At 67.3% G+C, this 57671-nt stretch carries 48 protein-coding genes (2 of these 48 cut by a window edge); 15 read left to right on the forward strand and 33 right to left on the reverse strand.

Annotated elements, in window-relative coordinates; all coding sequences use genetic code 11:
- A protein-coding gene (glmS, locus tag STARVERO_RS06975) for a glutamine--fructose-6-phosphate transaminase (isomerizing) (protein WP_159598342.1) crosses the window boundary here: on the reverse strand, positions 1-1353 show its 5' portion. It extends 471 nt beyond the left edge of the window; 1353 of the gene's 1824 nt are visible here — the first part of the coding sequence; its start codon is at positions 1351-1353; its stop codon lies beyond the left edge, outside the window.
- A gap of 115 nt (positions 1354-1468) precedes the next feature.
- A complete protein-coding gene (gene glmU, locus STARVERO_RS06980; protein ID WP_159598343.1) occupies positions 1469-2818 on the reverse strand; it encodes a bifunctional UDP-N-acetylglucosamine diphosphorylase/glucosamine-1-phosphate N-acetyltransferase GlmU in 1350 nt (449 codons plus the stop codon).
- A 167-nt stretch (positions 2819-2985) separates the two neighbouring features.
- On the opposite strand from glmU, the gene STARVERO_RS06985 reads away from it, so the two are divergent.
- Together STARVERO_RS06985 and STARVERO_RS06990 are read left to right on the forward strand one after the other, a co-directional pair.
- Positions 2986-3924 (forward strand): DMT family transporter, encoded by a 939-nt coding sequence (locus STARVERO_RS06985; RefSeq protein ID WP_159598344.1) that lies wholly within the window; start codon positions 2986-2988, stop codon positions 3922-3924.
- Positions 3925-3983: 59 nt separating this feature from the next.
- On the forward strand, positions 3984-4364 hold the full coding sequence (locus STARVERO_RS06990; protein ID WP_159598345.1) for a hypothetical protein: 381 nt from the start codon (positions 3984-3986) through the stop codon (positions 4362-4364).
- On the opposite strand, the gene STARVERO_RS06995 is transcribed toward STARVERO_RS06990, so the two are convergent.
- Positions 4324-5946 carry a glycoside hydrolase family 17 protein gene (locus STARVERO_RS06995; RefSeq protein ID WP_159598346.1) on the reverse strand — a complete coding sequence of 541 codons (1623 nt, stop codon included), beginning with the start codon at positions 5944-5946 and terminating at the stop codon, positions 4324-4326. The two genes, STARVERO_RS06990 and STARVERO_RS06995, sit on opposite strands and share 41 nt — an antisense overlap.
- 218 nt (positions 5947-6164) lie before the next feature.
- Here STARVERO_RS06995 and STARVERO_RS07000 point away from each other — a divergent pair, with 218 nt between their 5' ends.
- Positions 6165-6650: a hypothetical protein gene (locus STARVERO_RS07000; protein WP_144343471.1), complete on the forward strand. Its 486-nt coding sequence runs from the start codon at positions 6165-6167 to the stop codon at positions 6648-6650.
- 213 nt (positions 6651-6863) lie between these two features.
- Positions 6864-9509, forward strand: coding sequence for a glycosyltransferase (locus STARVERO_RS07005; RefSeq protein ID WP_244616636.1), 2646 nt, complete (start codon positions 6864-6866; stop codon positions 9507-9509).
- Positions 9510-9591: 82 nt separating this feature from the next.
- On the opposite strand, the gene STARVERO_RS07010 is transcribed toward STARVERO_RS07005, so the two are convergent.
- The 4 genes from STARVERO_RS07010 to tpiA form a co-directional block, all read right to left on the reverse strand.
- A complete protein-coding gene (locus STARVERO_RS07010) occupies positions 9592-10461 on the reverse strand; it encodes a VOC family protein (RefSeq protein WP_200837721.1) in 870 nt (289 codons plus the stop codon).
- Between the two features lie 234 nt (positions 10462-10695).
- Entirely contained in the window at positions 10696-12324 is a 1629-nt protein-coding gene (locus STARVERO_RS07015) for a CTP synthase (RefSeq protein WP_159598347.1), read from the reverse strand.
- Positions 12325-12446: 122 nt separating this feature from the next.
- On the reverse strand, positions 12447-12830 hold the full coding sequence (gene secG, locus STARVERO_RS07020; protein WP_159598348.1) for a preprotein translocase subunit SecG: 384 nt from the start codon (positions 12828-12830) through the stop codon (positions 12447-12449).
- Between the two features lie 129 nt (positions 12831-12959).
- A complete protein-coding gene (gene tpiA / locus STARVERO_RS07025) occupies positions 12960-13715 on the reverse strand; it encodes a triose-phosphate isomerase (protein WP_144343468.1) in 756 nt (251 codons plus the stop codon).
- A gap of 189 nt (positions 13716-13904) precedes the next feature.
- Between tpiA and STARVERO_RS07030 the strand changes: the two genes are divergently transcribed.
- The 9 genes from STARVERO_RS07030 to lexA all read left to right on the forward strand — a co-directional run bounded on the left by STARVERO_RS07030 (position 13905) and on the right by lexA (position 23425).
- Positions 13905-15794, forward strand: a complete 1890-nt coding sequence (locus STARVERO_RS07030) for a peptidylprolyl isomerase (protein WP_159598349.1) — start codon at positions 13905-13907, stop codon at positions 15792-15794.
- Between the two features lie 15 nt (positions 15795-15809).
- Positions 15810-17324 (forward strand): anthranilate synthase component I, encoded by a 1515-nt coding sequence (trpE, locus tag STARVERO_RS07035; RefSeq protein ID WP_159598350.1) that lies wholly within the window; start codon positions 15810-15812, stop codon positions 17322-17324.
- A gap of 138 nt (positions 17325-17462) precedes the next feature.
- Positions 17463-18071 carry an anthranilate synthase component II gene (locus STARVERO_RS07040; RefSeq protein WP_159598351.1) on the forward strand — a complete coding sequence of 203 codons (609 nt, stop codon included), beginning with the start codon at positions 17463-17465 and terminating at the stop codon, positions 18069-18071.
- A gap of 35 nt (positions 18072-18106) precedes the next feature.
- Complete coding sequence (gene trpD, locus STARVERO_RS07045; RefSeq protein WP_144343709.1) at positions 18107-19132, forward strand: anthranilate phosphoribosyltransferase; 1026 nt, start codon at positions 18107-18109, stop codon at positions 19130-19132.
- Positions 19133-19146: 14 nt separating this feature from the next.
- Entirely contained in the window at positions 19147-19956 is an 810-nt protein-coding gene (gene trpC, locus STARVERO_RS07050; RefSeq protein ID WP_159598352.1) for an indole-3-glycerol phosphate synthase TrpC, read from the forward strand.
- A gap of 12 nt (positions 19957-19968) precedes the next feature.
- Positions 19969-20454, forward strand: a complete 486-nt coding sequence (moaC, locus tag STARVERO_RS07055) for a cyclic pyranopterin monophosphate synthase MoaC (RefSeq protein ID WP_159598353.1) — start codon at positions 19969-19971, stop codon at positions 20452-20454.
- A gap of 12 nt (positions 20455-20466) precedes the next feature.
- Positions 20467-21690 (forward strand): molybdopterin molybdotransferase MoeA, encoded by a 1224-nt coding sequence (locus tag STARVERO_RS07060; RefSeq protein ID WP_159598354.1) that lies wholly within the window; start codon positions 20467-20469, stop codon positions 21688-21690.
- Positions 21691-21814: 124 nt separating this feature from the next.
- Positions 21815-22513: a GntR family transcriptional regulator gene (locus tag STARVERO_RS07065; RefSeq protein ID WP_159598355.1), complete on the forward strand. Its 699-nt coding sequence runs from the start codon at positions 21815-21817 to the stop codon at positions 22511-22513.
- 216 nt (positions 22514-22729) lie between these two features.
- Positions 22730-23425, forward strand: coding sequence for a transcriptional repressor LexA (gene lexA / locus STARVERO_RS07070; RefSeq protein ID WP_144343460.1), 696 nt, complete (start codon positions 22730-22732; stop codon positions 23423-23425).
- Here lexA and STARVERO_RS07075 read toward each other — a convergent pair.
- Positions 23419-25953: a ComEC/Rec2 family competence protein gene (locus STARVERO_RS07075; protein ID WP_159598356.1), complete on the reverse strand. Its 2535-nt coding sequence runs from the start codon at positions 25951-25953 to the stop codon at positions 23419-23421. The two genes, lexA and STARVERO_RS07075, sit on opposite strands and share 7 nt — an antisense overlap.
- 43 nt (positions 25954-25996) lie before the next feature.
- Here STARVERO_RS07075 and gltX point away from each other — a divergent pair, with 43 nt between their 5' ends.
- Positions 25997-27433 (forward strand): glutamate--tRNA ligase, encoded by a 1437-nt coding sequence (gene gltX / locus STARVERO_RS07080; RefSeq protein ID WP_159598357.1) that lies wholly within the window; start codon positions 25997-25999, stop codon positions 27431-27433.
- 239 nt (positions 27434-27672) lie between these two features.
- Positions 27673-28983 carry a citrate synthase gene (gltA, locus tag STARVERO_RS07085; RefSeq protein WP_144343457.1) on the forward strand — a complete coding sequence of 437 codons (1311 nt, stop codon included), beginning with the start codon at positions 27673-27675 and terminating at the stop codon, positions 28981-28983.
- Between the two features lie 126 nt (positions 28984-29109).
- Here the strand turns inward: gltA and lpxB are convergent, their stop codons facing one another.
- The 25 genes from lpxB to nuoL all read right to left on the reverse strand — a co-directional run.
- Entirely contained in the window at positions 29110-30291 is a 1182-nt protein-coding gene (gene lpxB / locus STARVERO_RS07090; protein ID WP_159598358.1) for a lipid-A-disaccharide synthase, read from the reverse strand.
- The gene (locus STARVERO_RS07095) at positions 30288-31208 is read right to left on the reverse strand and encodes an LpxI family protein (RefSeq protein ID WP_159598359.1); all 921 of its coding nucleotides are present in this window, start codon (positions 31206-31208) and stop codon (positions 30288-30290) included. The genes lpxB and STARVERO_RS07095 overlap by 4 nt, the downstream gene beginning before the upstream one ends.
- Complete coding sequence (gene lpxA, locus STARVERO_RS07100) at positions 31183-32016, reverse strand: acyl-ACP--UDP-N-acetylglucosamine O-acyltransferase (RefSeq protein WP_159598360.1); 834 nt, start codon at positions 32014-32016, stop codon at positions 31183-31185. Before lpxA ends, STARVERO_RS07095 begins: the two co-directional genes overlap by 26 nt.
- A complete protein-coding gene (gene fabZ, locus STARVERO_RS07105; RefSeq protein WP_159601656.1) occupies positions 32013-32501 on the reverse strand; it encodes a 3-hydroxyacyl-ACP dehydratase FabZ in 489 nt (162 codons plus the stop codon). Before fabZ ends, lpxA begins: the two co-directional genes overlap by 4 nt.
- Positions 32502-32506: 5 nt before the next feature.
- Positions 32507-33574 (reverse strand): UDP-3-O-(3-hydroxymyristoyl)glucosamine N-acyltransferase, encoded by a 1068-nt coding sequence (lpxD, locus tag STARVERO_RS07110; RefSeq protein ID WP_159598361.1) that lies wholly within the window; start codon positions 33572-33574, stop codon positions 32507-32509.
- 90 nt (positions 33575-33664) lie between these two features.
- Entirely contained in the window at positions 33665-36070 is a 2406-nt protein-coding gene (gene bamA / locus STARVERO_RS07115) for an outer membrane protein assembly factor BamA (RefSeq protein WP_200837723.1), read from the reverse strand.
- A 212-nt stretch (positions 36071-36282) separates the two neighbouring features.
- Positions 36283-37428 (reverse strand): RIP metalloprotease RseP, encoded by a 1146-nt coding sequence (gene rseP, locus STARVERO_RS07120; RefSeq protein ID WP_144343451.1) that lies wholly within the window; start codon positions 37426-37428, stop codon positions 36283-36285.
- Positions 37429-37574: 146 nt separating this feature from the next.
- Positions 37575-38396 (reverse strand): phosphatidate cytidylyltransferase, encoded by an 822-nt coding sequence (locus tag STARVERO_RS07125; RefSeq protein WP_159598363.1) that lies wholly within the window; start codon positions 38394-38396, stop codon positions 37575-37577.
- 4 nt (positions 38397-38400) lie between these two features.
- Positions 38401-39162, reverse strand: coding sequence for an isoprenyl transferase (locus STARVERO_RS07130; protein WP_280178151.1), 762 nt, complete (start codon positions 39160-39162; stop codon positions 38401-38403).
- A gap of 65 nt (positions 39163-39227) precedes the next feature.
- Positions 39228-39791: a ribosome recycling factor gene (frr, locus tag STARVERO_RS07135; RefSeq protein WP_144343449.1), complete on the reverse strand. Its 564-nt coding sequence runs from the start codon at positions 39789-39791 to the stop codon at positions 39228-39230.
- Positions 39792-39908: 117 nt separating this feature from the next.
- A complete protein-coding gene (gene pyrH, locus STARVERO_RS07140; protein WP_144343448.1) occupies positions 39909-40643 on the reverse strand; it encodes a UMP kinase in 735 nt (244 codons plus the stop codon).
- A gap of 103 nt (positions 40644-40746) precedes the next feature.
- Positions 40747-41670 carry a translation elongation factor Ts gene (tsf, locus tag STARVERO_RS07145; protein WP_159598364.1) on the reverse strand — a complete coding sequence of 308 codons (924 nt, stop codon included), beginning with the start codon at positions 41668-41670 and terminating at the stop codon, positions 40747-40749.
- A 138-nt stretch (positions 41671-41808) separates the two neighbouring features.
- The gene (locus tag STARVERO_RS07150; protein ID WP_144343446.1) at positions 41809-42807 is read right to left on the reverse strand and encodes a 30S ribosomal protein S2; all 999 of its coding nucleotides are present in this window, start codon (positions 42805-42807) and stop codon (positions 41809-41811) included.
- Between the two features lie 226 nt (positions 42808-43033).
- A complete protein-coding gene (dnaE, locus tag STARVERO_RS07155) occupies positions 43034-46468 on the reverse strand; it encodes a DNA polymerase III subunit alpha (RefSeq protein WP_159598365.1) in 3435 nt (1144 codons plus the stop codon).
- A 342-nt stretch (positions 46469-46810) separates the two neighbouring features.
- Positions 46811-47269, reverse strand: coding sequence for a hypothetical protein (locus tag STARVERO_RS07160; protein WP_144343444.1), 459 nt, complete (start codon positions 47267-47269; stop codon positions 46811-46813).
- A gap of 79 nt (positions 47270-47348) precedes the next feature.
- Complete coding sequence (locus tag STARVERO_RS07165) at positions 47349-47987, reverse strand: ABC transporter ATP-binding protein (RefSeq protein WP_244616883.1); 639 nt, start codon at positions 47985-47987, stop codon at positions 47349-47351.
- 64 nt (positions 47988-48051) lie between these two features.
- Positions 48052-49275 (reverse strand): lipoprotein-releasing ABC transporter permease subunit, encoded by a 1224-nt coding sequence (locus STARVERO_RS07170; protein ID WP_144343706.1) that lies wholly within the window; start codon positions 49273-49275, stop codon positions 48052-48054.
- Positions 49276-49416: 141 nt separating this feature from the next.
- A complete protein-coding gene (proS, locus tag STARVERO_RS07175) occupies positions 49417-50739 on the reverse strand; it encodes a proline--tRNA ligase (protein ID WP_144343442.1) in 1323 nt (440 codons plus the stop codon).
- 434 nt (positions 50740-51173) lie between these two features.
- On the reverse strand, positions 51174-51440 hold the full coding sequence (locus tag STARVERO_RS07180) for a DUF1467 family protein (RefSeq protein ID WP_159598366.1): 267 nt from the start codon (positions 51438-51440) through the stop codon (positions 51174-51176).
- A 9-nt stretch (positions 51441-51449) separates the two neighbouring features.
- The gene (mce, locus tag STARVERO_RS07185; RefSeq protein ID WP_159598367.1) at positions 51450-51854 is read right to left on the reverse strand and encodes a methylmalonyl-CoA epimerase; all 405 of its coding nucleotides are present in this window, start codon (positions 51852-51854) and stop codon (positions 51450-51452) included.
- 157 nt (positions 51855-52011) lie between these two features.
- The gene (locus STARVERO_RS07190) at positions 52012-53700 is read right to left on the reverse strand and encodes a ribonuclease J (RefSeq protein ID WP_159598368.1); all 1689 of its coding nucleotides are present in this window, start codon (positions 53698-53700) and stop codon (positions 52012-52014) included.
- Between the two features lie 11 nt (positions 53701-53711).
- A complete protein-coding gene (locus STARVERO_RS07195; RefSeq protein ID WP_159598369.1) occupies positions 53712-54467 on the reverse strand; it encodes a biotin--[acetyl-CoA-carboxylase] ligase in 756 nt (251 codons plus the stop codon).
- Positions 54468-54469: 2 nt separating this feature from the next.
- Complete coding sequence (gene nuoN / locus STARVERO_RS07200) at positions 54470-55897, reverse strand: NADH-quinone oxidoreductase subunit NuoN (RefSeq protein WP_144343437.1); 1428 nt, start codon at positions 55895-55897, stop codon at positions 54470-54472.
- Between the two features lie 34 nt (positions 55898-55931).
- A complete protein-coding gene (locus tag STARVERO_RS07205) occupies positions 55932-57446 on the reverse strand; it encodes an NADH-quinone oxidoreductase subunit M (RefSeq protein ID WP_144343436.1) in 1515 nt (504 codons plus the stop codon).
- Positions 57446-57671, reverse strand: the final stretch of a protein-coding gene (gene nuoL / locus STARVERO_RS07210; protein WP_144343435.1) for an NADH-quinone oxidoreductase subunit L. It continues 1706 nt past the right edge of the window; the window shows 226 of its 1932 coding nt (coding positions 1707-1932); its start codon lies beyond the right edge, outside the window — the gene reads right to left on this strand; its stop codon occupies positions 57446-57448. The genes STARVERO_RS07205 and nuoL overlap by 1 nt, the downstream gene beginning before the upstream one ends.

The following is a 57671-nucleotide window of genomic DNA, read 5'->3' on the forward strand; positions in this document are numbered from 1 at the left end:
GTCGCCGCCGAGACTGAGCGCTTCGTTCATCAGGCGTGGCACTTCGACCAGCGCATGGACGAGACTGCGCTCCTCTTCCGTCGAGAGAGCGCCGCGCGCCCGCCCGGCCGCCACCGCGAGCGCGGCGAGCGTCGCCAGCTGGCAGGTAAACGCCTTGGTCGAGGCCACGCCGATCTCCGGCCCCGCCAGCGTCGGCAGCACGACATCCGCCTCGCGGGCGATGGTCGAGGTCGGCACGTTCACCACCGCGAGCAGATGCTGCCCCTCCTGCCGCGCATAGCGCAGCGAGGCGAGCGTGTCGGCGGTCTCGCCGGACTGCGAGATGACGATGGAGAGCCCGTTGGCCGGCAGCGGCGCCTCGCGGTAGCGGAACTCGGAAGCGACATCGATCTCCACCGGCAGGCGGGCGAAACGCTCGAACCAGTATTTGGCGACGAGGCCGGCATAGTAGGCGGTGCCGCAGGCGGCGATCGAAACCCGCTCCAGGCGGGCGAAGTCGAAGGGCAGTTCGGGCAGCTGCACCGTCTCGTTGGCCATGTCGAGATAATGCGCCAGCGTATGCGCGACGACCTCGGGCTGCTCATGCATTTCCTTCGCCATGAAGTGGCGGAAGTTGCCCTTCTCCACGAGGAAGGAACCCGTCGTGGTCTTCTGCACCGCGCGTGTGACGCGGGCATTGGCGGAATTGCGGATTTCCGCGCTGGCGGTGCTCAGCACCGCCCAGTCGCCGTCGTCGAGATAGGAGATGGTGTCGGTGAACGGGGCGAGCGCGATGGCATCGGAACCGAGATACATCTCGCCATTTCCATAGCCGATGGCGAGCGGGCTGCCCTTGCGGGCGCCGATCAGCAGGTTCTCTTCGCCGTCGAACAGGAAGGCGAGCGCGAAGGCGCCCTGAAGGCGCGGCAGCGCCGCCGCCACCGCGTCGACCGGGCCCCGCCCACCACGCAGCTCGCGCGTGACAAGGTGAGCCACTACCTCGGTGTCGGTCTCGCTCTCGAAATTGGCACCGGATTCCAGCAGTTCGTCGCGCAGCTCGCGGAAATTCTCGATGATGCCGTTATGGACCACCGCCACCTCGGTGGTGGCATGGGGATGGGCGTTGGCGACGCTGGGGCGGCCGTGGGTCGCCCAGCGCGTATGGCCGATGCCGATATGCCCTTCCAGCGGCGCCTCGCGAAGGACGGCATCCAGATTGCGCAGCTTGCCTTCGGCACGGCGGCGGGAGAGGTGCCCCTTCTCGAGCGTGGCGATGCCGGCCGAGTCGTAGCCGCGATATTCCAGCCGCTTCAGCGACTCCACGAGCCGGTCGGCGACAGGAGCGGTGCCGACGATGCCGATGATTCCACACATGAGACGGGTGCCCTTCGGAAAGCGACGATCTGCGAGGCTACGATTCAGGGTTTAACCGCCCGTCACCGCAGCGCCGAAATCAATTCGAATGTCGTTTCGTATCGCCCGCTTCGTGTCATTTCTTCGGCGCGAGGCCGACCGAGAGCTTGGCCCGCAGCCGCGCCGCCAGGCCGGGCTTGTTGACCTGCCGGGCCCGGCCGATGGCCAGCGCATCCGCCGGAACGTCCTCGGTGATGACGGAGCCCGTGCCGAGATAGGCGCCGTCCCCGACCGTCACCGGAGCGACAAGCAGGCTGTTCGTGCCCACGAAAGCGTTGGCGCCGATGGTCGTGCGGTGCTTGCGGAAGCCATCGTAGTTGCAGGTGATGGTACCCGCGCCGATGTTGGTGTTCGCGCCCACGCTGGTGTCGCCGACATAAGAGAGGTGGTTGACCTTCACACCTGGCGCGAGATCCGAAGCCTTGATCTCCACGAAGTTGCCGACATGCACCCCCTGCCCCAGCTCCGCTCCGGGGCGCAGCCGGGCGAAGGGCCCGACGATGGCGCCGGCGCCGACATGCGCGCCCTCGATATGGCTGAAGGCGCGGATGGTGGCGCCGTCCTCGACCCGCACGCCGGCCCCGAAGACGACGTTCGGCTCGACGATGACGTCGCGGCCGAAGCTGGTATCGGCGGAGAGGAACACCGTCTCGGGCGCCACCAGCGTCACGCCGCCGTCCAGCGCGCGCCGGCGCAACCGTCCCTGCAGGATCGCCTCGGCCTCCGCCAGCTGCGCACGGCTGTTGACGCCGACGACCTCTTCCGCGGCGGCTTCATGCACCATTGACGCCCGGCCAAGACCGCGGGCGACCTCCACCGCATCGGTGAGGTAGAATTCCTTCTTGGCGTTCGCGTCGCCGATGCGGTCGAGAATGTCGAGCGCGGCGCGGCCGTCGAGGGCCATCAGGCCGGCATTGCACAGGCCGATGGCACGCTCGGCCTCACTCGCGTCCTTCTCCTCGCGGATGGCGACGAGGGCGCCGCCCTGCGTCACCAGCCGGCCATAGCCGAACGGGTCGTCCGGCCGGAAACCCAGAACGGTGACGGCAGCTCCGCCGGCCAGCGGCCCGCGCAGGGCGCCGATGGTTTCCGGCCGCACCAGCGGCGTATCGCCATACATCACCACGACATCGTCATAGCCGCGCTCCAGCGCGCTCCGTGCCGCCAGCACGGCATGAGCGGTGCCGCGCCGCTCGGACTGGACGAAGACCTCCGCGTCCGGGGCCACGCGGCGCACCTCGGCGGCGACCTTGTCGTGATCGGGCCCGACCACGACGGCAATCTTCGCCGCGCCGGCGGCCAGCGCCGCGTCGAGCACGTGGGAAACCATCGGCCGACCGGCGACGGCGTGCAGCACCTTCGGCAGGGAGGAGAGCATGCGGGTGCCCTCCCCGGCCGCGAGAACGATGACGAGAAGCTGGCGCATCGGCGAACTCCGAAGGATGGCGTGACGGCTGGGATCGGGCATCTGCCCGGACGGTGGGCGGTATCTAGCCTGCCTCGCGCATCGGCGGAAGACGGGCGGCGCGCCTTCGCCGTTCCCCACGAAAGCCCCGGCGACGGCGCGCGGCGAAGTGTGTATCAGGATGGGGCATGACCGATCCCGCGCCGGCTTCCCCCGAAACACCCGCCGCCTCCCGCTCCATCGAGCCGCGGGCGCTGGTGGCGCTCATGGCGATGCCGCTGTTCTTCGCGACGAATCTCGTCATCGGCCGGGCGGTGGCCGGGGTCGTGCCGCCCTGGTCCCTCGCCTTCTGGCGGTGGGCGGTCGCGGTGGCGATCCTGCTGCCGCTCGCCGCCCCCGCCCTGCTCCGTCACCGGGACCTGCTGCTCGGGCAATGGCGGCGCCTGTCGATCCTGGGCCTGCTCGGCATGGTGATCTGCGGCGGCAATGTCTATGTCGCGCTGGGGAACACCACCGCGACCAACGCGACGCTGATCTACACCACCTCCACCATCATGATCGTGGTCATGGACGCCGTGCTGGCCCGCCGGAAGCTGCCCGCCATACAGCTGCTCGGCACGCTGGCGGGCTTCGCCGGCATCGCGCTCATCGCCGTGCACGGTGAGCCCGGCCGGCTGCTCGGCCTCGAGTTCAACACCGGCGACCTCGGCATCCTCGTCGCGGCCGTGTCCTGGGCCGCCTATTCGCTGATGCTGCGCTCCGGCCCGCTGACCCAGCTCGACGCATTGCCCGGCTTCACCGCAAACGCTATCGCCGGAACGCTGCTGCTGGCTCCCTTCGCGCTGTGGGAGATGGCGGGCGGGGCGCCCTTGCCGCGGACGGGCGAGGCGTGGGGCGCCATCGTCTTCCTCGCGATCTTCCCCTCGGTGCTCGCCTTCGGCCTGTTCCAGTACTGCGTCCGCGTGGCGGGCGCCTCGGTAACGGCGAATTTCCTCTATCTCATGCCGGTCTACGGCGTGGTCCTCGCCGTGCTGTTGCTCGGAGAGGAACTGCACCTCTATCACGCCGTCGGCTTCGTGCTGATCCTCGGCGGCGTGATCCTCGCCACCCGCCGCCCGGCACGTTGATCCACCGCCTGCGCCATGCGATGCAGGCGGCATCCGGAAGAGCTCAGGAGACTTTCGCCTTGGCCGATCGCAGCTTCCTGCCCGGCGCACGCGCCGCCAACGTCATCATCGCCCTCGGCGGCCTCGCGCTCGGCTGGGCGATCTACATGCGCTACGCCCTGGTCGAACAGTCGGCGGTCGGCCTCGCCTGCCGCGGCGTCGAGACCGCGACCTGCGAGACCCGCGCGCTGGTCATCACGCTGTTCGGCTATTCCGTGTTCGGCATCGCCGCGCTAATCGCCTCGTTCATCCAGCTCGTCCGCCCCTCGCTGGTGATGTTCACCATCGCGTTGATGGCGACGTCGATCGGCGTGGTCATGTACAACAACAACCTCGCCGCACTGGCGGGAGGGCTGCTGCTCATATCCTTCGCCCGACCGTGGCGAGGCGCCAGAGGGTGAAGGCCAGCACGACCAGCAGGCCGCCCGTCCACAGCGCCTGCCAGTTCGCCAGCGTTTCGTTGATCGCCACGTAGAGCCCGCTGCCGAGGAAAATGCCGGCGGCGATCAGTTCCGCGTGGCGCCCCTCGTCCTCCCGCCGGCTGCCGGCCACCAGCGCATAAAAGGCGAAGGCCGCGATGATCGGGGTCAGGCCGGCGAACTGGAAGTCCTTGTAGCGCGGGTCGAACACCAGCCCGAGAGCGATCTGCGCCGTCAGCACCACCGACGCCGCCAGCAGCAAGGCGAGCACACGCTCGAACACCGTCGCACCCGGCGTCGCACCGGGGTTGAGCGCAACGGCGAGCGCAATGCGGCGCGTGCGCAGGCCGATGGCCATGGCGCAGCCGAGCGGCACCAGCACCGCCAGCACCAGCAGCGCGACGCCGCGGATCCAGCCGCCGACGCCAAGGCTCTCCACCGGCACCGTCGCCAGCAGGCGGCCGTAGAGCAGACCGGCGAAGAAGGCGATGCCGGCGACGCCGAGCCATTCGCGCGCCCCCAGCGGTCGCGCGTCGGCGCGGCGGTTCGCCGCACCGGCCGCAAAGAACACCGCCGCGGCGAACAACACGCCGACGAACGCCTGCAGCTTCCACTCCGGGTGGTCGGAGACGGCCTCGCCCCAGGCGAACTTAAAGTCGCGCGTATAGGCATCGAGGAAGCCCCAATGTCCGCCCACCGTGCCTTCGGAGGCGCGCTTCCACGGCTGGTCGAACGCCTCGATGACGTTGAGCCGGTAGTTCTTGGCCTTGGCCAGCGCCAGCAGTTCCTGGATCACATAGGCCTGGTTCGAGGGCGACGGCAGAGCGCCTTCGCGCATGCGCCCCTGGCTGGGCCAGCCGGTCTCGCCGATCAGGATCTCCTTGCCGGCGAAAATCTGCCCGACATGCTCGCGGATCGCGCCGAGATGGGCGACGGAATCCTCGGCGGCGACCGGCAGGTCCTCCCAGAACGGAAGGATGTGGACGGTGACGAAGTCGACCGAGTTGGCGAGGTCGCGGTTCCGCTCCCAGAACTCCCACACATCGGCATAGGTGACCTCGACGCCGGCGGGAACCTTCTCCCGCACCTCCTTGATGAGGGCGGCGAGATCGATGGCGGAAAGCTCCCCGCGCAGCAGCACCTCGTTGCCGACGATCACGGCCTTGATGACGTCCGGATTGTTCTGCGCGGCCTTCACCGCCGCGTCGATCTCCACCCGGTTCTTGGCCGCCTCGCGGCCGATCCAGATACCCTGGAGCACGGTGAGACCGTGCTTGCGGGCGAGTTCCGGCACCACGTCGAGGCCCATTTCCGTGGAATAGGTGCGCACGCAATGGGTGATCTTCGACAGGCGGGCGAAGTCGTCGTCGATCTGTTCCGGCGGGATGACCAGCCCTTCTATGAAGGGCGACTGGCCAGGACGAAACGGCGCGTAGGAGACGCAGGGCAGCTTCTCGCCAACGGTCAGGGGCGAAGACGGCGCCGGAACCGGCTGACCGAGCCACGCCCAGACGGCAACGATCGCCGCGCAGACCGCGGCGGCAAGCGCGAAGGGCAGTCGCATGCGAGACATCTCCGGAAGATCGACCTGATACGTTTACCCTGCCGGGTAGCGGCGCTTTGGTGCGGGAGCAAGAGGGGGGCGGGCAGGAGGCGGTCGGAAAGCGGCAGAATTTTGCACCGATGAGTTTCCGGCAACGCCGTCATGCTGACAAATTCCACCGCTTCTCCTACTGTCTGAACCCGTCCGGTGTTTCCTCTTTCGCGTGTGACGTTTCCCTCATGTTGTGCTCCGTTCGTACCCTCGCCGCCGCCCTGCTCGGCGGCTTCATCCTGACGGCTGCCGCTTCCGGCGGCGCCCTCGCCCAGAGTGCCGCGCCGGAGCAAAAGCCGGCCGAGCAGAAGTCGCCGGAGGAACAGGCGAAGGAGGAGGCGCTGCGCCGCTCCGTCGAGGAATATGCCGAGGCGGCCAAGCTGCCGGGCAATGCCGGCCTGCCGGAATGCGTGTGGAGCGGGCGGCGTATCGCCATGTTGCTGTGGCGCGACGATATCGACACCGCGCGCCGCCACATGGAACTCTACGAGCGCTTCGGTTGCCCGACCGAGCACCTGAAGATCGCGTTCCGCTGCCTCGTGCGGCAGGGCAACATCGACAGCAAGGCACAGGAGCGCCTGTCCGAGCGTGCGCATGCGTGCTGGGTCAACCCCGACGCGCCGCCGCCGGCCCCTGCGGCAACCGCTCCCGCGGCTCCTCCCGCGCAACAATAATTTCGCGTGGCGGCCCATCGCCCGACACCGGTGCGACATGGGCTTGCCACAGTGCGGAACAAATATCCGTGCTAACGTGTTTGCAGTTGCGAACCGGCGCTTTTGGAAGACGCCCAGCGTTTTGCCGCAATGCGGCGCCAATCGTGCTGCAACCGCGTTGAAACTGTACTATATTCCGCCCTGTATCCTCACTCCCTTTCGTGGGTAGGTCTCATGCGTCCCGCTGTTCGTGTCGCTGCCGCCGCTGTTGCGGTCGTCACGTGCGTACACGCCTTTGTCTGGTTCGCCCTGCGCGACGAGGTAACGGCGCCCGCCGTGCCCGACCGCTTCCAGAGCATGTCCTTTGCGCCTTACGGGCGTGACGCGAACCCCGATAAGGGGCAGGCGACGACCGAGGCCCAGATCCGCTCCGACATCGACGCGGTGGCGCCCTACACCCGCGCGGTGCGTACCTATGCCTCGACCGGCAATCTGGAACTCGTCGCCAAGCTGGCCGGCGAGAAGGGCCTGAAGACCACGGTCGGCGCGTGGATCGACACCGACGAGAAGCGCAACGAGCGCGAGATCGCCAACGCGCTCGACGCGGCGCGCAAGAACCCCAACGTGGTCGGCATCGTGGTCGGCAACGAGTCCATCCTGCGCGCCGAGAAGACGCCGGAAGAGCTCGTCGAAATCATCCGCAAGGTGAAGAGCCAGACCAACGTCCCGGTGACCACCGGCGAGACGTGGGACGTCTGGCTCGACCACCCCGAGCTCGTCTCGGCGGTCGACTACATCGCCGCTCACATCCTGCCCTATTGGGAAGGCGTTCCGGCCGATCAGGTCGTCGAGCGCTCCATCGGCATCTATGAGCGCCTGCGCGCCGCCTATCCGGGCAAGCGCATCGTCATCGCCGAATTCGGCTGGCCGAGCGCGGGCTACAACCGCGACGCCGCCGTTCCCGGCGAGATGGAACAGGCCCAGGTCATCCGTTCCTTCGCTTCCCGCGCCGACGCGCTTGGCATCGAATACAACCTGATCGAGGCGTTCGACGCTCCGTGGAAGAGCTTCGAGGGCAGCGTCGGCCAGTATTGGGGCGTTCTCGACGCCGACCGCGCGGTCAAGTTCCCGCTCACCGGCCCGATCACCCCGTCGACCTATACCGCGACGGCCGCCATCGCCCTCCTGCTGGGCATCGCCTTCTCGCTGCCGGTCTTCCGCTTCGCGCGGCTGACCATGACGCAGGCCGTCGTGATGGCCGGCGCCGCCAGCCTCGTCGGCGCGTGGATCGCCACCGTGACGGACTACTGGCTGACCCACTACGTCGTGGGCGGCAACAAGGTGACGTTCATCATCAGCCTCGTGCTGCTGGTGCCGCTGGTCATCGTCATGCTGTACCGCGTGGAAGAGCTGGCCACCATCGCCTTCGGTCGCACGCCGCGCCGCCTGCTGCGCAACCATGCGGCGGCGACGCCGGCCCGCATGCCGAAGGTCTCGATCCACATCCCGGCCTACAAGGAGCCGCCGGAGATGCTGAAGCAGACGCTCGACGGCGTCGCCCGGCTCAACTGGCCGAACTTCGAGTGCCTGGTCATCATCAACAACACCCCGGATCCCGCCTTCTGGGAGCCGATCGAGGCCTATTGCCGCGAGCTGGGTGACCGCTTCAAGTTCATCAACCTGCCCAAGGTCGCGGGCTTCAAGGCCGGCGCGCTGCGCGCCGCCATGCTCCAGACCGCGCCGGACGCCGAGATCATCGGCATCATCGATGCCGACTATGTCGTCGATCCCAACTGGCTGAGCGACCTCGTCCCGACCTTCGAGGACCCGACGGTAGGCATCGTTCAGGCGCCGCAGGATCACCGCGACGCCAACCGCAGCCTGCTGCACGAGGCGATGAACACCGAATATGCCGGCTTCTTCGACATCGGCATGGTCCAGCGCAACGAGCATGACGCCATCGTCGTGCACGGCACCATGTGCCTGATGCGCCGTGCCGCCATGGTGGAAGCGGGGGACTGGTCGAGCGACACGATCTGCGAGGACACCGATCTCGGCCTGGCGATCGTCGAGCGCGGCTGGAAGAGCCACTACACCAACACCCGCTACGGCTGGGGCCTGCTGCCGGACGACTTCGCCTCGTTCAAGAAGCAGCGCCACCGCTGGGCCTATGGCGGCATGCAGATCATCAAGAAGCACTGGCGCCGCATGCTGCCGAATGGTGGCACGCGCCTCACCTCGGCCCAGCGTCGCGAGTTCGCCATCGGCTGGGTGAGCTGGCTCGGCTCGGAGAGCGTGGGCGCGCTGATGGCGATCCTGTCGCTGCTCTGGGTGCCGTTCGTGCTCGGCCTCGGCATCGCGGTGCCGCAGCGCATCCTCACCGTGCCGATCGTGTTCTGCTTCGGCATCTACATCCTGCACTTCTGCGCCCTCTACCGGCTGCGCGTGGCGACCACGCCGGTCCGCATGATCGGTGCGGCCTTCGCGGCGATGGCGGTGCAGTTCACCGTGGCCAAGGCGGTCTATGACAGCTTCCGCTACAAGGACCTCGCCTTCGCCCGCACGGCCAAGGGCAGCTGGCTGGCAGACGCCGCCCGCGCCTTCCCGGCCCTGCCGGAGGCGGTGATCGGCGCCGGTCTCATGCTCTCGGCCATCGGCCTGCGCCTTACCAACTGGCACGCGGTGGTGGAGATCGACCTGTTCGCCTTCGCCCTCGCCATCCAGAGCCTGCCCTTCCTGGCGGCGGCTGGCATCGGTTGGCTGGAGGGTTCGAACCTGAACTCCTTCGCCACCTGGACCGCGCTGCGCGCCCGTGCCCTGGCCCTGCTGCCTGGCCGTTCCGCGCAGCCGGAAGCGATCCCGGAGAAGGTGCGCAGCTGAGGCGCCTCTCCCACCGACCGAAATGATAAAAGGCCCGGATGCTCTCCGGGCCTTTTGCTTTTTCAGGGTCTCGTCTTGAGGATCAGGCGGCGGGCTCGAAGGCCAGCGTCGCGCCGAGGGCCGATTTCGGTCCGACGACCACCAGTCCTTCGATCTCCTCTGCCGCCATGCGCGAGGCGGAAACACGCCGGCGCAGGCGCTCGATATCGGCCACCGCGAAGCGGATCGCCGCCAGCCGAAGGCCTGGCCCGGCCGGCGCGGCAATGCCGAAACGCTCGGTGAACAGAGCCTGGCTCATCAGGTCGATATCGCCGCGCGGGGTCTTCGCGATGTACCAGCCCTCCACAGCCCGGCGCGGCGTGGTGCCGGCGAAAACCGAGAGGAAGTCGACATGCGCGGCGGGATCCTCCGCCGTCAGTACCACACCGGCGACGCCGGTCGTGCCGTTCATGTGGCGCTGCAGGTCGGGCGCCCAGAAATTCTCGGGCCGACGCTGCAGGCAGGTGAAGAAGCCGGCATGCGGCGAGGCCGCGTCGCGCGCGAAGGCCAGCGAAAAGGCGACCTCGACGTCGGAGCCATCCGGCCGCTTGCCCTGCCGCGAGAAGTCGAACACGTCGAAACCGCCGATACCGGCCGTATCGAATTCGAGCTTGTCCGCCGCCGGATCGCTGCCTTCCAGAACCAGCATGGAAAGGCCCGGCCCTACATCGGCGAGGAAATCGCGATTGAAGGCGCCGAAGGAAAAGGCCGTCTCGCCATGCGGAGGAATCGCGTCCGGCTCGGAAATCTCGAGCAGCTCGACGAAGAAGCCGGGCGTCTGTACCAGCCGGTTGTCCGTGCCCCAGGGGTGGCGGTTACGCGTGCCGACGGTGAAGCCAAGCATATCGTACAACTCGCCCGCCGCATCGAGATCGCGAACGACATGGACGACATGATCAAGACCCCGGGCCACCAGCTCACTCCTCTTCCCGTTACCGCTGCCCCATCGGCGCAGCCGGCTCACATTGACCTGGATGTGAAGAGAGCACGGGCCGGACGCGCGAATCCAGCCTCGATTGCCCGTATGGGGCGATTCACCGGCAGAAGGAAGATTTTACCGGAAGGTGTGGCGCAGCGTCAGATGCGCCCGAAGCGGGCGACCGGAAAGCCTAGCGCGATCGGGCTTTCCGCCCGATCGCCATGTTTCTCAGAACAGCCGGCTCTGCACCGCCGCCGCGCCGATGAAGGAGGCGAACAGCGGGTGGGGCTCGAACGGGCGCGACTTCAGCTCCGGATGAAACTGCACGCCCACGAACCAGGGGTGGTCGGGATACTCGATGATCTCCGGCAGCAGCCCGTCCGGTGACAGGCCGGAGAACTTCATGCCGCATGCCTCCAGCCGGTCGCGATAGGCCATGTTGACCTCGTAGCGGTGGCGATGGCGTTCGGAAATGATCGTGCCGTCGTAAATCTCCGCCACGCGGCTGCCTTCCGCCAGCGCCGCCGGATAGGCGCCGAGGCGCATGGTGCCGCCGAGATCGCCGCCGAGGCCACGCTTCTCGAGGTCGTTGCCGCGCAGCCATTCGGTCAGCAGACCGACCACCGGCTCGCTCGTGGGACCGAACTCCGTCGAGTTGGCGCCGGCGACGCCGGCAAGGTTCCGCGTCGCCTCGATCACCGCCATCTGCATGCCGAAGCAGATGCCGAGATAGGGCACGCGCCGCTCGCGGGCGAACTGCGCCGCCCGGATCTTACCCTCGGCACCGCGCTGGCCGAAGCCGCCCGGCACGAGAATGCCGTGCACATGTTCGAGGAACGGCGCGGGATCCTCACGCTCGAAGATCTCGCTCTCGATCCAGTCGAGCGTGACCCGCACATTGTTGGCGAGGCCACCATGGGTCAGCGCCTCGATGAGGGACTTATAGGCGTCCTTCATGCCGGTGTACTTGCCGACGATGGCGATCGTGACCGCCCCTTCCGGGTTGCGGATACCCGCCTCGACCTTCTTCCAGCGCGTGAGATCCGGCTCCGGCACCGGCTCGATGCCGAAGGCGGCCAGCACTTCCGTGTCGAGGCCCGCCTCGTGATAGGCCGACGGCACGGCATAGATGTTGTCGGCGTCACGCGCCTCGATCACCGCGCTTTCGCGGACATTGCAGAACAGGCCGAGCTTGCGGCGCTCCTCGCGCGGAATCTCGCGATCGGTGCGGCAGAGCAGGATGTCGGGCGCGATGCCGATGGAGCGCAGCTCCTTCACCGAGTGCTGGGTCGGCTTGGTCTTCAGCTCGCCGGCCGAGGGAATGAAGGGCAGCAGCGTCAGGTGGATATAGATGCAGTGCTTGCGGGGCAGCTCGTTGCCGATCTGCCGGATCGCCTCGAGGAACGGCATCGCCTCGATGTCGCCGACCGTGCCGCCGATCTCCACCAGCACGAAGTCGTACCCCTCGTTGCCGGTGAGGACGAAGTCCTTGATGGCGTTGGTGACGTGCGGAATCACCTGAATGGTGGCACCGAGATAGTCACCGCGCCGCTCCTTGGCGAGGATGTCCTGATAGATGCGGCCGGTGGTGATGTTGTCCTGCTTGGTCGCGGGACGCCCGGTGAACCGTTCGTAGTGGCCGAGGTCGAGGTCGGTTTCGGCACCGTCGTCGGTGACGAAGACTTCGCCGTGCTGATACGGGCTCATAGTGCCCGGATCGACGTTCAGGTAGGGGTCCAGTTTGCGCAGCCGGGTCTTGTAACCACGGGCCTGCAGCAAAGCACCGAGAGCGGCGGAGGCGAGGCCCTTGCCAAGCGAGGACACGACGCCGCCGGTGATGAAAATATAGCGCGCCATGGAATCCGGTTCTTATCGGCAAAAACGCGATTCGACGAGAGCCCGTCTTGCCGTACGCGCGCTCGCCTGTGGGTAAATGAAACGCGGCCCGAATTCTCCAGTGGAATCGGGTCGCGCCAGGATCACTGCGACTGCGGAACCTGCGGTGCCGCCGGGGCGGCGGGCGGCGCAGGCTGGGCGCCCTTGAGCTGATCGAGCACCGTGCCGCCGGGGGCGGGAGCGCCTGGAGCGCCCGGAACGGTGGTCGCGGGCGCGTTGAAGATCGTCGTCGGCCCACGGCCCCAGCCGGCGAGAATGGTCAGCGACAGGCTGGTGACGAAGAACAGCGCCGCCAGAATGGCCGTGGCGCGGGTCAGCACGTTGGCCGTGCCGCGCGCGCTGAAGAAACCACCGCCACCGCCGCCGCCACCAATGCCGAGGCCGCCCCCTTCCGAACGCTGGATCAGCACGACGCCGATCAGGGCCAGCACGACCATGAGATGGATGACGATGAGTACGGTTTGCATCTGACGCCTTCAAAATGCTCGTGCGACGGCGGGCGAGCCATGCCCACCGCAATCTTTGGGCGCGTTCCTACACGATTGCGCCCGCCGTTTCCAGCCGGCGCCGTACCCGATAGCGGGAGAGCTGCCCGCCTATAGATAGGCGCGCGCGATGGCGATGAAAGACTCCGCCTTCAGGCTCGCGCCCCCGACCAGCGCGCCATCCACATTGGGCACATGCAGAATCTCGCCCGCGTTCTCCGGCTTGACCGAGCCGCCATAGAGCAGCCGCATGCCCGCTCCCTCGTCGCCGAACCGGGCAATGAGTTCCTCGCGCAGCACGCCGTGCATCTCAGCGATATCGTCAATGGTCGGCGTCCGGCCGGTCCCGATGGCCCAGACGGGTTCATAGGCGATGACGACATTGGCGGCGGTCGCGCCATCCGGCAACGAGCCGGCGAGCTGCGTGCGCACTACATCGAGCGCCCGGAATTCATCGCGCTCGGCATGGGTTTCGCCGACGCACAAGATCGCGACCAGCCCGGCGCGCCAGGCGGCCAGTACCTTGGCGCGCGCCATGGCGTCGGTCTCGCCGTGGTCGGCGCGGCGCTCGGAATGGCCGAGGATGACGGCAGTGGCGCCGGTGTCGGCGATCATCTCGGCGGCGATGTCGCCGGTGTAGGCGCCGCTCGGCTTGGCATGGCAATCCTGGCCGCCGATGCCGATGCGGGTGCCCAGCGCGACGACGGCAAGCGTCGACATCAGCGTCGCCGGCGGACAGATCAGCAGATCCACCTTCGCCTTCAGCCCGGCGTCATATCCCTCGGCGATGCGGCCGAACTCGGCGACCGACGCCTTGACGCCGTGCATCTTCCAGTTCCCAGCAACCAGCGGACGACGCTTCGACATACGCCCTCACCCCTTCCGTCTCAAACTCTTCACAAAGGCCTCATAGCAGACTGCCACGGCCTTAACAGCGTCGCGTACGGGGGGCAAAAGGGCGCATGAGTGCCGTTGCGGCGGACCGGGCGCCTCCTTATGATGCGCGCCTTTCGCGCGCCGGGCCTTCTGCCCGCATGACGCCAGACGAGAAACTAGATGCTTGAGACGCTGCGCAAGAGCGCTTCCGGAATTGTCGCCAAGATCCTGATGAGCCTCCTTATCCTCAGCTTCGCGGTGTGGGGAATCGCCGACGTGTTCCGCGGCTTCGGCAGCCAGACGCTGGCGACCATCGGCGACAGCGAGATCACCGTCCCGGAATTCCGTCAGCTCTATCAAGAGCGGCTGCAGCAGATCAGCCAGCAGATCAAGCGCGGCATCACGCCGGACCAGGCCCGCGCGCTCGGCATTCCTGACCAGCTTCTCAACGAGCAGCTTGCCGAAGCCGCCCTCAATGACCAGGCGAACGCGCTCGGGCTCGCGCTGTCCGATGCCGAGATCGCCCGGCGGGTGCAGAGCAACCCGGCCTTCTTCGGCCCGGGCGGCAGCTTCGATCCGAATTACTTCGCGCAGCTGCTGCGCTCGAACGGCTTCACCGAGGCGCGCTTCGTCGACGCCGAACGCCGGCTCGCGCTGCGCCAGCAGCTCATTCAGTCGCTCGGCGGCGGCATCGAAGTGCCGAAGGTCCTCAAGGACGCCATAGCCCGCTATGAGAGCGAAGAGCGCTCGGTCAATTACGCGCTCCTGTCGCCCACCGCCCTTCCCGCCCCGGCGGATCCGTCGGAGGAGGAGCTGCGCAAGTTCTTCGATGAACGCCAGGTGGCTTTCCGCGCGCCGGAATACCGCAAGCTCGGCGTGCTGGTGCTCACCCCCGAGGTGCTCGCCACGGCTGAAAGCGTGACCGACGCCGAGGTCGAGGCCGCGTACAAGGCGAACCTGTCTTCCTACGGCACCCCCGAGAAGCGGGTCGTCCAGCAGATCGTCTTCCCCAATGAGGAAGAAGCGAAAGCGGCCGCCGACCGTATCACGGCGGGCACGCCCTTCGCCGACATCGTGGCCGAACGCAAGCTGGCCCCGAAGGACGTCGATCTCGGCGACGTGACGCGCGGCGATATCTTCGACAAGGCAGTCGCGGACGCGGCATTCTCCCTCGCGCCGAACGGCACCAGCGGCGTGATCGCCGGCCGATTCGGCCCGGTGATCGTCCATGTCGGCGCCGTCACCCCCGGCACGACCAAGCGGCTTGCCGAGGTGGCCAACGACATCCGCTCGCAGCTCCAGCTCGATGCGGGGCGCCGGTTGATGCTCACCAAGTACGACCAGATCGAGGACGAGCGCGCCGGGGGCGCCCAGCTCGGCGAGATCGCCGGCAAGGTCAGCCTCCCGCTCCAGAACTTCGATACCAATATCCAGGGACAGACACCGGACGGCGCCTCTATCCCGGCCATTCCCGCTCGCTCGGACGTGCTGCGCGGCGCCTTCGCCGCCGATGTCGGAACGGAGAACGACCCGATCCAGCTGCCGCAGAACGGCGGCTATGTCTGGTATGAGGTCGAGGACGTCACTGCCCCGCGCGATCGCACCTTCGAGGAGGCGCGCGCCCAGGTGCTGGACCGCTGGAAGCAGGACAAGGCCGCCGAGGCGCTCGACAAGAAGGTCGAGGAGATCAAGGCCCGGATCGCCGCCGGCGAAGCCTTCGACAAGGTGGTGACGGAATCCGGCCTCGAGCTGCGCGCCGCCAACGGCCTGCGCCGCGGCCGCACCGCCGACGGCGTGCCGCAGGACATCCTCAACGCCGTGTTCGAAACGCCGGAAGGCAGCGTCGGCAGCACCCTGGCGGAAGGGGGCGACAGCCGCCTGCTGTTCCAGGTGCTGCGCGTGGCCGTGCCCGACGCCGGCACGCAGAACGACAAGCTCGTCGCCGATGTGCGCCAGAGCTTCGAAAACGATCTGATGACGGAATATCTGGTCGATCTGCAGGGCCAGCTCGGCGCCCGCATCAACCGCGCGGCACTCGACCAGATCGTCGGCACCGACGCGGTCAACTGATCCGGGAACCGCGTCATGAGCCTCACACCCGACACCGCCGCCTTCGCGGCGGTCTATGAGCGCGGCGAAGCGCAGGTGGTTTCGACCACGCTGATCGCCGACCTCGAAACCCCGGTCTCGGCCTTCCTCAAGATCGCCGGCGAGCGGCCGAACAGCTTCCTGCTGGAATCCGTCGAGGGCGGCGCCACGCGTGGGCGCTACTCGATGATCGGCATCGAGCCGGACGTGATCTGGCGCTGCCGGGGCGAGCGGGCGGAGATCAACCGCTATGCCGCAACCGACCCGGAGGCTTTCGAGCCCTGCACGGACAAGCCGCTGGTCTCGCTGCGCAAGCTGGTGGCGGAATCGCGCATCCAGCTGCCGGCGGGCGCCCCGCCGATGGCGGCCGGCGTGTTCGGCTATCTCGGCTACGACATGGTGCGCCAGATGGAGCGCCTCCCGGAAGCCAAGCCCGACATCCTCGGCGTGCCGGATTCGCTGTTCATCCGCCCCACCGTGATGGTGATCTTCGACGCGGTGCGCGACGAGATCACCGTCGTCACGCCGGTGCGCCCCGAAGCGGGCATTTCGGCCGGCGCAGCCTATGAAAAGGCACGCGAGCGGCTGGAGCGCGTCATCGCCGCTCTCGACAGCGCGCTGCCGAATCTGCCGTCGGAGGACGCCTTCCATCAGGCGGTCGAGCCGCAGTCCAACACGGAGCCGGCGGTCTATCGCGACATGGTGGAGCGGGCGAAGGAGTACATCCGCGCCGGCGATATCTTCCAGGTGGTGCTCTCCCAGCGCTTCGAGGCGCCTTTCACCCTGCCCTCCTTTTCGCTCTACCGGGCTCTGCGGCGGATCAACCCGGCGCCGTTCCTCGTCTATTTCAACTTCGGGGGGTTCGCACTGGTGTGCTCCAGCCCGGAAATCCTGGTCCGGCTGCGCGACGACACCGTCACCATCCGCCCGATCGCCGGCACCCGCCGGCGCGGTGCCACTCCACACGAGGACAAGGCGCTGGAAGACGAGCTGATGGCCGATCCGAAAGAGCGCGCCGAGCACCTGATGCTGCTCGATCTGGGCCGCAACGATGTCGGCCGCGTCTCCAAGATCGGCTCGGTGCACGTCACCGACAGCTTCTTCGTCGAGCGCTACAGCCAGGTGATGCACATCGTCTCCAACGTCGAAGGCGAGCTCGACCCGCGCCATGACGCGCTCGACGCGCTGGCCGCTGGCTTTCCGGCCGGCACCGTCTCCGGTGCGCCGAAGGTGCGGGCGATGGAGATCATCGACGAGTTGGAGGCCGACAAGCGCGGCATCTATGCCGGCGCCATCGGTTATTTCAGCGCCGATGGCGAGATGGACACCTGCATCGTCCTGCGCACCGCCGTGGTGAAGGATGGGCGCATGTATGTCCAGGCCGGCGCCGGCATCGTCTACGACTCCGTGCCGGAGAGCGAACAGCAGGAATGCGTCAACAAGGCCAAGGCACTGTTCCGCGCCGGCGAGGAAGCCGTGCGCTTCGCCGCCCGGGCTGGTCGGGGACAGTGACGGCGATGGGCGGGCGGGCGCGACACGAGCGATGGCGGGGCTGGCGATAACCTCATCGCCGACTGGCGCGGCTTGACCCCGCGCGGGTTGAACCCCTAGAGCTTTTGAGCCGGTATGAGACCGGCGAATGGACGCACGATGATCCTGCTCATCGACAATTACGACAGCTTCACCTGGAACCTCGTCCACTATATCGGCGGACTGGGCGCCGAGGTCGAGGTGCGCCGCAACGATACCCTCACCGTCGACGAGGCGATGGCGCTCAAGCCGGAGGCCATCGTCATCTCCCCCGGCCCGGCGACCCCGAACGAGGCCGGCATCAGCTGCGACCTCATCGCCCGCGCCGCGAAGGATGGCGTGCCGGTGTTCGGCGTCTGCCTCGGCCATCAGGCGATCGGCCAGGTGTTCGGCGGCGACGTCATCCGCGCGCCGATGCCGATCCACGGCAAGCTGTCGGACGTGAAGCACAAGGGCGAAGGCGTGTTCCGCGGCATCAACGCCCCGTTCAGGGCGACGCGCTACCACTCGCTGGTGGTGAAGCGCGAAACGCTGCCGACGGACCTGGCCATCACCGCAGAGACCGATGACGGGCTGATCATGGGCCTGTCGCACAAGGCGCTGCCGGTGCACGGGGTGCAGTTTCACCCCGAGAGCATCGCCTCCGAGCACGGCAAGACGATCCTCAAGAACTTCCTCGATCTGGCGCGGGCCTGGAATGCCGGTCCCGGCCGGAAGCGGGCGGCGTGACAGCGACGGAACAACAGGCGGGAACGCGCGGCGACATGGACAACCTCAAGCCCATCATCGGCAAGCTGGCCACCGGCACCACGCTGACGCGCGCCGAGGCGGCGGCGGCCTTCGACGTGATGATGTCCGGCGAGGCCACGCCCTCGCAGATCGGCGCCATCCTGATGGGACTGCGCGTGCGCGGCGAGGATGTCGAGGAGATCGCCGGCGCCGTGACCACGATGCGCGCCAAGATGCTGCGTGTCGAGGCGCCGACGGGAGCGGTCGACGTGGTGGGCACGGGTGGCGACGCCTCGGGCTCCTACAACATCTCGACCTGCGCCTCGTTCATCGTCGCCGGTGCCGGCGTACCGGTCGCCAAGCACGGCAACCGGGCGCTATCCTCCAAGTCCGGCGCCGCCGACGTACTGATGGCGCTCGGCGTGAAGATCGACCTCTCACCCGAGCAGATCGCCCGCTGCATCCGCGACGCCGGCATCGGCTTCATGTTCGCCCCGGCACATCATCCGGCGATGAAGCATGTCGGGCCGACGCGGGTGGAGATGGGGACGCGCACCATCTTCAACCTGATCGGGCCGCTGTCGAACCCGGCGGGTGTGACGCGGCAGATGGTCGGCGTCTTCGCCCGCGCCTGGGTCGAGCCCATTGCGGAGGTGCTGCGCACACTCGGCTCGACCCAGAGCTGGGTCGTGCACGGCTCGGATGGGCTGGACGAAATCACCACGACCGGGCCGACCTATGTCGCCGAGCTGAAGGACGGCGCAATCCGCACCTTCGAGATCACGCCGGAGGATTACGGCATCGCCCGCGCTGCGCCCGAGGCGCTGAAGGGCGGTGACGGCGCCGCCAACGCCCTCGCTTTGCGGGCCGTGCTCGCCGGCGAACCGAGCGCCTATGCCGATGTCGCTCTGTTGAACGCTGCGGCGGCGCTGGTCGTCGCCGGCAAGGTGGACGACCTCGCCGCCGGTCTCGATATTGCCCGCGACAGCCTGCGCGGCGGGCATGCCGAAGCGGCGCTGGACCGGCTGATCGCCGTCTCGGCGCTGGCGGCGGCGGAATAGCGGGGAGCCGAGGGATGGCCGACATTCTCGAACGCATCGGCGCCTACAAGCGCGAGGAGATCGCGAGCGCCAAGCGCGAACGTCCCCTTCCCGAGGTGCGCGCGGCCGCCGAGGCCGCCGCACCGGCGCGCGGCTTTGCAAAAGCCATCGAGGCGAAGATCGCGCGCGGCCAGACCGCGCTGATTGCCGAGATCAAGAAGGCGAGCCCATCCAAGGGGCTCATCCGCGCCGATTTCGACCCGCCCGCCCTGGCCGCCGCCTATGAAGCCGGCGGCGCCGCCTGCCTCTCGGTGCTGACCGACAAGCCCTCCTTCCAGGGGGCGCCGGAGTTCCTCGTCGCCGCCCGCGCCGCCTGCTCGCTGCCGGCGTTGCGAAAGGACTTCATGCACGACACCTATCAGGTGTTCGAGGCACGGAGCTGGGGTGCGGACTGCATTCTCGTCATCATGGCCTCGGTCGACGACGCGCTCGCCCGCGACCTCATCGACACCGCCCACGGCCTCGGCATGGATGCGCTGGTCGAGGTGCATTCCGACGAAGAACTCGACCGCGCACTGACGCTGCCGGCCAAACTCGTCGGCATCAACAACCGCAATCTGCGCACCTTCGAAGTGACGCTCGAAACCTCCGAGCGGCTGGCACCGCGCATTCCGGCGGATCGCGTCATCGTCGGCGAGAGCGGCATCTTCACGCCGGACGACATCGCCCGGCTCGCCAAGGTGGATATCGACACCATCCTCGTCGGCGAAAGCCTGATGCGGCAGGCTGATGTCGCGGCGGCGACGCGCGCGCTGCTGGCGCGCCCCGTCCGCGCGGCCGGCTGAGGATACGCGGCGATGGCCGACGAGCCCCGCCTCACCCATCTCGACGCCACCGGCGCGGCGAACATGGTCGATGTCGCCGACAAGGCCGTCACTGACCGCGTGGCGGTCGCCGAGGGCGCCGTGCGTATGCAGGGCGAGACGCTCGACCTCATTCTCTCCGGCAACGCGAAGAAGGGCGACGTGATCGGCACGGCGCGCCTCGCCGGCATCATGGCCGCCAAGCGCACGCATGAGTTGATCCCGCTCTGCCATGCGCTGCTGCTTTCCAAGGTCGCGGTGGAGATCGAGCCCGCCCCGTCCCTGCCCGGCCTGATCGTGCGCGCCATGGTCCGCACCACCGGCCAGACCGGAGTGGAGATGGAGGCACTGACCGCCGTCTCCGTCGCCTGCCTCACCGTCTACGACATGGCGAAGGCGGTCGATCGCGGCATGCGGATCGAGAGTGTGCGCCTGCTGGAGAAGTCCGGCGGCCGCTCCGGCCACTGGCAGGGTGAATAGCGGAGGCGCGTCATGGCCCTGATGCCGGTCGAGGAAGCGCTGGCGCGGCTGCTGGGCGCTGCGGAGCCGCTCGCCGCCGAGACGGTTCCGCTGGCCGAAGCGGCGGGGCGCGTGCTCGCCGCCCCCGTCGTTGCCCGCCGCACCACGCCCGGCGCGGACGTCTCTGCCATGGACGGCTATGCGGTGCGGGCGCAGGACACCGCGACCATCCCCGCCACGCTGCGGCTGATCGGCGAATCCGCCGCCGGCCGGCCCTTCCCCGGACCGGTCGAGCCCGGCACGGCGGTGCGCATCTTCACCGGCGCCGTGCTTCCCACGGGCGCCGATGCCATCGTCATCCAGGAAGATACCACGCGGGCCGGCGAGAACGTTACCGTGAACGAGGCCGCCACCATAGGACGGCACATCCGCAAGGCAGGCGGCGATTTTGCGACTGGCGAGACGCTGCTAGCCCCCGGCCACAAGCTGCGCGCGCGCGATCTCGCGCTGGTCGCCGCCGCCGATGTCGCCGAGGTGAGGGTGGCCCGCCGCCCCCGCGTCGCGCTCCTCTCCACCGGCGACGAACTGGTGCGCCCCGGCGCGGGAGCGCAGGCTCATCAGGTGATCGTCTCCAACATCTATTCGGTCTCCGCCCTCGCCCGAGGCGCAGGCGCCGAGGTAATCGACCTCGGCATCCTGCCCGACAACATGGAAGCAACGCAGCGGGGCGTGCGCGCGGCGCTGGACGGAGGCTTCGACGTGCTGGTGACGACCGGCGGCGCCTCGGTCGGCGACCACGATCTCATCGCACCCGCGCTGACCGCGCAGGGCATCGAGCTGGCGGTTCACAAGATCGCCCTGCGCCCCGGCAAGCCGCTGATGTTCGGCCGCAGTTCCGGCGGCGCCGGCACCCAGGTGCTCGGACTGCCGGGCAACCCGGTCTCCGCCCATGTCTGCGCCCTGCTGTTCCTCGTGCCCCTGCTGAAGGCCATGCAGGGGCTGGCGGTGCCGGCCCAGCCGGACCTTCGCCCCGCCCGGCTCGGCGCCGACGTGAAGGCCAACGAGCAGCGCATGGACTTCCAGCGCGCCGAGATCATCGGCCGCGAAGGCGACCTGCCGGTGGTGCGCCCGCTCCCCGTGCAGGACAGTTCTATGCTGCGCAACCTCGCCCGCGCCGATGTGCTGCTCGTACGCCCGCCGCACGCACCTGCCGCCAGCGCGGGCGATCCCTGCGAGATCCTGCCGCTCGAGGATTGACCGCTGCGTCCGCGGCCCTCCCCCGGGCACGCATGTCGCACACGAAGCGCTTGGTAACCGGCGGCCTGCCCTTTATGGATGCCGGAGACGGTGTCCCGCCGCCTCACCTGATTGTCTGTCGCGCATGTCGGCCTCTCGTTCTCGCCCGCCGCTCGACCCGTCTGCCGGCAATGTCCGGCGCGGGCGGCCCACGCGCGCCGAAGAACTGCGCACCCAGCTTGCCGACGAGATCACCCGCGGCCTGCTGCTTCCCGGCACCGCTCTCGACGAATCCGCGCTGGCCGCCCGCTTCGGCGTCTCGCGCACTCCAGTGCGTGAAGCCCTCCGCGAACTGACCGCTTCCGGTCTGGTCGAGACCCGTCCCCATCGTGGAGCCGTCGTCGCCCGGCCCGGCGCCGAGCGATTGCAGAACATGTTCCAGGTGATGGCGGAGCTGGAAGCACTCAGCGCGAGCCTCTGCGCGCTCCACATGACACCGCAGGAGAGGCGCGAACTCGAGGACCTGCACGCCCGGATGGGCGAGTTGATGCGCCAGGGCGACTTCGCCGCCTATCGGGAGGCGAATGAGCGCTTCCACGCCGCGATCTATGCCGGCAGCCACAATGGCTACCTCATCGAGCTCGCCATCGGCACGCGACAGCGGCTTTCGCCCTTCCGCCGTGCTCAATTCCGCGCGCTCGGCCGCCTCGCACTCTCGCACACGGAGCACGAACGGGTGACGATCGCCATCCTTCGCGGAGAACGCGAGGCCGCAGCAAACGCCATGCGCAGCCACATCGCCATCATCCAGGACGCCTACGAGCAATACGCCCAGTCTCTCTGAGTCGAGCGATTCGCGATGGCCGCGCCGGTCCGGGAGCGGCCCGCACGCGCTGCCCGCTGCACGGCATTTCCGCTCAGAACCCTTGCAAACTCTGGCCTCGGCACCACGCATCAGCCTTAGCGAACCCTTTACCCATTGTGGAACACAATAGGAACGGATAGTATTTGTTCGTGATTTGTTTCATCTCGGCGCCGGCCGATAGACGGGATCCGTTGGATGCTCACCCGCAAACAGCATGAGTTGCTCCTGTTCATCAATGAACGCCTGCAGCAGGACGGCGTGCCGCCGTCCTTCGAGGAGATGAAGGACGCGCTCGATCTGAGGTCGAAGTCGGGGATTCACCGGCTCATCACGGCGCTGGAAGAACGCGGTTTCATCCGGCGCCTGCCCAATCGGGCGCGGGCCTTGGAAGTCGTGCGCCTGCCGGAGGACGCGCAGCCGCCCAAGCCGGCCCGCCCCTTCGCGCCCAGCGTCATCGAGGGGAGCCTCGGGCGTACGCAGGCAGCGAACGAGGATGAAGATCCCCGGCATGTGGTGCCGATTCCGGTAATGGGCCGGATCGCCGCCGGCACACCGATCTCGGCCATTCAATCGCGCGACCACACGATCAGCATGCCCCCGGAAATGCTGGCGGGCGGCGAGCATTTTGCGCTGGAAGTGCGCGGCGACTCGATGGTCGAGGCCGGCATTCTCGACGGCGATCTGGCGTTGATCCGCAAATGCGACACCGCCAACACCGGCGAAATCGTGGTGGCGCTGATCGACGATGAGGAAGCAACGCTGAAGCGCCTGCGCCGCAAGGGCGCCTCTGTGGCGCTGGAAGCTGCCAATCCAGCCTATGAAACGCGGATCTTCGGCCCCGACCGGGTACGCATCCAGGGCAAGCTGGTTGGCTTGTTCCGCCGCTACTGAGCAGCCGCGGGGTTTTCCGGCGGCACATCACTATCGACGTCGTCCGGTACCAGTACTGCATCGAGGTTGTCGAAGGCATCGGGCCGCACTGGTGGCGGATTCCGGGTTCCCGTTGAGCGGGAAGCAGACTTGATGATCATGACGCCAGGATGCTCGGAAACAGTGCCGCGGACGTCCGGCTCCCATGGTCGCGTTCCTTTGGCGGGGCGCCCCGGAATGAAGCGCTCGCCGTCATCTCCAAATAAATAGCCGGCTACGCTTGAGGTCGGATTGCGTGTATCGACCCGGATCACCGTCGCAGCACAATCCCGCGGCGGCGCGAAGGGCGTCACCAGAATGGCGGCGAGGCGGCAATCGTCCTCCAACGAGTCGCGATGGCGGGAGAGCGCAACGAGGTGCCCATCCGCCAGCGGCAGGGTGCAACCGACGGCGTCGCAGGCGGCTCTCGCGACAAGCTCCTTTTTTCCGACACGGGCGCGGTCTCCGTCCGCGTTCAGCCACTGCTCCACGGCAAAGCGATCGGAGAGCCCAGGCAGGCGATCGCCCATGACATCGAGCATGCCGTCTGGGCCCCGCACCGCGACGGTACGCGCCTGCGCGTCGACGAGAAGATCGGGCCTCGGCGCCATCGCCGCCAGCCCGACTGCGACGGCAACGCAGGCCGGCGCCAGGAGGATCAGGCGCGTGCGCGACAGGCACAGAACGACGAGTGCCAGGCTGAACAGCGCGATGCTTGCCGCGGGCATCGCCCGCACGCCCCGGTCAGCACCGGGCAGCGCCGCAACGGCATCGGATATGGCCTGCATGACGCCGAGCCCCCACCCCATCACGTGCCACGCCGGCGCATCCCAGCCGAACGGCATGAGCACCGAGCCGATCAGGCCCGCCGGCATGACGGCGAAGGAAACCACCGGCATGGCGGCGAGATTGGCCAGCAGGCTCAGCGGCGCCAGGCGCTGGAAGTGGAAGGCGGCATAGGGTGCCGTGGCGAGCCCGGCCGCCAGCGAGGCCAGCACCAGCGCCGCCACATAGCGGACCGGCATGCCAAGGCGCGGCATGCCGAGCCAGGAGCCATCCTGCGCTACGCCGGGCGGCCGAGTGACGTAGGAACCGAAGCGCTCATACGCCGCGACCAGCGCCAGCGTGGCGGCGAAGGACATCTGCGCGCCGGGATCGAGCACGGCCCAGGGCGTCAGGGCCATGACCACCAGCGCCGCCACCGCCAGCGTCCGCAATGTGAGAGCCGGGCGTCCCAGCATCACGCCCGCCAGCACCAGCAGCGTCATCACATAGGCTCTCTGGGTCGGCACTTCGACGCCCGACAGCAGCAGGTAGAAGCTCGCCGACAAGGCCGCCGGCACCGCCGCCCAGGACTTGATCGGCCACGAAAGGGCGAGCCCCGGCACAAGGGCGAGCAGCGCCCGCACGAGGAAGAACACCGTGCTGGCCACCAGCGCCATGTGCAGGCCGGAAATCGAGAGCACATGCGAGAGGCCGGAGATACGCATGCTCTCCTCGATCGGCTCGCCTACCGCGTCGCGCAGGCCGGTGACCAGCGCCACTGCTACCCCACCCTCCGGGCCGGGCAGCGCGTGGCGGATGCGCTCGGCTATGGAGTGTCTGACCTCGTCGAGCCATGTCGCAGCCCGCAGCCGCCATGGCAGGGGCCTCGGCGCCGGGCTCGCCTGCGGCCGTCCGAGCGCGAAGCCGGTGGCCCCGATCCCGTCGAACCAGATCGACCGACCAAAATCGAATCCGCCGGGATAGGCCGGCCCCGGAAGGGGGCCGAGCGAGGCGCGCAGCTTCACGTGGCTGCCGACCGACGGCGGATCACGTCCCGCGAGCGTCACACGCACGCGCTCCGGTGGATGTTCCATAGGGCGGGTGAAGCCGGTTACCGCCAGCGTGATGCGGCTGCCACGCGGGCGCTGCTCCGCAGCCTCGACAAAGCCGGCCACTTCCGCCGCATTCAACGTCTCCGCCAGCACGGGATGCGCCATGCGCTGCACCTGCAGGCTCGATACGGCGAAGCCCAGCGCAATGACGGCCAGCCATGCGAAGAGATGGAAACCGAACGGCCGCGCACGCGACCACAGCGCCAGCGCCGCGAAGGTGAATGCCGGCACCAATCCGACATAGGGCAAGGGCTCGTAGGGAGCGGCAAAATACGCCCCGGCGCCGATCGCGAAACCGATCGGCAGGAAGAGAAAGGCGCGCCGATCCTCGATTTCGTGCGCCATGGCGCCGGCGAGACGGCCCGCGAGCGCACCGAGAGGCGGCCCAAACCCCTTCCGTACGCCGGTTTGTCGTACCGATATTCCGGCGGCGAGCACCGACGCTCGGGCCCGCCGCTGCGCACCCGTTTTGCCCTCCGGTCCGTGCTGCGGCGGCACCTGCCCCTGCACGCCCTGCCCGCCCCTTTCACGCACGCGCCCGTCGTGCGGTTTCGCATTGACCCGCCCGCCGGGCAAAGCCGCGCTTTTCCCGTGTCGCGCACCTATGGTACACGCACCGTCCGCGCCCGCCATGCTTTGACGCCGCTGATGCTTCGCGGCGCGAGACGGAAGAGAAATGACCGAGACCGTCGTTACCCGCTTCGCCCCCTCGCCCACCGGCTTCCTGCACATCGGCGGGGCGCGCACCGCGCTGTTCAACTGGCTCTATTCCCGCGCCAAGGGCGGCAAGATGCTGCTGCGCATCGAGGATACGGATCGCCAGCGCTCCACGCCGGAAGCCATCGACGCCATCATCGACGGGCTGAACTGGCTCGGCATCGACTGGTCGGGCGACGTCATCTACCAGTTCGCCCGCGCCGAGCGGCATCGCGAGGCCGTCGAGCAGATGATCGCCGCTGGCCGCGCGTATCCCTGCTACGCGACCGCCGCCGAGCTCGAGGAAATGCGCGAGACGGCCCGCAAGGAAGGCCGCCCGCCGCGCTATGACGGGCGCTGGCGGGACCGCGATCCGTCCGAGGCCCCGGCCGACCGCGCGCCCGCCATCCGTCTCAAGGCGCCCACTGAGGGCGAGACCGTCATCGACGACCTCGTGCAGGGCCGCGTCGTGTTCCCGAACAAGGATCTCGACGATCTCGTGCTGCTGCGCTCGGACGGCACGCCCACCTACATGCTTTCCGTGGTGGTGGACGACCACGACATGAACGTCACCCACATCATCCGTGGCGACGATCACCTGACCAACGCCGCGCGCCAGACGCAGATCTACCATGCGCTGGGTTGGGAGGTGCCGAAGATGGCGCACATCCCGCTCATCCACGGGCCGGATGGCGCCAAGCTTTCCAAGCGACACGGTGCGCTCGGCGTCGATGCCTACCGCGCGATGGGCTACCTGCCTGCTGCGCTGCGGAATTATCTCGTGCGCCTCGGCTGGAGCCATGGCGACCAGGAGATCTTCTCCACCGAGGAGATGAGTCGCCTGTTCGACCTCGACAAGGTCGGCCGCTCCGCCGCGCGGTTCGACTTCGCGAAGCTGGAGAGTATCAACGGTCTCTACATGCGTTCGACCCCGGATGCCGAGCTCCTCGCCGCCATCGACGCGCTGCTGCCACATCTTCCAAATGGCGCCGAGATTGCCGCTGCGCTGACGCCGGAGCGTCGCGCCCAGCTTCTGGCCGCCATGCCCGGCCTCAAGGAACGCGCGAAGACGCTCGTCGAACTTATTGATAGCGCAGCGTATATCTGGAAGTCGCGTCCCCTCGATGTCGAGGAAAAGGCCCGCGCCCTGCTGACCGATGATGCCCGTCGTCTGCTGGCCGCCGCCGCCGAAAAGCTCGCCACCGTGGCCGAATGGAACGCCGCCGAGACCGAAGCGGCCGTGCGCGTCGTTGCGGAGGAGAAGGGCGTGAAGCTTGGTGCCCTAGCCCAGCCGCTGCGCGCGGCGATGACCGGAAAGACCACCTCGCCGGGCATCTTCGACGTGCTCGCCGTGCTTGGCCGGGAGGAGTCGCTCGCCCGCATCGCCGACCAGACGGGGGCCGCCGCGACGGCGTGAAGGGTCCGTCTAGCATGATGCGGCTGCGAAGGTGAAACCGACTTTCGCAGCCCCTGTCCGCCGCATTGCGGCACCGTTTTCGCTGCGCTTGCGAGGGAGGGGTGAAACCGCTACGACTTGCCTATCGGGCCGCAGCGAGACCAGCCCCCGTCTCAGGCGCATCTTGCCGAAAGGCACGGCGCGGCACCCGCAAAGACGCGATCCGTTTAACCGGTTCCACAGGTTTAGGGAGACCCCGCATGGACGCCATCGACGGCAATTCGGCGAAATCCGCCACCCTCACCATTGGCAACGAAAGCTGGGAACTCCCGATACTCAACGGCACGGTCGGTCCCGACGTCATCGACATCGGCAAGCTCTACGCCCAGACCGGCAAGTTCACCTACGACCCCGGCTTCACCTCGACCGCGTCCTGCGAAAGCCAGATCACTTATATCGACGGCGACGAAGGCATTCTCCTCTATCGCGGCTACCCCATCGAGCAGCTGGCCGAAAGCGGCGACTTCCTGGAAACCTGCTATCTGCTCCTCTACGGCGAGCTGCCGACCGCCGCCCAGAAGGCGGATTTCGACTACCGCGTCACGCGCCACACCATGGTGCATGAGCAGATGAGCCGCTTCTTCCACGGCTTCCGCCGCGACGCGCACCCCATGTCGGTCATGGTGGCCTCGGTCGGTGCACTCTCGGCCTTCTACCACGACTCGACGGACATCTCGGATCCCCAGCAGCGGATGATCGCCTCGATCCGCATGATCGCGAAGATGCCGACGCTGGCCGCCATGGCCTACAAGTACTCGATCGGCCAGCCCTTCGTTTATCCGAAGAACGACCTCGACTACGCCTCGAACTTCCTGCGCATGTGCTTCTCTGTGCCCTGCGAGGAATACAAGGCCAACCCGATCCTCTCCCGCGCGATCGACCGCATCTTCATCCTGCACGCCGACCACGAGCAGAACGCCTCGACCTCGACCGTGCGCCTCGCCGGCTCCTCCGGCGCAAACCCATTCGCCTGTATCGCCGCCGGCATCGCCTGCCTGTGGGGTCCGGCGCATGGTGGCGCCAACGAGGCAGCGCTCAAGATGCTCGGCGAAATCGGCTCGGTGGAACGGATCCCCGAATACATCAAGCGCGCCAAGGACAAGAACGATCCGTTCCGCCTGATGGGCTTCGGCCATCGCGTCTACAAGAACTACGACCCGCGCGCCAAGATCATGCAGAAGACCTGCCATGAGGTGCTCGGGGAGCTCGGCATCAAGGATGATCCGCTGCTCGACATCGCCGTCGAGCTGGAGCGCATCGCGCTTCAGGACGAGTATTTCGTCGAGCGCAAGCTCTACCCGAACATCGACTTCTATTCGGGCATTACGCTGCGCGCGCTCGGCTTCCCCACTTCCATGTTCACCGTGCTGTTCGCCCTCGCCCGCACCGTGGGTTGGATCGGCCAGTGGAAGGAAATGATCGAGGATCCGGGCCAGCGCATCGGCCGCCCGCGCCAGCTCTACACCGGCGCCACGCATCGCGACTACGTGCCGATCGCCCGCCGCAAGTGAGCCTTTCCCGGACAAGCGCCGGTTTCTGAAACGAAAGCCCCGCCTTCCAGTCCTGGAAGGCGGGGTTTTTCATTTGAGGTCAGGCGGCTTTCCGCGCCTGCCAATCCGTCCATGCCGGCCGGCACCTCACGCTACGGGGCGAAAGGAAAGGCCAAGCGTCTCGAGCACCGTCCGGGCGGCGCGCCGGCTCGGCGGTTCGCCTCCCTCGCCCAGCATGGCGTCGAGCCGTTTGAAGGCGGCGAGTTGGGATTCCCGCTCATCGCCTCCCTCGATCAGCCGAGCGAGTTGAGCCGCCATGGCGGGCGGATCGATGTACCATTGCAGATATTCCGGCACCGCCGGCTCGCCGAGGATCAGATTCGGCAAGATGGCCGTCTTCACCTTGATGATGTACGGCGCGATGCGCCCCTCCAGCCACGGCACGCGATAGGCGGCGACCGTCGGTATGCCGGCCAGCGCCAGCTCCAGCGTCACCGTGCCGGACGCGGCGAGCGCCGCCCGGGCGCTGCGGAACGCCGCCAGCTTCTCGTTCTCGTCGACGACGATGCGCGGCTTCACCGGCCAGGCCGCGACCATTTCCTCGACCTGTTGCCGGCGACGCGGAAGAGTAGGCAGCACCAGTTCGAAGGCAGGAACATGGGAGCGAAGCAGCCCCAGCACCTCGCCGAAGGTGGCGCCGAGCCGCGCGAGCTCGGCACGCCGGCTTCCCGGAAGCACCAGCAGAACCGGTGGCTTGGCTGCCCGGCGCGCGGCCTCCTCCGCATTCGGTCGCAACCGCTCCAGGTCGCCGAGCAGCGGATGGCCGGCATAGGTGGTCGGTGGTCCGCCAAGCGCGTGCATCGCCTCCGGCTCGAAGGGCAGCAGGGCCAGCACCCGATCGAAGTCCGGAGCCATCGCCTTCGCGCGGCCGGGCCGCCAGACCCACACGGTCGGGGCGACGTATTTCACGATCGGCAGTTTCGGCAGCCGGGCGCGGACCTTGTGCGCGACGCGGTGGGTGAAGTCCGGCGCGTCGACCATCACGAGAACGTCCGGCGGCGTCGCGACGATGGCTTCCGCCGTCTCACGCATGCGGCGCAGGATACGCGGCAGGCCGCCGATCACCTGGGCGAAGCCCATGGCGGTGATGTCTTCCATGGGAAAGAGGCTGGCGAGCCCCTGCGCCTGCATGCGCGCGCCGCCGACGCCGCGAAAACGCACCTCACCGAGATGCAGCGCCTTCAGCTCCGCCATAAGGCCAGCAGCGAGCGCGTCACCCGATTCCTCGCCGGCCACGATGAAGACATCCAGCGGCTTGTCCGTGGTCATGCCTCGCCTGCCCCGTCGCGCTCGAAGGCGTAGATGAAGATACCGGCCCTATCGGCCGCGCGCACCAGCGCGTCGACATCGGCGACGATGACGCCACCGGCTTCGACGGCGATGCCGGCAAGCCCCGCCCGCGCCGCGCCGTCCACCGTGCGCACGCCGAGGGAGGGCAGATCGAGCCGGCGATCCTGCCCGGCCTTGGGCCGCTTCACCAGTACGCCACACCGCGGCGGCGCCTTGATACGGCCATTGGCGCGCAGTTCCGCCACGCGCGCGAGCATGAGATCCGTGCCCTCCGCCGCTTCCACGGCGACCACATGCCGGTTCATCACCACCAGCCCCTGGCCAATGTCCAGCGGCCCGGTGACGGCAAGCGCCTGGCGACCGAGTGCGATGTCCTCCATCTGCTCGGCGGCAGGGGCGAGAGAGCCGAGTTGCCCCGCTGGGATGAGGATCTCCGGCGCAATCTCGTGCGCCCCGACGAGGCGGAAACCGGATTCCTCGAAGAGGCGCCCGAGGCTGGTCAGCAGGTGGTCGTCACCGCCGCGCAACATGCGGAACACCTGCGGCAGCAGCGTCAGCGTGGTCCAGTCGAAGCGGATGTCGCGGATGCGCGGGCGCAGCACATTGCCGATGAACACCACATCCCGGCAACCGAGACGCCGCATCTCGCTCTTGAGCCTGCCGAAACGACCGATGTGGATCCATACATGCGGCCACGCCTCCACGGACGCATCCGCAAAGCCGCGCACGGGAAACAAAACCACCTCTCGCCCCGCACGCCGGGCCGCCTCTGCGACCGCCAGCGGAAACGCGCCGCCACCACAGATGATGGCTAGCGGCGCGCCGGCGGGCGCCGCCGCTCCATCCGGCAGCGCGTGGGGTGGTGTCGGCTCAGGCCGCTTCAGGCTCGACGACATGGTCGGCCGCGTCGATGGGCACGGTCAGGCGCCGCTTGCCGGCGCTGCGGACGAAGTCGACGACGTGCATCACATGGGCTTCGTCGGCAAAATGCTCCGCCACGCGATCCGTGCGCTCGGCCAGCGTGCCCCCGCTATAGAACAGCTCGCGATAGGCGGCGCGGAGCGCATGGATCTGCGGGCGCGTGAAGCCGCGTCGCTTCAGCCCGATGATGTTGAGCCCGCCCAGCCCCGGGCGCCCCTCCACCATCGCCCCGAAGGGGATGAGGTCATGGCGAACGCCGCACATGCCGCCCACGATGCACTGGTCGCCGATCCGTACGAACTGGTGCACGGCGGAAAGGCCGCCAATGAAAACGTTCTCGCCGACCGTTACGTGGCCGGCAAGCGTCGCGTTGTTGGCGAACACGGCGCGGGCGCCCACCACGCAGTCATGCGCGATATGGCTGCCGACCATGAACATGCCGCCCTCGCCGACCACCGTCTCCATGTGGCCGCCCTCGGTGCCGATATTCATCGTCACATGTTCGCGGATCACGCAACTGCGGCCGATGCTGAGGCGGCTCGGCTCGCCCTTGTAGTGATAGGACTGCGGGGGAAAGCCGAGCGAGGCGAACGGATAGACGACCGTTCCTTCGCCGATGGTGGTGCGACCGGCCACGGCGACATGCGAGATCAGCCGCACGCCGGCCCCGAGCACGACATGCGCGCCGACCGTGCAGAACGGGCCGATCTCGACGCCCTCGCCAAGCGTCGCGCCATCCTCGACGCGGGCCGTCGGGTCGATCCGAACAGAGGATGACGTCATTTCGCTGCCCCGCGGGCGATCATGGCGCCAACCTCGGCCTCGGCCACGATCTGACCGTCGACCTTCGCCTCGCCGCGGAACCACCACATGTTGCGGCGCTTCGTCATCTGCGTCATGTGGTACTCCAGCACATCGCCCGGAACGACCGGACGGCGGAACTTCGCCTTGTCGATGGTCATGAAATAGACGAGCGACGGCGGCCCATCTTCCTGGCGCTCCAGCAGACAGATCGTTCCCGCCGTCTGCGCCATGCCTTCGAGGATGAGCACGCCGGGCATAACCGGATTCTCCGGGAAATGACCCTGGAAATGCGGCTCGTTGGCCGAAACATTCTTGATGCCGATCGCCTTCTTGTCCCCTTCGATGCCGACGATCTTGTCGACCATGAGGAAGGGGTAGCGATGCGGCAACGCCGCCAGAATACGCAGTATGTCGGCGGATCCGAGCGCGGCGGATTCCTTCGTGGCTTCGGCCTGCACGTCCATTCCCTTCACTGCCCCTCCTGTCGGCCGCCGGCAGCCGGCCGGTCGCCGCGCGCCAGGCGCTGAACGGCCATGACCTCGCGGAACCACTCGCGCATGGGCTTGGCGGGCGAACCGCCCCACTCCACGCCCGGCGGCACGTCATCCTTCACATTGCTCGATGCGGCGATACGGGCACCGTCGCCGATCCTGATATGGCCGATCACGCCGACCTGCCCGCCCAGCATAACGAAATCGCCAAGCGTGGCGCTGCCCGCGATGCCGGTCTGGGAGACGATGACGCAATGGCGTCCGATGACGACGTTGTGCGCGATCTGGACGAGATTGTCGATCTTGGTGCCTTCACCGATCACCGTGTCGCGCAGCCCGCCACGGTCGATCGCCGTTCCCGCGCCGATCTCCACATCGTCCTGCAGGACGACGCGCCCGATCTGCGGTACCTTGGCATGGCCCTTGGCGCTGCCGAGATAGCCGAACCCGTCCTGCCCGATGCGGGCGCCGGGATGCACGATCACCCGGTCGCCCAGCAGCGCATGCTGCAGGCTTACCCCGGCACCGATCGAGCAGTTCCGGCCGATGCGTACGCCGGGGCCCACGACCGCGCCGGAGGCGATGACGCTCCCCGCCCCGATCTCCGCGCCCGGCCCCACTACAGCGCCGGGATCGACCGTGACGTCGGCTTCCAGCCGGGCCTGCGGATGCACCATCGCGCCAGCCGCGACACCGGCCTGGCCAAAGGCCGATCCCGGCCGCAGGCTCGCCTCATGGAGATGGCGGGCCACGGCGACGAAGGCCGCATAGGGCCTGCCGACGCGCAACGCCACTGTGCCGGCCGGGACATGAGAGGCAAAGCGCTCGGTAACGAAGCAGGCGCCGGCGCGGGTGCGTGTGAGCTCCGCGACATGGCGCGCCCCGTCCATGAAGGCGAGGTCCGAGACTCCGGCTTCCTCCAGCGACGCCACATTGGCGATCCGCCGGGAGAGATCAACGCCCTCGCCTGCTGTCGCCCCGACGAGCTGGCAGACCTCGTCGAGGGTGAGCGGCGTCGGCGCCGGATGGAAGAAAGGATCGCTCATCGCCGCCTGCCGGCCGTCAACCTGTTTGCAAAACGCACAAGCGGCCCGGGTGACCGGACCGCCGTGCAGACCATGACGTGAGGCAGCTTATCAGAAGCGCGTGCCGCCGCTGAAGCGGAACTCCTGGATGTCGTCGTACCACTCCTTGGTCAGCGCCCAGGCGTAGTCGAAGCGCAGCGGACCGAAGGGCGAGCTCCAGATCAGGCTGACGCCGACCGAGGAGCGGATCTCGTCGCTGTCGGCCACGCAGACATTGGCGAAGCCCTTGGTCTTGGAACCCGCGATGGCACTGCAGTCCACGAGATTCTCCGGCAGGTTCCAGCCGGCGATGTCCGGGAAGGTCGTGTTGCCCTGATAGTCCCACAGCGAACCGGCATCCGCGAACACCGCAGCCTTCAGGCCGAAGTCTTTCGGCAGGAAGGAGAGCGGGAACTGGATTTCGGCCGTGGTGCCCCAGTAGAGCGTGCCGCCGAGCGCATCCATGTCCTGCCCGAGATAGCCCGAGGCAAGGTCGCGCGGGCCGATGCCATTCGGGGCGAAGCCGCGAACCAGATCCGGACCCTTGAAGAAGTTGTCGAGAATGCGCAGGTCCTCGCCGCCCCAGGACGAGATGTTACCGGCCTGGCCGCGCAGCAGCAGGACGAAGTCGCCGGTGACGGGCAGGTACCACCGTGCGTCGAAGGTCGAACGGATGAAGTTCACGTCACCGCCGAGACCGGCCAGATCCTGCTTCAGCTCGAGCAGATAACCGTTTGTCGGCTCGCGGTTATTGTCGAGCATGTTGTAGGTCAGCGTATAGCCGACCGCCGAGGTGATCGCCGACTCACCGTTCACCTCACGCAGCGCCCAGGAGACGTTGTTCAGGTACTCCTCGGCCCAGTCGATGGTGATTTCCTTCTGCGACAGCGTGTAGCGCAGGCCGAGGGTCAGCTCGTCGGTGAGCGGCAGAGCCACGCGCAGCACGCCGCCCGCGGTCTCCGTGTCGTACGGGCTGTAGTCGGTCGCGCTGGTCTCCTTCCAGAAGAGGTCGAAGCCGGCGGCCACGCGGTAGTCGAGGAAGTAGGGCTCGGTGAAGCTGAAGTCGATGCCCTGCACGTTCTCACCGAGCTGGCCGGCGAGACGGACATACTGACCGCGACCGAGGAAGTTCTTCTCCGAGATCGCCACTTCGCCGATGAAGCCGTCAGCGCTCGAGTAACCGCCCGAGACCGAGAACTCGCCCGTCGGCTGATCCTCGACGGTCACGACCAGGACGATGCGATCCGGCGCCGTGCCGGGCTCGTTGCTGATCTTGACGTCCTTGAAGTAGCCGAGGTTGCGCAGGCGGCGCTCGGCGCGGTCGACCAGCACGCGATTATAGGCGTCGCCCTCGGCGAGATCGAACTCGCGGCGGATGACCCAGTCGCGGGTACGGGTGTTGCCACGGATCTCGATGCGCTCGATGTAGACGCGCGGACCTTCCTCAACCGAGAAGATCAGCGAGATGGTGCGGTTTTCGACATTGCGGTCGCCACGCGGACGAACCTGCGCGAAGGCATAGCCGCTCTTCGACACTTCGATAGTGGCGTTCTCGACCGACTTCTCGACCAGCTCGGCATTGTAGACCTGACCGGGCGACACGCGCAGAGCCGACCGAAGGCGGGACGCATCGACGTCCTTCACGCCGGAGACGACATCGACGGTACCGACCCGGTACTGCGGGCCCTCCTCGACGACATAGGTGACGATGAAGCCGTCACGCGCGCGGTCGAGATCGGCCGTCACCGACACGATGCGGAAATCCGCATAGCCGTTCTTCAGGTAGAAGCGGCGCAGCAGCTCCTGGTCGGTGTTGATGCGATCGACGTCATAGATGTCGGTATTCTTCAGCCAGGAGAGCCAGTTGCTCTCCGTGGTGCTGATCTCGTCCCGGAGCTTGTAAGCCGAAAAGGCCTTGTTGCCGACGAAGCGAATCTCCGCGACGCCGAGCTTGTCGCCTTCCTTGATCTCAAAGACGAGATCGACGCGACCCTGGCCACGCTCGATGGTCTTGGGCTCGACCCGCACATCATACCGGCCGGCGCGATGATAGACGTCGATGATGCGCTGCGTGTCGGCCTGGACCGTGGTCCGCGACAGCGGGCTGCGCGCCTTCGACTGCACTTCCATCGAAAGCTGGTCGTCCTTGACCTTCTTGTTGCCCTCGAAGGCGACGCGGTTGATCACCTCGTTCTCGGACACCGACACGACGAGGCGGCCGCCGCGATGGCTGATATTGACATCGGAGAACAGGCCGGTCGCGTAGAGCGACTTCAGCCCCTCGTCGATGCGGGACGCGGTGAGCGGCTCACCGGGCTTGGACTGGAAATAGGAACGGATAGTGTCCGCATCGACGCGGCGATTGCCCTCGACGATGATGGAGCTGGCCGATTGCGCCATTGCGGCACCCGGCACGACGGCGGATCCGGCGACCCCCGCCACAGCCATCAGCGCAACAACACCGACGACCGAGGCCATTTTACTCACGAACCGGAAACGAGCCATTTGGTGCGCAACCTTACCGTTGTTCTGGGATCAGCCCGCCGGCACGCACCATGGCGCGCAAACGGGCGATCCTCACCCTGCATCCCGTTGATACAGACTTTTCTAGAAGCTGCAAACCGAACGGGCCGTCATCAACGCCTTTTCCGGGCGGCGTGGCCTGTCGGCAACGCCAGCCCGAATCCGGCTCAAGATTTTGATATACTGAGAATATCGTTCCACGTCGCAAACAACATCAGCATCAAGACGAGCGCCAGACCGATGCGGAATCCGACCTCCTGCGCCCGCTCGCTGAGCGGACGTCCGCGCAGCGCTTCTATGGCGTAGAAAAGCAGGTGCCCACCGTCAAGGAGGGGTACCGGAAAGAGGTTAAGAAGTCCGATCGAGACCGACAGGACGGCGGCGAGCTGCAGCAGCGCGGCGAAGCCGAAAGTGGCGACCTGCCCCGAGACCTGGGCAATGCGGATCGGGCCGCCGAGCTGGTCGGCGGATTCGCGCCCCGTCACCACGCCGCCGAGATAGCTGAAGGTGCGATCGACGATGAACCACACCTCCTTCGTCGCCATGCCAACGGCCTCGACGGGACCGAATCGTTCCGTCTTGACCTGACCGCCCGCCGTGTTGCGCGAGATGCCGAGCACGCCGATGCGCTGGACATTGCCGAAGCTGTCGGTGATCTCGCGGCGATCCGGCGTGGCCTCCAGCGTCAGACGCTGGCCGCCGCGCTCCACCTCGATCGCCAGCTTCTGGTCGGCCTTGGTGCTGACGATGCGCTGCATGTCACCGAAAGAATCGATGGGCGTGCCGTCGATCGTCAGAATCAGGTCGTTGGGCTGGAAACCCGCCCGCTCGGCGGCGCTTCCCGCCTGCACCGCATCGACCTGCGGCGTCGTCACCTGCCGGCCGACCGTCATGAACAGCCCTGCAAAGATGACGATGGCCAGGATGAAATTGGCGATGGGGCCGGCGGCGACGATGGCGGCCCGGGCGCCGACAGGCTTGTGGAAGAAGCTGCCGCGGCGGTCCTCCTCGCTCATGCTGTCGAGCGCACCACGGTCGGGCGTGCTCGCCGCGTTATCGTCGCCCAGGAACTTGACGTAGCCGCCGAGGGGAATCGCCGAAAGACGCCAGCGCGTACCGTGCCGGTCGTTGAAGCCGACGATCTCCGGGCCGAAGCCGATGGAGAAGGCTACCACCTTCACCCCCGCGCGCCGCGCCACCCAGAAGTGGCCCAGCTCATGGAAGAAGACGACGATCGTGAGCACGAAAAGGAACGGCACGAGATAGCCCAGAAGCCAGCTCGCATTGCCTCCCATCGAGGCGAGAATTTCCATCAGCGAATTCCTAGAGAGGCGCGCCGGATGCGCGACCCGTGATCCATAGGGCGGCTTTAAGGCGAACTTGGGCTAAGCGCAGGCGCTCGCGCAAGATAGCGGGGGTCGGGTGATAGCGTCGCAGTCACGTGTCGGGAAGCAGCCGCTCACCATAGCAGCAGCCCGCGGGCCGGAGCGTCGGGATCGCGCAGCAGGCCGATGAGCAGCGCGAGGGCCGCCGCGGCAATGAAGCCGTCGAGCCGGTCCATCAGCCCGCCATGGCCGGGAATCAGAGCGCTCGAATCCTTCACGCCGAAGCGACGCTTCATGGACGATTCGAACAGGTCGCCCCCCTGGCTCGCCACGCTGGCGAGAAGCGCCACCGGCGCCGCGAGCAGGATTGAATGAACGCCGGCGGCATACAGCGTCACCATCCCCGCCACCATGCCGAAGAGCGTGCCGCCGATGGCGCCCGACCATGTCTTGTTCGGGCTGACCCGTGGCCAGAGCTTCGGGCCGCCGATGAGGCGGCCGCAGAAATAGGCGGCGATATCAGTGGACCAGACGACGGCCAGCAGCCAGATCAGGCTGATCAGCCCGAAGGTGGCGTCCCCCCGCAGGATTACCGCCGGCAGTGCCAGAGCCCCGGCATAGACGAGGCCGAACGGCGCCCAGAGCCGCCTCTCGCGCCCGCCACGGGCGATCAGCGCCGTCGCGACCGCGCCGAGAATGACGATGGCCATGGCCATATGCGGCGGACGGATGGCCAGCATCATCACCGCCACGACGAGAGCCGCGCCGCCGATCACGAGCAGCACGGTGTTGGGCTTCGCCGCGATCATGCGCAGCCATTCCCAGAGGATGATCAGGGCCGCGAGCGTGGCGAGAATGCCGAAGGCCCACCCGCCCCAGCCGGCGACCAGCAGCACGATCGGCGCCAGCACGAGGGCCGAGCAAGCGCGCGGCAGGAAATCGGCCCCGATCCGCAACGGCTCAGCTTCCGCTCGCCTCGACGCCGCCGAAGCGGCGCTCGCGCCGCCCATATTCGGCCAGCGCCCGCTCCATCCAGTCCCGGTCGAAATCCGGCCAGAACACGGGCAGGAACACCAGCTCGGCATAAGCGGCCTGCCAAAGCAGGAAATTCGACAGCCGCTGCTCACCGCTGGTGCGGATCACCAGATCGAGCGGCGGCAGGCCGGCGGTGTCGAGCGCATCGGAGAAACGCTCCGGAGTAATGTCCTCCGGGCGCAGCACGCCGTCGGCGACCTGTCGGGCCAGCTGTTGCGCGGCACGCGCGATCTCGTTCCGCGAACCGTAGTTGAAGGCGACCGTCAGCTTGACCCCGGTGTTGCTGCGGGTCAGTTCCTGCGCCTCGTCGAGCAGCGCCTGCACCTCGGAATCGGTCGGGTGCCCCTCCCCGATGATCCGCAGGCGCACATTCTTGGCGTGAAGGTCCCGGAGGTCGGAGCGGATGAAGCGCTTGAGCAGCCCCATCAGCTCGCCGATCTCCGTCTCGGGACGCGACCAGTTCTCACTGGAGAAGCTGTAGAGCGTCAGCGCCTCGATTCCGAGCTCGTGCGCGGCGGTGACGCTGCGCCGCACCGCCTCGGCGCCCCGGCGATGACCTTCGAAGCGGGGCAGGCCATGGCTCTTCGCCCAGCGGCCATTGCCGTCCATGATGATCGCGACGTGACGCGGCACGCCGGCCATCGCCGCCTGCCGCGTATCCGTCTCGATGGCGGCCCCTGACGGCACGCCGAGCCTCGCAAGGTTCACGGAGCCCCCCTTCGGGACCTGGCCCCCGTCTCGGGACCTGAACGTCAGACCGCCAGGATTTCCTTTTCCTTGGCGGCCAGGACCTGATCGACCTCGGTGATGGACTGATCCGTCGCCTTCTGCACTTGATCGGCCAGACGATCGAGATCGTCCGAGCTCATCTCGCCGTCCTTCTCCGCCTTCTTCAGCGAATCGAGGCCGTCGCGGCGCACATGGCGCACCGAGACTCGGGCCGCCTCGGCGTATTTGTGAGCGACCTTGACCAGTTCCTGGCGGCGCTCCTGCGTGAGCTCGGGAATGCGCACGCGCAGTACCTGGCCTTCGGTCTGCGGGTTGAGGCCGAGATTGGATTCACGGATCGCCTTCTCGACCGCCGCGACCATGCCGCGATCCCAGACCTGCACCGACAGCAGGCGCGGCTCGGGTACGTTCACCGAGGCGACCTGGTTGAGCGGCATGTGGCTGCCATAGGCATCGACCTGGATCGGCTCCAGAAGGCTGGCCGACGCACGGCCGGTGCGCAGGCCCGACAGTTCCTGCTTCAGGACCCCGATGGCGCCCTGCATGCGCCGCTTCAGATCGGCGATGTCGATCGGATCACTGCTCATGTCGAACCTCTTCTCTTATCTGTCCGGCACGCGACCGACCGCTCCCGGTTGGCGGCTATATCCAACCTAACGGCGCGCGTGGCAAGCGGTACGCGGCACCCGGCACCTCGAGGGGCGCTACGGCGCCACCGTCGTCGCCCGCCCCTGGCCGCGAATGGCCGCCGCGATCGCACCGGGCTCGCGGATGGAAAAGACGATGATCGGCAGCTTCGCCTCGCGCGCGAGGGCGAAGGCTGCGGCGTCCATCACCTTCAGGTCCTTTGCCAGCGCCTCGTCGTGGGTCAGCCGGTCGTAGCGGCGCGCGGAGGGATCGCGCTTGGGATCGGCGGTGTAGACGCCATCGACATTGGTCGCCTTCATCACCGCGTCGCATTCCAGCTCGGCGGCGCGCAGGACGGCGCCCGTGTCGGTGGTGAAGTACGGGTTGCCGGTACCGCCTGCCAGCAGCACGATGCGCCCGCGCGACAGGTGGCGCGAGGCCGTCTGGCGGGCATAGGGCTCGCAGATGGTCGGCATGGGAATGGCGGAAAGCGTGCGTGCCGGGCTGCCGGCCTGCTCGACCGCCTTCTCCAGTGCCAGCGCGTTCATCACGGTGGCCAGCATGCCCATATGGTCGGCGGTGGCGCGATCGAGCCCCTGCCCCGCCACGCTGGCGCCGCGCAAGATATTGCCGCCACCCACCACCACGGCGATCTCGGCGCCCGTAGAATGGGCCTCGACGAGATCCTGCGCGATGCCCTCGATGGTCGGCCAGTGCAGGCCGAATGCCTCGCTCCCCATCAACGCCTCGCCGGAAACCTTCACCAGGACACGCCCATAAGCGAGTTCATTGCGGTCTGGCGGGGTCGACATGAGGCACCTCTGGCTTGGCGCGACTCGCGAGCGGCGCGCACAGTAAAACACGCCGGACAGCCCTTGGGCGGCCCGGCGTGACGTTATCAACGCAAGATAGGTCTCAGACGCCGGCCGCGGCGGCGACTTCGGCGGCAAAGTCGCTCTCCTGCTTCTCGACGCCCTCACCGAGGCCAAAGCGCACGAAAGCAACGAGCTTGATCGGCGCGCCGACCTTGCCTTCGCTCTCCTTCACCGCCTGGGCGACCGTCTTGGACGGCTCGTGGATGAAGGGCTGCTCAAGCAGCGTGACTTCCTTGTAGAAGGTCTTCAGGCCGCTCTCGACGATCTTCTCGACCACGTTGTCCGGCTTGCCGGAGGCCTTGGCCTTCTCAAACAGCACGCCACGCTCGCGGGCGACGACCTCAGGGTCGATGCCGGCGGCGTCGAGCGCCTGCGGGTTGGCGGCGGCGACGTGCATAGCGATCTGGCGACCGAGGGCGGCCAGCTCATCCGGCTTGCCGGCGGATTCGAGCGCGACCAGCACGCCGATCTTACCGAGGCCATCGCCCACCGAGCCGTGAACATAGGAGCCGACGACGCCCGGCGAGACTTCGAGCGCGGCAGCGCGGCGCAGCGTCATGTGCTCGCCGATGGTGGCAACCGCGGAGGAGAGGACCTCCTCGACCTTGCCGCCGCCCGGGAAGGTCGAGGCCTTGATCGCCTCGATATCGGCGCCAGCGGTCAGCGCGACGGTGGCAATGCCGCGCACCAGCTGCTGGAACTGCTCGTTGCGGGCCACGAAGTCGGTCTCGGAGTTCACCTCGACGACGACGCCCTTGCCGCCGTCGATGGCGACGCCGATCAGACCCTCGGCCGCGACGCGGCCGGCCTTCTTGGCGGCCTTGGCAAGGCCCTTCTTGCGCAGCCAGTCGATGGCGGCCTCGATGTCACCCTCGACCTCGTTCAGCGCGGCCTTGCAGTCCATCATGCCGGCGCCGGTCTTGTCGCGCAGCTCCTTCACCATGCCCGCGGTGATGTTGGCCATGTTCCGTTCCTCAACGATCTCTGTATCAATCGACGACACGGCCGGCCGGAGGAATTCCGGGCCGGCCGTGCAATGCAAAGGCTGACGCCCAAACGTTTGGCGCCCGCATGTGACGCCGTTGCGAAACCGGCGCCGTGGTCACTCGACCTCGGCGGTCAGCTCCTTGGCCTGCGCGATCCAGCCGTCGACACGGCCCGGAAGACCGACTTCCTCACCGAGACGGTGAGCGTCGTCGGCATTCAGGCCAGCGATCTGCGAGTAGTGGAAGATGCCGAGATCGGTCAGCTTCTTCTCGATCGCCGGCGACACGCCGGTCAGCTTCTTCAGGTCGTCGGCAATGCCGCGCGGACCGGAGAGCGGCTCGAAGCCCGACCAGACGGTCTCGGCCGGCAGATCCTCGACGAGCGGCGCATCGGCGGCGCCGATGTCGATGCCGAGATCGCCCTGGGCGCGACCGATGCCGTCGATGGCGGCGCGGGCGATCAGGTCGCAATAGAGGTTGATCGCGCGGCCGGCGTCGTCATTGCCCGGCACCGGGAAAGCGATACCGTCCGGATCGCAGTTGGTGTCGAGGATCGCCGCGACCGGAATGCCGAGGCGACGCGCTTCGGCGACGGCCAGGTCTTCCTTGTTGGTGTCGATCACGAACAGCAGGTCCGGGATACCGCCCATGTCGCGGATACCGCCAAGGGCGCGATCGAGCTTCTCCTTCTCGCGCTGGAGCGTCAGGCGCTCCTTCTTGGTGTAGCCGACGCCCTCGCCGGCGTTCAGAAGCTCTTCCAGCTTCTTCAGGCGAGCGATCGAATGGGAAATAGTCTTCCAGTTCGTCAGCATGCCGCCGAGCCAGCGGGAGTTGACGTAGTACTGGGCCGAACGCTTGGCCGCATCGGCCACGGCATCCGCCGCCTGACGCTTGGTGCCGACGAACAGCACGCGGCCGCCGCGGGCCACGGTGTCGGACACCGCCTGCAGCGCGCGATGCAGCGCCGGCACGGTCTGGGCCAGATCGATGATGTGGATGTTGTTGCGGGTGCCGAAGATGAAGGGAGCCATCTTCGGGTTCCAGCGGTGGGACTGATGCCCGAAGTGCACGCCAGCTTCCAGGAGCTGGCGCATGGAGAATTCAGGAAGCGCCATTGTCGTCTCTCGTCCGGTTGAGCCTCCGCGGACATGGCCGTGCCGAGGGATTCGGCTACGGCACCGGAGCGACCGATAGGCACCCACCGTCACAAGTCACGACAATGGGAGCCCGGCCGCGAGTCCGCGTGCGGAATGGCGCGGCTTATAAGGGACCACACCCCGACACGCAAGCGTCGTGTGGCTCTACCCCCGGGGCAACGCGCCGAACTACCCCTTCATCCGCTCAATGCGCCTCGACGGCGACCACGCCGGGAACCGCCTTGAGGGCCCCGGCGATCTGGGGCGACAGGCTGTAGCGGCCGGGAAGCTTCACTTCCACCTCCGTTGCGCCCTGTTCGCCGAGCAGCAGTACCAGCGCCACCTCCCCGTCCCCGCGTCCGCCGGCGAGAGAGCCGAGGCGCGAGGCGACGCTTTCCAGCGGATCGGGCGAGCGCAAGAAGATACGCATGCTCTTCTGCATCTTCGAGGCCGCCTGGTCGAGCGGTTCGGCCGTCTGGATGCGGGCGCGCACATCCTCGCCCTGCAGCTCCGCCGAGACCTGCAGGAGCAGCGCCTTGCCGGGCTCCAGAAGCTCGCGGAACTGCGCCAGCGTCTCGGAGAACAGCACCGCCTCGAACTGCCCGGAAGGATCGGACAGGCCGACGATGCCCATCTTGTTGCCGGTCTTGGTGCGCCTCTCCTGCCGGCTCACCACGGTCGCGGCGAGGCGCCCGGCGATGGAGCCGGCACGCACCGAGCGGGTGAAATCGGTCCAGCGCTGCACGCGCAGCCGCTCCAGCGCCTTGCCGTAGTCGTCGAGCGGGTGGCCGGTGAGGAAGAAGCCGATGGAATCATATTCGCGCTGCAGCTTCTCGGCCGGCAGCCACGGCGCGGTGCTGGGTATCGGCAGCTCCGTCGCCTGCGCGGGCCCGCCGAACATGTTCCATTGACCGGAAGCCACCTCCGCCCCCACCGAAGCGGCATGGGCGAGAATCGGTTCGATCGCCGCCGTCGCGCGGGCGCGGTTCGGCTCCAGCGCATCGAAGGCCCCGGCGTTGACGAGGCTCTCCATGGTGCGCTTGTTCAGCGCCTTGGCGTTGATGCGCGAGGCGAAGTCCGAAAGGCTGGCGAAGGGTCGGTCGCCCCGCGCCTCGACGATGGCGTCCACCGCATGCACGCCCACGCCCTTGATGGCGGCGAGCGCGTAGAGGATGCGCCCGTCCTTCACCGCGAACTCCCGGCCGGAGTGGTTGACCGAGGGCGGCACCACCTCGATGCCGAGCCGCTGCGATTCCTGGCGGAATTCCGCCAGCTTGTCGGTGTTGCCCATGTCGAGCGTCATCGACGCGGCAAGGAATTCCGTGGCGTAGTTCGCCTTCATATAGGCGGTCTGGTACGAGACCAGCGCATAGGCGGCGGCATGGCTCTTGTTGAAGCCGTAGTCGGCGAACTTGGCGAGCAGGTCGAAGATTTCCGACGCCTTGGCCTTGGGCACGCCGCGCTCCACCGCGCCGGTGACGAAGCGCTCACGCTGCTTGTCCATCTCGGCGCGGATCTTCTTGCCCATGGCGCGCCGCAGCAGATCCGCCTCGCCCAGCGAATAGCCGGACAGCGTCTGCGCGATCTGCATCACCTGTTCCTGGTAGATGATGACGCCGTAAGTTTCCTTCAGGCTCGCTTCCAGCGCGGGATGGGCATAGGCCGCCTTCTCCTGGCCGTTCTTCACCGCGCAATAGACCGGAATGTTGGCCATCGGGCCCGGACGGTAGAGCGCGACGAGCGCGATGATGTCCTCCAGCCGGTCCGGTTTCATGTCGACGAGGGCGCGGCGCATGCCCGCGCTTTCCACCTGGAACACGCCGACCGTCTCGCCCCGCGTCAGCATGGCGTAGGTCTTCTCGTCGCCCAGTGGGATAGTCGACAGGTCGAGCTGGATGCCACGCTGTGCAACCAGACGCACCGCCGTTTGCAACACGGTGAGAGTCTTCAGGCCGAGGAAGTCGAACTTCACCAAACCGGCCTGCTCGACCCATTTCATGTTGTACTGCGTGACCGGCATGTCGGAGCGCGGATCGCGGTAGAGCGGCACGAGCTTGGCCAGCGGCCGGTCGCCGATCACGATGCCGGCCGCATGGGTCGAGGCGTGGCGGTTCAGGCCTTCGAGCTTGGTAGCAATGTCGAAAGCCCGCTTCACGACGGGGTTTGCCTCGCTCTCCGCCTGCAACCTCGGCTCGTCGCCGATCGCCTGCTTCAGCGTCACCGGGTTGGCCGGATTCTGCGGCACCAGCTTGCAGAGCTTGTCGACCTGCCCGTAGGGCATCTCCAGCACGCGGCCGACGTCGCGCAGCACGCCGCGCGCCTGCAACGTACCGAAGGTGATGATCTGCGCTACCTGATCGCGACCGTAGCGCTGTTGCACATACCGAATAACCTCGTCGCGACGCTCCTGACAGAAGTCGATATCGAAGTCCGGCATGGACACGCGCTCGGGATTCAGGAAGCGCTCGAACAGCAACCCGAAGCGCAGCGGATCCAGATCGGTGATGGTGAGCGAATAGGCGACCAGCGAGCCGGCACCCGATCCACGGCCCGGCCCCACCGGAATGCCCTGTGCCTTTGCCCATTTGATGAAGTCCGACACGATAAGGAAGTAGCCGGGAAACTTCATCTTCTCGATGATGCCGAGCTCGAAGGCGAGGCGATCCTCGTAGTCCTTTTCCGCCAGCCCATGCGCCGGGCCGTGGATCGCCAGTCGCCGCCGGAGCCCCTCCTCCGCCTGTACCCGCAGTTCCTCCGCCTCGTCGCGCTCCATGGTGAAGCGCGGCAGGATCGGCTTGACCGTGCGCGGACGGTAGGCGCAACGCCGCGCGATCTCGACGGTGTTGGCGAGCGCCTCCGGCAGGTCCGCGAACAGCGCCGTCATCTCGGCCCTGGTGCGGAACCGGTGCTCAGGGGTGAGCTGGCGGCGGTCGGGTTCGGCCACCAGCCGCCCCTCCGCGATGCAGATCAGCGCGTCATGGGCCTCGTAGTCTTCCTGCGCCGCGAAGAACGGCTCATTGGTTGCCACGAGCGGCAGCTCGAGCCGGTAGGCGAGTTCGATCAGTGCCGGCTCGACCTTGCGCTCGTCGGCAACGCCATGGCGCTGGACTTCGACATAGAGCCGGTCGCCGAACAGCTCGGAAAGCGCGACCAGCCTCTGCTCGGCAAGATCCGCACTACCCGCGGCGAGCGCACGGTCCACGGGACCCGCGGGACCGCCGGTAAGAACGATCAGGCCGTCGGAAAAGCCCTGCAGCCAATCGAGCTTGATGTGGGGAGCGCCGTCCGAAGCGGTGTCGAGATAGGAGCGCGAGACGAGCTCCATCAGATTCTTCCACCCCTGCTCGCTGGCGGCGAGCAGAGCGATGCGCGGGCGCTCCTGCCCTGCTGGGCCACGTGGCGCGGGGCCGGGCACGTCCACCGCGAGCGAGCAGCCGAGTATCGGCTGGATGCCGCTTCCGGCCATCTTCTCGGAGAATTCCAGCGCACCGAACAGATTGCCCGTGTCGGTGAGCGCGATGGCAGGCTGCCGATCCTTCTTGGCAAGCTCGGCCAGCTTGCCGATGGTCAGCGCCCCTTCGAGCAGCGAGAAGGCGGAATGGACATGCAGATGAACGAACCCGACATCAGCCTCAGCCATTTCTTTCCTCCCGCGACTCGCCGTCTAGATGGTGAGCATGCTACGGCGCCGCGTCCACCCATGCGGGGCTGTCCTCCCCGCTGTCCTCAGACGCCGGTGATGACCCCTGCCCAGATGCCGATCATGGCAACGAACAGCCCGATGGATGTGAGAGCGGCAACTTCCTGAACGAGGATGCGGATCATGTCGACCTCCATGGAACATACGGAGAACATGACTCCCGCAATCCCCACAATCAAGCCATGTTCCTCTTTCGTTCCAGTCTATGGTTGACAAATGGCAAACGGCGGTGCTTGGCGGCACGCCGATTCCCGCGAGCAGAAAGGAAAACGGACAGTCCGGCTAGCTCAGCCGCGGAGGCCACGCGACATCGAGCCGGACCCGCAGATCTTCTGCATGGCCGCGCAGCACCACCGCCTCGCAACGCGCCGGCCGCCCTTTCGCCGCCGCGTGAAAGTGAAGAAGGTCGCGTGCCGGGATCTCTCCCACGCGGGCGCCTTCGACATGGACGACGATCGCCTCGACCTCGCCAGCTTTGGTGACAGCCGTCAGGAGTTCGGCGATGCATTCCTCACCCAGAGACGATGGCGTCCGGCCGGCGATGCGGGCGAGGACGGGTTGGTGGCCGTCCGTTCCGGCAATGTCGTAGTCGAAGGAGCCGTCGCCCACGAGCGCCAGACGCGTTTTCGGCACGACGACGCGCTGGCCGACCCAGCGCAGCAGGATGATGAGGGCAACCGCACCCGCGACGGCGCCCGCCAGCAATGTCATGTGATCGTACTGGAGAAGACGGTCCAGCATGGCGGCACTCCGGAGCGCTACGGCGCTGCGGGTGAGAATAGCATGAGATTACCGCCGAACAGGAGCGACGACGGCAGGCCTATGGCAATTCCACGACTTGCCCGTCCTGCAGCGTCACGCGACGGTGCATGCGCCCCGCGAGCTCGAGATTGTGGGTCGCGATCACCGCCGCGAGGCCGGTCGCCTCGACAAGCTGGGACAGGGCGTGAAAGACATGGTCGGCCGTGTGCGGATCGAGATTTCCCGTCGGCTCGTCCGCCAGCAGCACGCGCGGGGCATTGGCCACGGCACGCGCAATGGCGACACGCTGCTGCTCGCCGCCCGACAATTCGCCCGGCCGGTGATCGAGCCTCTTGCCGAGGCCGAGATAGCCGAGCAGTTCCTTCGCGCGCACCGCCGCCTCGCGCTTCGACAGACCCCGGATCATCTGGGGCAGCATCACGTTTTCCTGCGCAGAGAATTCCGGCAGGAGGTGATGGAACTGGTAGACGAAGCCGACGTCGACCCGTCGGATACGGGTACGCTCGGCATCCGGCAGGCCTGCCGTCGCCTTGCCGCCGATATAGACCTCCCCGGCGTCCTGATGCTCCAGCAGACCGGCGACGTGGAGGAGCGTGGACTTGCCCGTGCCGGACGGCGCCACGAGCGCCACCGACTGGCCTTCCATAACGGTGAAATCGGCGCCGCGCAGAATGTCGAGCGTACCTTCGCCCTGCATGTAGCGGCGTTCGATCTGTTCCAGCCGGAGTACGGTCTGCGGCGATGCGGACACGACCGGTCCCCTATTCGTAGCGCAGCGCTTCCACCGGATCGAGGCGCGCGGCGCGCCACGAGGGGTAGAGCGGAGCGAGGAAGGACAGGACGAGCGCGGTCAGCACGACGGTCGCGGTCTCGCCGGCGTTCATCTCGGCGGGCAGGCGGCTGAGATAATAGAGCTCGGGCGAGAAGAGCTCGGTTGCGGTGAGCCAGGAAATGAACTGGCGGATTTCCTCCACGTTCAGGCACACCACCAGCCCGAGCAGGAAGCCGGCGATGGTGCCGACGACGCCGATGGCGGCGCCGGTGACGAGGAAGACCCGCATGATCGCCCCGCGCGTCGCACCCATGGTGCGCAGAATGCCAATATCGCGCCCCTTGTCCTTCACCAGCATGTTGAGGCCGGAGACGATATTGAAGGCCGCGACCACCACGATCAGCGTCAGGATGAGGAACATCACGTTCCGCTCGACCTGCAGCGCGTTGAAGAAGGTGGCGTTCCGCTGGCGCCAGTCGACGATGTAGATCGGCCGCTCGGCTGCCGCCTGCACGGCGGAGCGGTAGCGTTCCACGTCGTCCGGCTTGTCGATGTAGACCTCGATGGCGGTGACGTCGCCATCCTTGTTGAAATAGGCTTGGCTCTCCGCCAGCGGCATGAAGACGAAGGCGCTGTCGTATTCCGACATGCCGATCTCGAACACCGCCGCGATCTTGTAAACCTTGATGCGCGGCGTCGTGCCCATCGGTGTCACCGCCCCGCGCGGCGCGACGAGGGTGAGGTTGTCACCCGCCTGCAGCGAGAGCTGGTCAGCAAGGCGCTTGCCGATGGCGATCCCCGTGCCACTGTCGAAGCCTTCCAGTGTGCCGGTGCGGATGTTCGCTCCGATGGCGGGGAGCGCGCGCAGGTTCGCCTCCGAGAGACCGCGCACCAGCACGCCGCCGGCCCCGTAGGCGGAGGAGGCCAGAGCCTGCCCCTCGACCAGCGGCACCGCGAACTTGACGCCCGGCACGCCGGCGATGCGCTTGGCGACCGCGTCGTAATCCGTCAGCGGCCCGTCGATTGGCTGCACCAGCATGTGGCCGTTGAGGCCGAGGATCTTCGACAGGAGTTCGGTGCGGAAGCCGTTCATCACCGCCATGACGATGATGAGCGTAGCGACGCCCAGCATGATGCCGAGGAAGGAGAACCCGGCGATGACCGAGATGAAGCCTTCCTTGCGCCGCGCCCTGAGATAGCGCAGCGACAGCATCCATTCGAACGCGCTGAACGGCCGCGAGCCGGTCGGCTCCTCGTCGGGGCGCGCCTGTGCTTCCTTCACCCGACGCGCTTCGCTCCGTGCCGCCATGCCTGCTCCGCCGTGCGCCCCGCCTGTCGAGATCGCTGCCTGCGTTCAGCCGATGATCCGCGCCAGCGCCGCCGTGATCGGCAGCGTTTCGCGCGAGCCATCCGCCCGACGCTTCAGTTCCACCATGCCGTTCGCCAGGCCCTTCGGCCCGACGATGATCTGCCAGGGCAAGCCGATGAGGTCGGCCGTGGCGAACTTCGAGCCGGGACGCTCGTCCGTGTCGTCGTAGAGCACGTCGATATTGCGCGAGACCAGCTCGGCATAGATCGCGTCGCAGGCCGCGTCGGTCGCCGCATCGCCCACCTTGAGGTTCAGCAGACCAACGCGGAACGGCGCGATGGCCTCCGGCCAGATGATGCCGTTCTCGTCGTGCGAGGCCTCGATGATGGCCGCGGCGAGACGCGAGGGGCCGATGCCGTAGGAGCCCATGTGGACGGGCCGCTCCACGCCGTCCGGGCCGGCGACGGTGGCGTTCATGGGCTCGGAATACTTGGTGCCGAAATAGAAGATGTGACCGACCTCGATGCCGCGCGCGGACAGACGCTGACCGTCCGGAATCGCCGCGAACGCCGCCTCGTCATGCTTCTCTTCCGTGGCCGCATAAAGGCTGGTCCAGCGGTTCACGATGGTTTGCAGAGACGACGGGTCCTGGAAGTCGACATCGCTGCCGGGCGTGTCCATTTCGAGATAGTCGGAATGGCAGAACACTTGGCTCTCGCCCGTGGAGGCGAGGATGATGAATTCGTGGCTGTGGTTGCCGCCGATGGGGCCGGTGTCGGCGACCATCGGGATCGCCTTGAGGCCAAGGCGCGCAAAGGTGCGCAGATAGGCGACGAACATGCGGTTGTAGGCGATGACCGCGTTCTCGAAATCGAGGTCGATCGAATAAGCGTCCTTCATCAGGAACTCGCGCGAGCGCATGACGCCGAAGCGCGGGCGCACCTCGTCGCGGAACTTCCACTGGATGTGGTAGAGGTTCAGCGGCAGGTCCTTGTAGGACTTCACATAGGCGCGGACGATCTCGGTGAGCATCTCCTCATTGGTCGGCCCGTAGAGCATGTCGCGCTCGTGCCGGTCCTTGATGCGCAGCATCTCCTTGCCGTAGTCGTCGTAACGCCCGCTCTCGCGCCAGAGGTCGGCCGACTGGATGGTCGGCATCATGATCTCGATGGCGCCCGAACGGTTCTGCTCCTCGCGGATGACGTTGCAGATCTTGTCCAGAACGCGCTTGCCCAGCGGCAGCCAGGCATAGATGCCGGCGCTCTCCTGACGGATCATGCCGGCGCGCAGCATGAGGCGGTGCGAAACGATTTCCGCTTCCTTCGGGACTTCGCGGAGGATGGGAAGGAAGTAGCGGGAAAGGCGCATCAGCGGAAACTCACGATTCGTCTGCCGGCGGCGCGCGGCAAGGATGGCGGAGTGAAACCGGATCGGTCAGAAAAACACAAGCCCTTGCGCACCGCCCCCGCCCGCCTCTGCCTGAACTTCAGGCTTCGGCCACGGAACGCAGCCTAATTCTATTGCATCGCACCATCGTTCTATTGCGACGCAAGGATGACAAGGCCGCATTTTTTGCTTTAAGGTGCCGGCCTCTAGAAAGAGGTCCGCTGATCGCTTCTCGGAGCGTGATGATCGGTCCAGGTCTCGGGAGGAATAACGGCTAAGAAAGCCCCCTGACAGATGCCGAAACGGCACGGAATCAGGTGCGGGCGGCCAAACAAGCGGGCGGGACCTTGAGTCCCGCCTCTTTTTTTACCTCTACAGCCTTGTTTTTGACCCCGGGTCAGACCGGCGCGGCCATTTCAGTAAAGTTTGATCGGCAGCGGGAACATGTCGAGCGTGAGCCGGCCGGTTTCGACCGACCACGCGAACAGGCCGACGAACACGGCCGCCACCACCGTCGTCACCAGCGCCTTGCGCAGCAGCAGCGGACGCTGGGGCGCGCCCGGCTCGGTTCCATCCTCGACCACACCGTCCTCATGCTGGGAGCGCACGCCGAAGGGCAGGATGGTGAAGATCACCGTCCACCAGACGATGAAGTAGATCGCGATGTAGGTGGTGATGCCCATGGGAGTGCGTCAGGCCTGCTCGAGTTCGACCAGAGTGCCGAGGAAATCCTTCGGGTGGAGGAACAGCACCGGCTTGCCGTGCGCCCCGATGCGCGGCTCGCCCGAGCCCAGCACGCGCGCGCCGGCGGCGAGAAGGCGGTCGCGAGCGGCGCGGATATCTTCCACCTCGTAGCAGATGTGGTGGATGCCGCCTTCGGGATTGCGTTCCAGGAATTTGGCGATCGGCGAGTCCGTGCCCAGTACGCCGAGCAGTTCGACCTTGGTGTTCGGAAGGACGACGAAGACCGTGTTCACGCCATGCTCGGGCTGCGGCACCACCTCCGACACCTCGGCATCGAGCGTGTCACGATAGATGGCGATGGCCGCATCAAGATCCGGCACGGCAATGGCGACATGGTTGAGACGACCGATCATGCGAATACGCTCCCCTCATGGGCATCCGAGGAGCATGCCGCCTCCCGGAGACCGTATGCGGGCGGCACGAATGCCGCCGCTCAATGCCGCCCCTTGGATCACGTTCCTTGTGAGAAAGGCATTCAACTTTCGCGGCAGGCGGCGCCGGGCACGCCTTTCATACCGTGATCACCAGCACATGGCAGAGCGGCTTCTTGCCCCAGGCGGCGTTCACCGATCCGCGGACCGCCCGCGTGACCGACTCCGCCACGGCGTCGGGGTCGCGCCGGCGCGGCTTGGGCAGTCCGTCGAGGCAGTCGAGGACGGCTTCCTCCACCACGTCGTCGAGCGGCTTGCCGCCGATGCCGTGGCGCGGCAGGCCGGAGAGGTCGATCATCGGATCGCCCACCACCTCGCCCTTGGCGGACATGGCGACGGCAACCGACACCAGCCCCGAGAAGGACAGGCGGCGGCGCTCGGCAACGGCGGGATCATCCGCGCCAATGAGCACCTGCCCGTCCTTGTAAAGACGCCCGGCGGGCAGTTCCTCGATCACCTCGGCGACCAGCGCCGGATCGGCGCTGACGAGGCGCACCACGTCCCCGTCGACCAGACGAACGACCTCGCGGGCCCCCATGCGTCGAGCGAGATCGGCGTGCTCAGCCAGATGCAGCGGCTCGCCATGCACCGGCACCGAGACCTGCGGACGCAGCCACTGATACATCTGCTCCAGTTCGCCCCGGCGCGGATGACCGGAGACATGCACCAGCGCGTCGCGGTCGGTGATGACCTTCACGCCCTGCAGCACCAGCGCATTGATGATGCGGTTCACCGGACGCTCATTGCCGGGAATGGTGCGCGACGAGAAGATGACCTGATCGCCCGGCGACAGCGCGATCTCGGGATGGTCGTCATCGGCAATGCGGGCGAGAGCCGCGCGCGGCTCGCCCTGGCTACCGGTGAGAATCGCCACGACCTTGTCACGCGGCAGGAAGCCATAGGCGTCGGCCGGGCGGAAGGGCGGCAGTCCATCGAGCATATGCTGCTCGCGCGCCACCGAAACCACACGCTCCATGGCGCGACCGACCAGTACCACTTCCCTGCCCGTCTTCATCGCCGCCTCGGCGATGGAGCGGATGCGCGCGACATTGGAGGCGAAGGTCGTCACCGCCATGCGATGCGGCGCGGCGGCGATCAGCTCGGCCAGCACGCCCTGCACATCCACCTCGGAAGGCGAGATGCCGTCGCGGATTGCGTTGGTGGAATCGCACACGACCGCGCGCACGCCCTCGTCGCCGAGCGCGGAGAAGCGAGCCGGATCGGTGACGTTGCCGACGACCGGCGTCGGGTCGATCTTCCAGTCGCCCGTATGCACGACGAGGCCGAGCGGCGTGCGGATGGCGAGGGCGTGGCTGTCGGGGATGGAATGGGCGACGGGGAGGAACTCCACGTCGAACGGGTCGATCCGCACCCGCCCCCCGGTCGGTACGACATGGAAGGGAATCTTCGGGGCGCCCGGCTCACCCAGCCGGCGCACTTCCGCCAGCGCGTGCGTGAAGGGGGTGGTGTAGACCGTGCATCCAAGCCGCGGCCACAGATCGACGAGGGCGCCGATGTGATCCTCGTGGCCGTGGGTAATCACCAGCCCGACCAGATTGCCGGCATCCACCTGATCCTCGAGGAAGGACACGTCCGGCATGATCAGGTCGATCCCCGGCACCTCGGGCGGCGCGAAGGAAATGCCGAGATCAACCGCGAGCCATTTGCGCCGGTTGCGCGGGCCGAAACCGTAGAGCCCGAGGTTCATGCCGATTTCGCCAACCCCACCGAGGGGGGCGAAGACCAGCTCGTCCGGCCATTTGCTCACGCGACTCCCTTTCACACTGACGCGCGCGGCGACGGGAAAACGTCGCCGGCGCTGATCGTCTCGCGCACCCCGTCGGGGCGGCGCAACACCATAGCACCCGAAAAGTCGAGCGCCTCAAAGATCCCTTCCGACTGCCGCTCGCCGAGGCGCACGGTCACCGGCTTGCCAACCCCTGACGCCCGCATCAGCCAGGCCTCGCGGATATCGGCGAACCCCTCCCCGCGCGCCCATTCGGCGAGACGGTGGCGCATGGCGGCGTCGAGCGCGGCAAGCATGGCCGGAGGTTCAGTCGGATAGCCCGCGCCGGAAAGATCGATGGCGCCGTAGGGCGTGTCGGCCGGATGATGGGCGCAATTGACGCCGAAGCCGATGACAGTCGCCATGCGGCCGCCCGGCAGCGCGGTGCCTTCCAGCAGGATGCCGGCCAGCTTGGCGCTGTCAATCATCACGTCGTTCGGCCATTTCAGGCCGATGCGCAGCGGGTCTATGCCGGTGACGGCCCGAACCGCGTCATAGAGCGCCAGCGCCGCCACGAAGCACAGCTCGGGCTGGCGCGCCGCTGGCCCGGCATCGACCAGCAGCAGCGATGCATAGAGGTTGCCCGGCTCCGACGTCCAAGGCCGGCCACGGCGGCCGCGGCCGCCGGTCTGCCGCTCCGCGACGAACCAGCAAGGCGCCGGTCCGCCGATCGCTGCCAGCGCCTCGGCATTGGTGGAGCCGACCGTATCGAAGCGGATGACCGGCGTTGCGCCCGGCGGATGCGTCATTCTCAGAAGAGCGCCCGCGCGGCTGCGCCCGCCGCCGCCAGCAGCGGCGCCGGATAGACGAAGAGCAGCACGGTGAACAGGCCCGAGACGGCAAGCACCGCGCGCAACTCCGACGGCATCGGCTCGAAGGCCGGCGCCGGCTCGTCGAAGTACATCACCTTGACGATACGCAGGTAGTAGAAGGCGCCGACCACGCTGGTGAGCACGCCGATGACGGCAAGCGTGTACAGCCCCGCCTCGATGGCGGCGAGGAAGACGTAGTACTTCGCGAGGAAGCCGGCGAGCGGCGGGATACCGGCGAGCGAGAACATCAGCGCCGCCAGGAAGAACGCCTTGACCGGGCTGGTGCGGGCGAGACCCGCGAGCTCGTCGTAGTTCTCGACAACGCCGTCCTTGCGGCGCATCGACAGGATGCAGGCGAAGGTACCCAGCGTCATCGCCATGTAGATGGTCATGTAGACCAGCACGCCGCGCACGCCCTGCTCCGTGCCGGCGGCGAGGCCGACCAGCGCGTACCCCATGTGGCCGATCGACGAATAGGCCATGAGGCGCTTGAGGTTTCGCTGGCCGATGGCGGCGAAGGAGCCAAGCGCCATGGAGGCGATGGAGACGAAGACGATGATCTGCTGCCACTGGTGCACGACGTTCGGCAGCGCCTCGATGGCAAAGCGCACGAACACCGCCATGGCCGCGACCTTCGGGGCCGCCGCGAAGAACGCCGTCACCGGCGCCGGCGCACCCTCATAGACGTCCGGCGTCCACATGTGGAACGGCACGGCGGAGACCTTGAAGCACAGACCGGCGAAGGTGAACACGATGCCGAAGATAAGGCCGAGCGAAGGCTCGCGGGCGGCCTCGGCGATGCGGGCGAAGTTCACCGAGCCGGTGAAGCCATAGATCAGCGACGCGCCATAGAGGAACATGCCCGAGGAGAGCGCGCCGAGCACGAAGTACTTCAGGCCGGCCTCGGTCGAGCGCACGGAATCGCGGTTGTTGGCGGCGATCACGTAGAGCGCCAGGCTCATCAGCTCGAGGCCCATATAGAGCGCGATCAGGTCGCCGGCCGAGATCAGCATCATCATGCCGAGCGTCGACAGCAGCACGAGGATGGCGAACTCGAAGCGGCTCTGCTTCTCCACCTTCAGCCAGTCGACCGACATGGCAAGCGTGCCGCCGGCACCCAGCAGGGCGAGGACCTTCAGGAAGCGCCCGTACTCATCGACCTGGAAGGCCCCGCCGAACAGCGTCGCCTGCGACGGGCCGAGAATGACCAGCACCAGCGCCGCGAACAGCGCCGCGAGCGTGAGGCCGTTCACGGTATCCGTCGACTTCGGGCCGACGATGGCGCCGAACAGCAGCAGCAGGATGGCGGAAACGGCCAGCAGCAGTTCGGGCAGCGCGGGGCCGAGCGCGGCAAGGGTGAAGGTCATCGAACAGGCTCCGCGAAGGTCATCAGGGGGCGGATCAAGGCAGCACCAGCGCGGCAGCCTTGACGGCTTCGGTCGCCACATCGGCGCGCGCGACGATCGCGCCCACCGCGGCGTTGCAGGCGTCAAGGATCGGCTGCGGCCAGATACCGAAGAGGAGGGTGAGCAACAGCAGCGGAATGAGCGAGGCCATCTCGCGGCCGTTGAGGTCGAGCAGCCCCTTCAGGCTGTCCTTTTCCAGCGCCCCGAAGATCACCCTGCGGTAGAGCCACAGCGCGTAGGAGGCCGACAGGATCACGCCGGTGGCGGCAAAGAGCGCCACCCAGCTGTTCCGCCCGAAGGTCGCGATGATGGTGAGGAATTCGCCGATGAAGCCCGAGGTGCCCGGCAAGCCGACATTCGCCATGGTGAACACCATGAACACCGTCGCGTAGATCGGCATGCGATGCACGATGCCGCCATAGGCCGCGATCTCGCGGGTGTGCATGCGATCGTAGATCACGCCGACGCACAGGAACAGCGCGCCCGACACGAAGCCGTGGCTGACCATCTGGAACACCGCGCCCTGGATGCCCTCCTGGGTCAGGGTGAAGATGCCCATCGTCACGTAGCCCATATGGGCGATGGACGAGTAGGCGATCAGCTTCTTGATGTCCTCCTGCATCAGGGCGACCAGCGACGTGTAGACGATCGCGATCACCGAGAGCGTGAAGACGAAGGGCGCGAAATAGGCCGACGCCTCCGGGAACATGGGCAGGCTGAAACGCAGGAAGCCGTAGCCGCCCATCTTCAAAAGGATACCCGCCAGAATGACCGAACCGGCTGTCGGCGCCTCGACATGCGCGTCGGGCAGCCAGGTGTGGACGGGCCACATCGGCATCTTCACCGCGAAGGAGGCGAAGAAGGCGAGCCACAGCCAGTACTGCATGCCGGCCGGGAAATCGAACTTCAGCAGCGCCGTGATGTCGGTCGTGCCCGCCTGCCAGTACATGGCCATGATGGCGAGCATCATGAGCACGGAGCCGGCGAGCGTGTAGAGGAAGAACTTGAAGGTGGCGTAGATGCGCCGCTTGCCGCCCCAGATGCCGATGATGAGGAACATCGGGATCAGGCCGCCTTCGAAGAAGATGTAGAACTGCAGCAAGTCGAGAGCCGCGAAGGTGCCGATCATCAGCGTCTCGAGCACCAGGAAGCAGATCATGTACTCCTTGACGCGCACATGGATCGACTCCCAGCTCGCCAGGATGCACATCGGCATCAGCAGCGTGGTGAGCAGCACGAAGGGCATCGAGATGCCGTCGACACCCATGCGATAGGTCGCGACGTCACCGAGCCAGGGCTTCTGCTCGAGGAACTGGAATTCGTGGCTCGACGGGTCGAACCCGAAGAGCAGCAGCAGCGAGATGACGAAGGTGACGAGGGTCGCCCACAGCGCGACCCAGCGGGCGTTGCGCTGCGCCACCTCGTCGTCGCCGCGGATCATCAGGACGATGAGCAGCGCGCCGACGAGCGGCAGGAAGGTGACGACGGAAAGGATGGGCCAGTCGTACATCAGTGCGAGCCCCCGAACATGAACCAGGTGATGAGGGCCGCGACGCCAACCAGCATCACGAACGCATAGTGGTAGAGATAGCCGGTCTGCAGCCGGACCACCCTGTTCGTCACGTCGACCACCCGGGCCGAGACGCCGTTCGGTCCGTAGCCGTCGATGACGCGCACATCACCCTGCTTCCACAGGAAGTTGCCGAGCCACATTGTCGGGCGAACGAAGAGGAAG

This window comes from Starkeya nomas (assembly GCF_902703545.1).
GTDB lineage: Bacteria > Pseudomonadota > Alphaproteobacteria > Rhizobiales > Xanthobacteraceae > Ancylobacter > Ancylobacter moscoviensis.

Coding starts and splice junctions, on each gene's coding strand:
- glmU (WP_159598343.1), bottom strand. CDS start 2,818: ATGCGCCAGCTTCTCGTCATCGTTCTCGCGGCCGGGGAGGGCACCCGC.
- STARVERO_RS06985 (WP_159598344.1), top strand. CDS start 2,986: ATGACCGATCCCGCGCCGGCTTCCCCCGAAACACCCGCCGCCTCCCGC.
- STARVERO_RS06995 (WP_159598346.1), bottom strand. CDS start 5,946: ATGCGACTGCCCTTCGCGCTTGCCGCCGCGGTCTGCGCGGCGATCGTT.
- STARVERO_RS07000 (WP_144343471.1), top strand. CDS start 6,165: ATGTTGTGCTCCGTTCGTACCCTCGCCGCCGCCCTGCTCGGCGGCTTC.
- STARVERO_RS07005 (WP_244616636.1), top strand. CDS start 6,864: ATGCGTCCCGCTGTTCGTGTCGCTGCCGCCGCTGTTGCGGTCGTCACG.
- STARVERO_RS07015 (WP_159598347.1), bottom strand. CDS start 12,324: ATGGCGCGCTATATTTTCATCACCGGCGGCGTCGTGTCCTCGCTTGGC.
- secG (WP_159598348.1), bottom strand. CDS start 12,830: ATGCAAACCGTACTCATCGTCATCCATCTCATGGTCGTGCTGGCCCTG.
- tpiA (WP_144343468.1), bottom strand. CDS start 13,715: ATGTCGAAGCGTCGTCCGCTGGTTGCTGGGAACTGGAAGATGCACGGC.
- STARVERO_RS07030 (WP_159598349.1), top strand. CDS start 13,905: ATGCTTGAGACGCTGCGCAAGAGCGCTTCCGGAATTGTCGCCAAGATC.
- trpE (WP_159598350.1), top strand. CDS start 15,810: ATGAGCCTCACACCCGACACCGCCGCCTTCGCGGCGGTCTATGAGCGC.
- STARVERO_RS07040 (WP_159598351.1), top strand. CDS start 17,463: ATGATCCTGCTCATCGACAATTACGACAGCTTCACCTGGAACCTCGTC.
- trpD (WP_144343709.1), top strand. CDS start 18,107: ATGGACAACCTCAAGCCCATCATCGGCAAGCTGGCCACCGGCACCACG.
- trpC (WP_159598352.1), top strand. CDS start 19,147: ATGGCCGACATTCTCGAACGCATCGGCGCCTACAAGCGCGAGGAGATC.
- moaC (WP_159598353.1), top strand. CDS start 19,969: ATGGCCGACGAGCCCCGCCTCACCCATCTCGACGCCACCGGCGCGGCG.
- STARVERO_RS07060 (WP_159598354.1), top strand. CDS start 20,467: ATGGCCCTGATGCCGGTCGAGGAAGCGCTGGCGCGGCTGCTGGGCGCT.
- STARVERO_RS07065 (WP_159598355.1), top strand. CDS start 21,815: ATGTCGGCCTCTCGTTCTCGCCCGCCGCTCGACCCGTCTGCCGGCAAT.
- lexA (WP_144343460.1), top strand. CDS start 22,730: ATGCTCACCCGCAAACAGCATGAGTTGCTCCTGTTCATCAATGAACGC.
- STARVERO_RS07075 (WP_159598356.1), bottom strand. CDS start 25,953: ATGGCGGGCGCGGACGGTGCGTGTACCATAGGTGCGCGACACGGGAAA.
- gltX (WP_159598357.1), top strand. CDS start 25,997: ATGACCGAGACCGTCGTTACCCGCTTCGCCCCCTCGCCCACCGGCTTC.
- gltA (WP_144343457.1), top strand. CDS start 27,673: ATGGACGCCATCGACGGCAATTCGGCGAAATCCGCCACCCTCACCATT.
- lpxB (WP_159598358.1), bottom strand. CDS start 30,291: ATGACCACGGACAAGCCGCTGGATGTCTTCATCGTGGCCGGCGAGGAA.
- STARVERO_RS07095 (WP_159598359.1), bottom strand. CDS start 31,208: ATGTCGTCGAGCCTGAAGCGGCCTGAGCCGACACCACCCCACGCGCTG.
- lpxA (WP_159598360.1), bottom strand. CDS start 32,016: ATGACGTCATCCTCTGTTCGGATCGACCCGACGGCCCGCGTCGAGGAT.
- fabZ (WP_159601656.1), bottom strand. CDS start 32,501: ATGGACGTGCAGGCCGAAGCCACGAAGGAATCCGCCGCGCTCGGATCC.
- lpxD (WP_159598361.1), bottom strand. CDS start 33,574: ATGAGCGATCCTTTCTTCCATCCGGCGCCGACGCCGCTCACCCTCGAC.
- bamA (WP_200837723.1), bottom strand. CDS start 36,070: ATGGCCTCGGTCGTCGGTGTTGTTGCGCTGATGGCTGTGGCGGGGGTC.
- rseP (WP_144343451.1), bottom strand. CDS start 37,428: ATGGAAATTCTCGCCTCGATGGGAGGCAATGCGAGCTGGCTTCTGGGC.
- frr (WP_144343449.1), bottom strand. CDS start 39,791: ATGAGCAGTGATCCGATCGACATCGCCGATCTGAAGCGGCGCATGCAG.
- pyrH (WP_144343448.1), bottom strand. CDS start 40,643: ATGTCGACCCCGCCAGACCGCAATGAACTCGCTTATGGGCGTGTCCTG.
- tsf (WP_159598364.1), bottom strand. CDS start 41,670: ATGGCCAACATCACCGCGGGCATGGTGAAGGAGCTGCGCGACAAGACC.
- STARVERO_RS07150 (WP_144343446.1), bottom strand. CDS start 42,807: ATGGCGCTTCCTGAATTCTCCATGCGCCAGCTCCTGGAAGCTGGCGTG.
- dnaE (WP_159598365.1), bottom strand. CDS start 46,468: ATGGCTGAGGCTGATGTCGGGTTCGTTCATCTGCATGTCCATTCCGCC.
- STARVERO_RS07160 (WP_144343444.1), bottom strand. CDS start 47,269: ATGCTGGACCGTCTTCTCCAGTACGATCACATGACATTGCTGGCGGGC.
- STARVERO_RS07165 (WP_244616883.1), bottom strand. CDS start 47,987: ATGCAGGGCGAAGGTACGCTCGACATTCTGCGCGGCGCCGATTTCACC.
- STARVERO_RS07170 (WP_144343706.1), bottom strand. CDS start 49,275: ATGCTGTCGCTGCGCTATCTCAGGGCGCGGCGCAAGGAAGGCTTCATC.
- proS (WP_144343442.1), bottom strand. CDS start 50,739: ATGCGCCTTTCCCGCTACTTCCTTCCCATCCTCCGCGAAGTCCCGAAG.
- STARVERO_RS07180 (WP_159598366.1), bottom strand. CDS start 51,440: ATGGGCATCACCACCTACATCGCGATCTACTTCATCGTCTGGTGGACG.
- mce (WP_159598367.1), bottom strand. CDS start 51,854: ATGATCGGTCGTCTCAACCATGTCGCCATTGCCGTGCCGGATCTTGAT.
- STARVERO_RS07195 (WP_159598369.1), bottom strand. CDS start 54,467: ATGACGCATCCGCCGGGCGCAACGCCGGTCATCCGCTTCGATACGGTC.
- nuoN (WP_144343437.1), bottom strand. CDS start 55,897: ATGACCTTCACCCTTGCCGCGCTCGGCCCCGCGCTGCCCGAACTGCTG.
- STARVERO_RS07205 (WP_144343436.1), bottom strand. CDS start 57,446: ATGTACGACTGGCCCATCCTTTCCGTCGTCACCTTCCTGCCGCTCGTC.